49 protein-coding genes (1 of these 49 running past the window's edge) are annotated in these 57,671 nt (G+C 43.2%); 9 read left to right on the forward strand and 40 right to left on the reverse strand.

All coding sequences use genetic code 11. From position 1 onward, the window contains the following. Nucleotides 1-5 precede the first annotated feature (5 nt). The 11 genes from J3492_RS13210 to J3492_RS07995 form a co-directional block, all read right to left on the reverse strand. On the reverse strand, nt 6-527 hold the full coding sequence (locus J3492_RS13210; RefSeq protein ID WP_243453170.1) for an IS630 family transposase: 522 nt from the start codon (nt 525-527) through the stop codon (nt 6-8). Further along, complete coding sequence (locus J3492_RS13215; RefSeq protein WP_243453171.1) at nt 511-849, reverse strand: IS630 transposase-related protein; 339 nt, start codon at nt 847-849, stop codon at nt 511-513. Before J3492_RS13215 ends, J3492_RS13210 begins: the two co-directional genes overlap by 17 nt. A 48-nt stretch (nt 850-897) precedes the next feature. After that, nucleotides 898-1,665 (reverse strand): sugar-transfer associated ATP-grasp domain-containing protein, encoded by a 768-nt coding sequence (locus tag J3492_RS07955; RefSeq protein WP_207991315.1) that lies wholly within the window; start codon nt 1,663-1,665, stop codon nt 898-900. 623 nt (nt 1,666-2,288) lie between these two features. Continuing rightward, nucleotides 2,289-3,362: a sugar-transfer associated ATP-grasp domain-containing protein gene (locus J3492_RS07960; protein WP_207991317.1), complete on the reverse strand. Its 1,074-nt coding sequence runs from the start codon at nt 3,360-3,362 to the stop codon at nt 2,289-2,291. Beyond that, the gene (locus tag J3492_RS07965; RefSeq protein ID WP_207991324.1) at nt 3,359-4,609 is read right to left on the reverse strand and encodes an oligosaccharide flippase family protein; all 1,251 of its coding nucleotides are present in this window, start codon (nt 4,607-4,609) and stop codon (nt 3,359-3,361) included. Before J3492_RS07965 ends, J3492_RS07960 begins: the two co-directional genes overlap by 4 nt. A 9-nt stretch (nt 4,610-4,618) precedes the next feature. Beyond that, complete coding sequence (locus J3492_RS07970) at nt 4,619-5,644, reverse strand: NAD-dependent epimerase/dehydratase family protein (protein ID WP_207991331.1); 1,026 nt, start codon at nt 5,642-5,644, stop codon at nt 4,619-4,621. Between the two features lie 34 nt (nt 5,645-5,678). Further along, entirely contained in the window at nt 5,679-6,956 is a 1,278-nt protein-coding gene (gene tviB / locus J3492_RS07975) for a Vi polysaccharide biosynthesis UDP-N-acetylglucosamine C-6 dehydrogenase TviB (protein ID WP_207991338.1), read from the reverse strand. A 70-nt stretch (nt 6,957-7,026) separates the two neighbouring features. Next, nucleotides 7,027-8,985 (reverse strand): polysaccharide biosynthesis protein, encoded by a 1,959-nt coding sequence (locus J3492_RS07980; RefSeq protein WP_207991340.1) that lies wholly within the window; start codon nt 8,983-8,985, stop codon nt 7,027-7,029. 24 nt (nt 8,986-9,009) lie between these two features. Further along, nucleotides 9,010-11,211: a polysaccharide biosynthesis tyrosine autokinase gene (locus J3492_RS07985; RefSeq protein WP_207991345.1), complete on the reverse strand. Its 2,202-nt coding sequence runs from the start codon at nt 11,209-11,211 to the stop codon at nt 9,010-9,012. A 14-nt stretch (nt 11,212-11,225) separates the two neighbouring features. Continuing rightward, a complete protein-coding gene (locus J3492_RS07990; RefSeq protein WP_207991347.1) occupies nt 11,226-11,657 on the reverse strand; it encodes an arsenate reductase/protein-tyrosine-phosphatase family protein in 432 nt (143 codons plus the stop codon). A 15-nt stretch (nt 11,658-11,672) separates the two neighbouring features. After that, nucleotides 11,673-12,767 (reverse strand): polysaccharide biosynthesis/export family protein, encoded by a 1,095-nt coding sequence (locus J3492_RS07995; RefSeq protein WP_243453172.1) that lies wholly within the window; start codon nt 12,765-12,767, stop codon nt 11,673-11,675. Between the two features lie 632 nt (nt 12,768-13,399). Here J3492_RS07995 and rluB point away from each other — a divergent pair. Further along, entirely contained in the window at nt 13,400-14,332 is a 933-nt protein-coding gene (rluB, locus tag J3492_RS08000; RefSeq protein ID WP_207991349.1) for a 23S rRNA pseudouridine(2605) synthase RluB, read from the forward strand. A gap of 221 nt (nt 14,333-14,553) precedes the next feature. Here the strand turns inward: rluB and J3492_RS08005 are convergent, their stop codons facing one another. The 3 genes from J3492_RS08005 to J3492_RS08015 all read right to left on the reverse strand — a co-directional run bounded on the left by J3492_RS08005 (nt 14,554) and on the right by J3492_RS08015 (nt 16,626). Continuing rightward, the gene (locus tag J3492_RS08005) at nt 14,554-15,114 is read right to left on the reverse strand and encodes a hypothetical protein (protein ID WP_207991351.1); all 561 of its coding nucleotides are present in this window, start codon (nt 15,112-15,114) and stop codon (nt 14,554-14,556) included. Nucleotides 15,115-15,179: 65 nt separating this feature from the next. Continuing rightward, on the reverse strand, nt 15,180-15,797 hold the full coding sequence (locus J3492_RS08010) for a hypothetical protein (RefSeq protein ID WP_207991353.1): 618 nt from the start codon (nt 15,795-15,797) through the stop codon (nt 15,180-15,182). A gap of 82 nt (nt 15,798-15,879) precedes the next feature. Continuing rightward, the gene (locus tag J3492_RS08015) at nt 15,880-16,626 is read right to left on the reverse strand and encodes a hypothetical protein (protein ID WP_243453173.1); all 747 of its coding nucleotides are present in this window, start codon (nt 16,624-16,626) and stop codon (nt 15,880-15,882) included. A gap of 147 nt (nt 16,627-16,773) precedes the next feature. On the opposite strand from J3492_RS08015, the gene J3492_RS08020 reads away from it, so the two are divergent. Next, nucleotides 16,774-17,376 carry a LysE/ArgO family amino acid transporter gene (locus J3492_RS08020; protein WP_207991362.1) on the forward strand — a complete coding sequence of 201 codons (603 nt, stop codon included), beginning with the start codon at nt 16,774-16,776 and terminating at the stop codon, nt 17,374-17,376. A gap of 144 nt (nt 17,377-17,520) precedes the next feature. Here J3492_RS08020 and J3492_RS08025 read toward each other — a convergent pair whose 3' ends face one another. From J3492_RS08025 to J3492_RS08040, 4 genes are all read right to left on the reverse strand, one after another. Next, nucleotides 17,521-18,903: an NAD(P)-binding domain-containing protein gene (locus tag J3492_RS08025; RefSeq protein WP_207991364.1), complete on the reverse strand. Its 1,383-nt coding sequence runs from the start codon at nt 18,901-18,903 to the stop codon at nt 17,521-17,523. A gap of 318 nt (nt 18,904-19,221) precedes the next feature. After that, the gene (locus J3492_RS08030) at nt 19,222-19,863 is read right to left on the reverse strand and encodes a MarC family protein (RefSeq protein WP_207991366.1); all 642 of its coding nucleotides are present in this window, start codon (nt 19,861-19,863) and stop codon (nt 19,222-19,224) included. A gap of 261 nt (nt 19,864-20,124) precedes the next feature. After that, nucleotides 20,125-20,997, reverse strand: coding sequence for a carboxylating nicotinate-nucleotide diphosphorylase (gene nadC, locus J3492_RS08035; protein WP_207991368.1), 873 nt, complete (start codon nt 20,995-20,997; stop codon nt 20,125-20,127). Nucleotides 20,998-21,289: 292 nt separating this feature from the next. Next, nucleotides 21,290-22,336 (reverse strand): NUDIX hydrolase, encoded by a 1,047-nt coding sequence (locus J3492_RS08040; protein ID WP_207991370.1) that lies wholly within the window; start codon nt 22,334-22,336, stop codon nt 21,290-21,292. 358 nt (nt 22,337-22,694) lie between these two features. Between J3492_RS08040 and nadA the strand changes: the two genes are divergently transcribed. The 4 genes from nadA (at nt 22,695) to J3492_RS08060 (ending at nt 27,779) form a co-directional block, all read left to right on the forward strand. Continuing rightward, on the forward strand, nt 22,695-23,834 hold the full coding sequence (nadA, locus tag J3492_RS08045) for a quinolinate synthase NadA (protein WP_207991372.1): 1,140 nt from the start codon (nt 22,695-22,697) through the stop codon (nt 23,832-23,834). Between the two features lies 1 nt (nt 23,835). Next, nucleotides 23,836-25,584, forward strand: coding sequence for an L-aspartate oxidase (gene nadB, locus J3492_RS08050; RefSeq protein WP_207991374.1), 1,749 nt, complete (start codon nt 23,836-23,838; stop codon nt 25,582-25,584). 128 nt (nt 25,585-25,712) lie between these two features. Then, nucleotides 25,713-26,645, forward strand: a complete 933-nt coding sequence (locus tag J3492_RS08055; protein ID WP_207991376.1) for a phosphatidate cytidylyltransferase — start codon at nt 25,713-25,715, stop codon at nt 26,643-26,645. Nucleotides 26,646-26,867: 222 nt separating this feature from the next. Then, complete coding sequence (locus J3492_RS08060) at nt 26,868-27,779, forward strand: LysO family transporter (RefSeq protein WP_207991378.1); 912 nt, start codon at nt 26,868-26,870, stop codon at nt 27,777-27,779. A gap of 26 nt (nt 27,780-27,805) precedes the next feature. On the opposite strand, the gene J3492_RS08065 is transcribed toward J3492_RS08060, so the two are convergent. The 5 genes from J3492_RS08065 to J3492_RS08085 all read right to left on the reverse strand — a co-directional run bounded on the left by J3492_RS08065 (nt 27,806) and on the right by J3492_RS08085 (nt 33,485). After that, nucleotides 27,806-28,447 carry an OmpA family protein gene (locus tag J3492_RS08065; protein WP_201574120.1) on the reverse strand — a complete coding sequence of 214 codons (642 nt, stop codon included), beginning with the start codon at nt 28,445-28,447 and terminating at the stop codon, nt 27,806-27,808. 89 nt (nt 28,448-28,536) lie between these two features. Beyond that, on the reverse strand, nt 28,537-29,727 hold the full coding sequence (locus J3492_RS08070) for a hypothetical protein (RefSeq protein ID WP_207991380.1): 1,191 nt from the start codon (nt 29,725-29,727) through the stop codon (nt 28,537-28,539). Between the two features lie 323 nt (nt 29,728-30,050). Continuing rightward, complete coding sequence (locus J3492_RS08075) at nt 30,051-30,665, reverse strand: OmpA family protein (protein WP_207991382.1); 615 nt, start codon at nt 30,663-30,665, stop codon at nt 30,051-30,053. A gap of 65 nt (nt 30,666-30,730) precedes the next feature. Next, nucleotides 30,731-31,984: an FAD-dependent monooxygenase gene (locus J3492_RS08080; RefSeq protein WP_207991384.1), complete on the reverse strand. Its 1,254-nt coding sequence runs from the start codon at nt 31,982-31,984 to the stop codon at nt 30,731-30,733. A gap of 205 nt (nt 31,985-32,189) precedes the next feature. Then, a complete protein-coding gene (locus tag J3492_RS08085; protein ID WP_207991386.1) occupies nt 32,190-33,485 on the reverse strand; it encodes an FAD-dependent monooxygenase in 1,296 nt (431 codons plus the stop codon). Nucleotides 33,486-34,040: 555 nt separating this feature from the next. Here J3492_RS08085 and J3492_RS08090 point away from each other — a divergent pair. Beyond that, nucleotides 34,041-35,141: a PhoH family protein gene (locus J3492_RS08090; protein WP_207991514.1), complete on the forward strand. Its 1,101-nt coding sequence runs from the start codon at nt 34,041-34,043 to the stop codon at nt 35,139-35,141. Nucleotides 35,142-35,311: 170 nt separating this feature from the next. Continuing rightward, nucleotides 35,312-35,893 carry an rRNA maturation RNase YbeY gene (ybeY, locus tag J3492_RS08095; protein ID WP_207991392.1) on the forward strand — a complete coding sequence of 194 codons (582 nt, stop codon included), beginning with the start codon at nt 35,312-35,314 and terminating at the stop codon, nt 35,891-35,893. A 64-nt stretch (nt 35,894-35,957) separates the two neighbouring features. Here the strand turns inward: ybeY and J3492_RS08100 are convergent, their stop codons facing one another. Next, nucleotides 35,958-36,833: a mechanosensitive ion channel family protein gene (locus J3492_RS08100; RefSeq protein WP_207991395.1), complete on the reverse strand. Its 876-nt coding sequence runs from the start codon at nt 36,831-36,833 to the stop codon at nt 35,958-35,960. 139 nt (nt 36,834-36,972) lie between these two features. Beyond that, nucleotides 36,973-37,794, reverse strand: coding sequence for an energy transducer TonB (locus J3492_RS08105; protein WP_207991397.1), 822 nt, complete (start codon nt 37,792-37,794; stop codon nt 36,973-36,975). A gap of 493 nt (nt 37,795-38,287) precedes the next feature. Between J3492_RS08105 and J3492_RS08110 the strand changes: the two genes are divergently transcribed. Next, nucleotides 38,288-39,058 carry a hypothetical protein gene (locus J3492_RS08110; protein WP_207991399.1) on the forward strand — a complete coding sequence of 257 codons (771 nt, stop codon included), beginning with the start codon at nt 38,288-38,290 and terminating at the stop codon, nt 39,056-39,058. A gap of 129 nt (nt 39,059-39,187) precedes the next feature. Here J3492_RS08110 and J3492_RS08115 read toward each other — a convergent pair whose 3' ends face one another. From J3492_RS08115 to lolA, 15 genes are all read right to left on the reverse strand, one after another. Beyond that, nucleotides 39,188-40,006 carry a ferredoxin--NADP reductase gene (locus J3492_RS08115; RefSeq protein ID WP_207991401.1) on the reverse strand — a complete coding sequence of 273 codons (819 nt, stop codon included), beginning with the start codon at nt 40,004-40,006 and terminating at the stop codon, nt 39,188-39,190. A gap of 222 nt (nt 40,007-40,228) precedes the next feature. Beyond that, nucleotides 40,229-41,707: an NADH-quinone oxidoreductase subunit N gene (locus J3492_RS08120; protein WP_207991403.1), complete on the reverse strand. Its 1,479-nt coding sequence runs from the start codon at nt 41,705-41,707 to the stop codon at nt 40,229-40,231. A 3-nt stretch (nt 41,708-41,710) separates the two neighbouring features. Further along, entirely contained in the window at nt 41,711-43,339 is a 1,629-nt protein-coding gene (gene nuoM, locus J3492_RS08125) for an NADH-quinone oxidoreductase subunit M (RefSeq protein ID WP_207991405.1), read from the reverse strand. Nucleotide 43,340: 1 nt separating this feature from the next. Beyond that, complete coding sequence (gene nuoL, locus J3492_RS08130) at nt 43,341-45,215, reverse strand: NADH-quinone oxidoreductase subunit L (protein WP_207991411.1); 1,875 nt, start codon at nt 45,213-45,215, stop codon at nt 43,341-43,343. 4 nt (nt 45,216-45,219) lie between these two features. Further along, on the reverse strand, nt 45,220-45,528 hold the full coding sequence (gene nuoK / locus J3492_RS08135) for an NADH-quinone oxidoreductase subunit NuoK (protein WP_207991516.1): 309 nt from the start codon (nt 45,526-45,528) through the stop codon (nt 45,220-45,222). A gap of 98 nt (nt 45,529-45,626) precedes the next feature. Next, complete coding sequence (gene nuoJ / locus J3492_RS08140; protein ID WP_207991413.1) at nt 45,627-46,373, reverse strand: NADH-quinone oxidoreductase subunit J; 747 nt, start codon at nt 46,371-46,373, stop codon at nt 45,627-45,629. Then, nucleotides 46,370-46,918 (reverse strand): NADH-quinone oxidoreductase subunit NuoI, encoded by a 549-nt coding sequence (nuoI, locus tag J3492_RS08145; protein ID WP_207991415.1) that lies wholly within the window; start codon nt 46,916-46,918, stop codon nt 46,370-46,372. Before nuoI ends, nuoJ begins: the two co-directional genes overlap by 4 nt. A gap of 24 nt (nt 46,919-46,942) precedes the next feature. Further along, the gene (nuoH, locus tag J3492_RS08150; protein ID WP_207991518.1) at nt 46,943-47,929 is read right to left on the reverse strand and encodes an NADH-quinone oxidoreductase subunit NuoH; all 987 of its coding nucleotides are present in this window, start codon (nt 47,927-47,929) and stop codon (nt 46,943-46,945) included. Between the two features lie 49 nt (nt 47,930-47,978). Beyond that, nucleotides 47,979-51,050, reverse strand: a complete 3,072-nt coding sequence (nuoG, locus tag J3492_RS08155) for an NADH-quinone oxidoreductase subunit NuoG (RefSeq protein WP_207991417.1) — start codon at nt 51,048-51,050, stop codon at nt 47,979-47,981. Between the two features lie 10 nt (nt 51,051-51,060). After that, on the reverse strand, nt 51,061-52,485 hold the full coding sequence (gene nuoF / locus J3492_RS08160) for an NADH-quinone oxidoreductase subunit NuoF (RefSeq protein WP_207991419.1): 1,425 nt from the start codon (nt 52,483-52,485) through the stop codon (nt 51,061-51,063). Further along, complete coding sequence (gene nuoE, locus J3492_RS08165) at nt 52,482-52,991, reverse strand: NADH-quinone oxidoreductase subunit NuoE (RefSeq protein WP_207991421.1); 510 nt, start codon at nt 52,989-52,991, stop codon at nt 52,482-52,484. Before nuoE ends, nuoF begins: the two co-directional genes overlap by 4 nt. Before the next feature lie 146 nt (nt 52,992-53,137). After that, complete coding sequence (gene nuoC, locus J3492_RS08170; protein WP_207991423.1) at nt 53,138-54,913, reverse strand: NADH-quinone oxidoreductase subunit C/D; 1,776 nt, start codon at nt 54,911-54,913, stop codon at nt 53,138-53,140. 68 nt (nt 54,914-54,981) lie between these two features. Next, nucleotides 54,982-55,650, reverse strand: coding sequence for a NuoB/complex I 20 kDa subunit family protein (locus tag J3492_RS08175; protein ID WP_207991425.1), 669 nt, complete (start codon nt 55,648-55,650; stop codon nt 54,982-54,984). Between the two features lie 108 nt (nt 55,651-55,758). Next, entirely contained in the window at nt 55,759-56,385 is a 627-nt protein-coding gene (gene ndhC, locus J3492_RS08180; RefSeq protein WP_207991432.1) for an NADH-quinone oxidoreductase subunit A, read from the reverse strand. Nucleotides 56,386-57,001: 616 nt separating this feature from the next. Next, on the reverse strand, nt 57,002-57,671 hold the 3' portion of the coding sequence (lolA, locus tag J3492_RS08185; RefSeq protein WP_207991441.1) for an outer membrane lipoprotein periplasmic chaperone LolA. Its footprint extends 29 nt past the window's final position; 670 of the gene's 699 nt are visible here — the last part of the coding sequence; its start codon lies beyond the right edge, outside the window — the gene reads right to left on this strand; the stop codon is at nt 57,002-57,004.

Consider the following 57,671-nt stretch of genomic DNA (forward strand, 5'->3'; position numbering starts at 1 on the left):
TATAGTCAATCCACAATAAAACTGGAACAGCCCATATCCTGAAACAGTTTAGGCAGATTATTCTCCATCCACCCTTGGCGTAGAAACTTAGCCTGTGCCCACTTCTTCTCGATAGGGTTCAGATCAGGGCTGTACGGCGGCAGCCAAAGAATACGATGGCCATGTCTGTTGAGTAGTTTTTGGATACGTCTGCTTTTATGAAACCGAGCGTTATCCATGACAATCACGCTCTTGGTTTTAAGACTTGGAATAAGTGTGAACTTACACCAGTCATAAAATATATTACTATTGATATTGGTCTCAAAGTAATCAAGCGCAAACAGCATTTTTTTATAGAGAGCACCGATGACATTCGTACGCTTCTTTGCTTGCCAGTTGTAGCTGTCGACACAGGGTTTACCTATCCGTGCATAGCCGTAAGGTCTGATAGTTTCAGCCTCAAAGCCGCTTTCATCCATATAAACGATGGGATAGCCTTGAGTCATATAATTACTTAAATGATTGAGATACTTAGCTCTTTTTATCAAACAGGCTTTTGGATGTTTTAAGGTCTTTTTTTTGACTGATGCTAAGGCGTTTTAATGCGGCTTCTATGCCTGACTTACTACAGCCTAAACGCTGTGCTCTCTCGTACATATAATCGTCTGGATGCTGCTTAACATCTTTCAGTAAGGCTTCATTTGATATTTTAGTCGGTGCTTTATTTCTGGTTGTTTTAGGAACTAAGCTCTGCTGCCAGCTATGAATCGAGCTTGTGCTAAGCTGATAAAAGTTAGCTGCTTCTCGAATGGTCATGCCATCGGTAATGCTTCGTAACACTTGTTTGCGAAAGTCGATTGAATAGGTCATCGTTTATTTCACTAAATGAATTGGTTATAAATATTGTATCGGTTTTATCTAAGATTTACTATACCTGTCAAAAAATGGTTGGTTTGCAAATTGGGCAAACAGCATAGTTTGACCAGCTAGATTTACTTCTATACAACGCCATTTATTATGATAATCTAATGCCATATCAAGACTAACTAAGCGTACACTTAAGGTTTCTTTCGCAATTTTTATACTTGTTTGAATAAGTTCTTTATACAGAGGAAACACCTTATCTTTAAAGACAAACTGTGAGTTTGGGTGTTTCAAATACTTTTTACCATACCTATCGTTTGCATAATCATTTAGCTTTCCAGATAAATTTATATTACATACAATTCCGCCATCTGATAGATTGTCTAAACTTCCATTTATCCCCATACGTATGCTAGCGTTAATCACATGAAACCCGCCTATTTTGTCTTTATATAAACATACTCGAACAGTATTTACACTGTCTTTATTGAAAGTGTTTATAAGCTCTGATTGTTCTATTTTTTCTTGAACAACTAGGTTAGGGTGCTGATTTATTATTTCTTTCATCTCATTTATACTATTAACAAAATAAACATCTTTGCCACCATAGCTATCTTTATTAGGTTTAATTACAATAGGAAAGTCGGTTTCATTTATCGTCTCTTCAATAAAACCATCTATACTTTCAATTGAAACAAAATTTTGAGAATAATATCCCCCGTCTATCTTATGAAAGAAATCCTTAGGAAATACACCTTGACCAAACCATTTGTTATAGATACTCTTATATTCCAAAAATCCAGTGTAACTTTGATCATTCAAAAAGGGTTCGATATATAGATACAAAAACTCTTCTGGGACAATTTTTTTATTAAAAGATCTAGATAATGACTTAGAAATCTCGACTGTTTTAAAATTTACTATTGGTGATATTGATTTCCAATAATCATAATATAGTCAGGTCAGTATAAAAAGAATACAGTTAGACTGGGATAAGTTTTTCTTGCGTGCTGAACCTGCGCAGACAGAGGCTGCAAAAAATTTATCCCAGTCTAGCGTGTTAATGCAGTGTATCTATTTTATTTAGTATCGACTATACTCCTTCTTTTCTTGCTTTGTAAGTTTAAACTCGCAAAAAAACTCTGAACTATAAATTAACTGATTTCTTCTAAAAAAGTCGGAATACACTGAAATAAAACTCCATGTACTTACAGCTTGATTCTTTACTAAACTTTTAAGCTCCATATCAAGTACCTTCTTTTATTTAAATAACCTAAAGCGCTTTATTAAATATTGAAGACTACTGTAGTCAACTCAATTTAAAAGTGTTACGGTGCTATTGGGATGGATTTTGCGTAGACTCTGTGTAAGCCGCACATAAAGAATACTTATAACAGTAGCACGTGAAATATTCATAGCTTTTTATTTTGAACTGACTATATCTACTACTTATTCAACTTTAGGCCATTTATTACTTCTTCTGTGTATTGTCCAAAGAATGGAAAACCGGCGTTTTGAGGAAATTCTATAGTTTGACCAGCCAAATTAACTTCTATGCAACGCCAGTTCTGTTTAGCATCTAAGGCCATATCAAGACTAATTAAACGAGCATTTATTACGGCTCTAGCAATCGACTTACTGACTGTAACCAACTCATCATATAGAGGAAATTCCTTATTCTTAAAAACATAGCCAGAATTAGGATGGCTTAAATACTTTGTTGCTAGTATGTCGTTTGCATATCCATTTAATGTCCCATCTGATTTGATATTGCATACAATACCTCCATCAGTCATATTATCTAAGCTTCCATCTTTACCCATTCTTAAGCTTGCATTGAGCATATGCATGACTCCGTCATCGTCTTTATAGAGACACACGCGAACAGTGTTTACGCTGTCTTTATTAAAAATATTAATCAACTCTGATTGCTTTATTTTTTCTTGAACAACTAAGTTAGGGTGCTGACTTATTATTTCTTTTATCTCATTTATACTATTAACGAAATAAACATCCTTACCCCCATAGCTTTCTTTATTAGGTTTAATTACAATAGGAAAATCGGTGTCATCTATCATCTCCTCAATAAAACCATCAATATTATTGATTAAAATAAGATCATGTGAGTAATAATCCCCATCTACCTTATGAAAGAAATCTTTGGGAAACACACCTTGGCCAAACCATTTATTATAAACACTTTTGTTTGCTAAGAAATTTATATTCCTATCCCTGTTAAGCGAGTATTCAATATATAAAGGAAAAAATTCCTCAGGGACAATCCGTTTGTCAAATTCACCTGATAGGGATTTGGATATCTCGACCGTCTTATAGCTAATAATTGGTGACACCCTTTTCCAGTATTCCCAATATAGCTTTTTTTCTTCTTTAGTTAACTCCTTTTTTTCGAACTTAGAAGAATTATATATCGATTTATGGCTTTTATAAAAACCAGAGTAAACCGACAAAAAATTCCAAGCCTTAACTGTATTATTTTTTACGACTTTTCTGAATTTCATAACGTTCCTTTCTTTTCAATTTTCTTATAATAAAAATATGAGCCTGAACCTAAGATAAACTGACTTATAAATATATTCATAGCTCCACCAAGTATTCCAAAATATTGGATTAGAGGGAATGATAGAATAAAGCCAACTAAGGATGTTAATATTGTAAGCTTCATAACGATATTATCGTGACCTCTAGAGATCAAGTAATTGGTAGAATATACTGTGTAACAAACAATAGATAAAAAACCCAGTATTAATACATAAAATACTTCTGAATCATACTCATACTTTATTCCAATAATATCGAAAATATACTGATGAACAATAACCAAAAAAGTCGATACAATAGCAACTAATATGAGATAGTGCTTACTAAATACATGAAACTTGTCTTTAAATCTAATCAGGTATGGGAATGCTACACTGGACACCACACTGTCAAAAACTGTCAGTAATTGCACCACCTGTCTGGTAGCTCCAAAATAACCAGCATAGGTTTTACCCAGTATCATCCCAACAAGAAAGTTCGTGGTATTGTTGAATAGATTTGGAACAAACTGGTTAACAAATAGTGGGAAGCCAACCTTCAAAGTCTTCTTCACTCTGATCAAACCTATATATACAATACGCAATTTAAAATTTTTGAATATTATATAGTGCGAAATAATTGCTACAGCAATATAACTTACTCCTAGTAGCAAGGGATATAACCAGTAGTCTTCTGGCGTATTAATTAATCCAAAGACTCCAATAGTAAATGAAAGCTTAACTATTAAATTTAGACCAGCTATATACCCCATCTTTTCAACCCCCCTAAAGAACCATTCAGGGAATAGAGTCTCACCTATCAACATCAGGCACATTAGCAAATATACAATCAAATCTTCTTTGAATTGAGGAACAATGAAAATCACAGGTATTAATATTAGTAAAACAAATGTAAGTAAATATGCTTTCGTATACATTATTTTGCTATAAATAAGGGTCAGCTGATTGTTACTACTCCTATGCTTTGCTATTTCACGTGTCGCAGAGAGATTGAATCCATAGTCTGTTACTGCCTGAAAGTATGCAATTAAGGCTAGTCCTAATACAATTGCACCATATTGCTGCATCCCTAATACTTTAATTAAATAAGGTAAAGTAACAAATGGCAAGACAGCATTAATTAACTTTAAAACAGATAACGAAAAGAAGTTTTTGATTAGTTGGTTGTTATCTTTATTACGCAATATATTGCGAATTTTATCAATCATAAAACCCAACTATTCATTTAAGGAGTTAACATACCAAGGCATTGCTCTATTGATGCCTTTACTGATATCAAACTGAGGCGCATAACTTAATAAGTTTTTCGCTTTACTAATATCTGCTTGCGAATGTCTGACATCGCCCTCTCTAAAGTCTCGATATACCGGCTGCTTGTCATAAATAACTTTACTACTAGCTAATGCTGATTTAATTGAACTGAACAACTCATTTAGGGTTGTTCTATCACCTACTGCCACGTTATAAACTTGGTTTTTTGCATCATCATTAGTAGTTGTTGCCGCCAATATATTTGCCTGTACGGTATTATCGATATAGCAGAAGTCACGGCTGGTCTCGCCATCGCCATTGATATACACATCATCGTTTTCAATCATAGCAGCGGTCCATTTAGGAATAACTGCAGCATAAGCACCATTTGGATCTTGACGCCTTCCAAATACATTAAAGTAACGAAGGCCAATGGATTTAAAGCCATAACTACGCGCAAACACTTCTGCATATAGCTCGTTTACATATTTAGTCACAGCATAGGGAGACAAAGGTTTACCTATGGCGTCTTCTACCTTTGGTAATGCAGGATGATCTCCATATGTTGAACTACTGGCTGCATAAGTAAAGCTAGATACTTGCGCATCACGCCCCGCTACTAACATATTTAAAAATCCTGAGATATTCGTCTCATTGGTAGTAATAGGATCAGCAAGAGAGCGAGGTACAGAACCTAATGCCGCTTGATGTAACACGTAATCAACACCATTACATGCATGCTGACAATCTTTTATATTTCTAATATCTCCTTCAATAAACTTAAACTGTTGCCACTGCTCGGCAGATACTAATGACTGCACTTCGTCTAGGTTTTTTTGATATCCAGTTGCAAAGTTATCTAAACCTACAACTTTTTGATTTAGCTTGAGTAACGTTTCGAGCAAGTTTGAGCCAATAAATCCTGCCACACCAGTTATTAGCCACGTTTTAGGCGTATTACTCAGGCTCTTTTTCACATCTTCATATTGCATTGCGATCTCCCTTTACTGTCTACAAGTCTTATATTTACAAACGAATATCTGTTTCTTCTTTTGTAAAAACATATTTTAGATCGTAAAGTACATGGTTATCTTTACCAAGCTTTCTAATATTAGACGCACCCATATCGGTAAATTCATCATGTGCTACCGCTAATATGATGCCATCGTAGTATCCTTCTTGAGGCTTGCTGATTGGTTTGACGCCATACTCACGCTCAGCCTCTTCTGCATCCACCCATGGGTCATAGACATCAGCTGCAATATTGTATTCTTGCAGCTCATGAACAATGTCGATGACCTTTGTATTTCGGACATCTGGACAGTTTTCTTTAAAGCTAAGCCCAAGTACCAAGACTTTCGCACCCTCTACTTGAATACGTTTCTTTATCATATTCTTTATCAGCTGAGTGGTGACATACTCACCCATACCATCATTCAGACGGCGTCCAGCAAGTATAATTTCTGGATTATAGCCAATAGCTTGTGCTTTATGTGTTAGATAGTATGGGTCAACACCGATACAGTGACCGCCTACTAAGCCTGGGCGGAATGGTAGGAAGTTCCATTTAGTACCTGCAGCAGTCAATACCGCCTCAGTATCTATATCCATTTTGTTAAAGATAACTGCTAATTCGTTTATTAGAGCGATATTAACGTCTCTTTGTGTGTTCTCGATAACCTTGGCTGCTTCAGCAACCTTGATACTTGGTGCTTTATGCGTGCCAGCAGTAATGATTAAGTTATACACATCATCAATAAAGTCTGCTATTTCAGGTGTAGATCCTGCTGTAACCTTTAAAATATTAGTAACTCTATGCTCTTTGTCACCTGGGTTGATACGCTCAGGACTATATCCGGCATAAAAGTCTTGGTTATAAATCAGCCCAGATATATCCTCCAGCACAGGAATACAGACTTCTTCTGTAGCACCTGGATATACAGTGGACTCATAAACAACAATGTCATCTTTTTTGAGGATGCCACCTATAGATTCCGAAGCTTTTATCAAAGGTGTTAAGTCAGGCTGTTTAAAGTCATCAATGGGTGTCGGTACAGTCACAATAAAGAAATTACACTCTTTTAGTACTTCAATATCAGAGGTATAACTCAGATAGTTTGCCTGCTGCAACTCTTCATCACTAACTTCCAGCGTATGATCCTTACCTGATTGTAGATCCGCTATACGGTCATCATTGATATCAAACCCAATGACAGGTACTTTTTTTCCAAATTCAACTGCTAAAGGTAGACCCACATAACCAAGTCCAATAATAGCTATTTTTGTATCTTTAATATTTCTCATAGTATTCCTTTATAAAATTCTATAAATGATTTGAGGCGTTCTGTATAAAGTCCATTGGTTATAATATAGTTCAAGAAATTGCAGTACCTTCGTGGTAGCCTTCAACGAAATAAGTAAGCTCTTGTTTCAACCATTCCACATCATGTGGCTGCGCCCTATGTATCAGCTGAGACAACATATTTTCTATTTCCATTAATGGAAAGCTATCTTCTATTGCTTGACGAATCAAAGGATGATGGGTGGTTTGAACATTACCATCACCGATGATAAGCTCTTCATAAAGCTTTTCACCCGGCCTTAGCCCAGAAAAAACAATTTCTATATCACCATCAGGGTTCTTTTTATCTTTTAACTTATAGCCAGTTAAAAGAATCATTCGTTTAGCTAAGTCTACAATTTTGACAGACTCTCCCATATCTAACACGAACACCTCTCCACCTTTTGCCATAGCACCTGCTTGAATAACAAGACTTGCTGCTTCTGGAATAGTCATAAAGTAGCGTGTCACTTCAGGATGAGTAACTGTGATAGGACCGCCTTTTTCAATTTGTTTGGTGAATAGAGGAATCACAGAGCCAGATGATCCAAGTACATTTCCGAAACGCACCATACTAAAACAAGTTTTAGTATTCATTTGACTCAGTCCCTGACAAACCAACTCTGCTAAACGTTTAGAGGCCCCCATAACATTAGTAGGTCTAACCGCTTTGTCGGTAGAAATAAGTACAAAAGTTTCGACCTCAGCTTGCATGGCTGCATAAGCACAATGATAAGTCCCCTTGGCATTGTTAATAACGCCTTCAAAAGGATTGCTCTCAACGATCGGCACATGCTTATAAGCTGCAGCGTGGTATACTGTATCTACCTTATATTCTTCAAAAACTTTAAGTAGCTTCTCTTCGTTAGTAACATTCCCAAGCATTCCAACGACTTTAACGTCTTCATCTATAATATTACTGGCTTTTAGAGCCTTTAACTCTTGATGAATAACATATAAAGCATATTCAGAAAGCTCATAAAGTATCAAACATTGAGGCTTATTTTTTATAACCTGTCGACATAATTCACTACCAATAGAGCCACCAGCACCAGTGACTAAAACATTTTTACCTTTGATGTTTTTGCTTAACAATACATCATCAGGCTCAACAGTTTGTCTGTCTAGTACATCGAGGATATTGACTGGTCTCATTTGACTGACAGTCACCTTACCATCAGCAATTTCGTGTAAGCTTGGTAACTGTTTGATCTTTACAGGAACCTCTGAAAAATCATTAATGATTTGCCGGCGACGAGCACGGCTGGCTGACGGCAGCGCCAAAAATATTTGTGATATGTTTCTTTTATCTATCAGTTCAAATACCTTGTTGGCAGCATATATCCTCCTGCCATATAGATAACCACCGGCAACTTCTAAATCATCATCAATAAAGGCTACGACACGGTACTTATCAGACCTTTCTAATCCTTCAAACAACTCTCGACCAGCTGAACCCACACCATAAATAATGACATTTTCACGAATATTCCCATGACGATCTCTTTGCTTACCCTTACTAAGCTCTAATACTTCTCGTATGCTTAACCGGATACCCCATAGCCATATAAAAAAGAAAAATAAGTACAAAATGGGTACTGAGCGTGGGATAAATGCCAGGGTATCAAAATAATAAATGACCTCATAAATGATGATAAGTACAACAAACAATTGTAAGACCTTACGCATTGCTGTGTCAGAGAATATTCTAGATAACCCTTTATAAAAGCCTATATAATACAGCCCAATTACAGGGGGCAATGCGAAGAGGCATAACATTGATACACTAATATGATTGTCGATATAGCCATATCTTAAGGACAAAGCAAAGAATAGGCATACTATTGACATTAAGTAATCAATACCTATTAATATGCTACGCTTAACTCCTCTTGGTAGAGCAAGCAAGCGTCTAGCGTTGCGCTGATACCATTGGCTATCAGCGTTTTTAGATACCGAATAAGCATTGTTAGGCTTTTGCTTGTTAGACATAGATTTCAACTTATTAAGTTATCGCTATTTACTAGTGCCGTATGTGTAAGCATAGTGGTAGCTCTGCTTATCCAGAACTCCTTGCTGCACATCGTTTAGAACGATACCATCTACTTTTACATTGGCTTTATTCATCTGTTTGATTGCATACCCTAGCTGACCCTCTAGTGAGTTATTATGTCTAGCTACCATTAATACTTTGTCCGCATATTGGGATAACAAAACAGCATCTGTCGCAGCTAAAACTGGAGGCGAATCAATAATAATATAATCATAATGAGCTGAAAGCTGCTCTATTAGACTTGCAAACTTCTCACTAGCTAATAATGATGCAGGGTTAGCTGCTTGTTGCCCACGTGGAATAATATCCATATTATCCACAGGTGTTGGATGAGTAATACTGGTTGCGGTATGTTCGTTTTCCAGAAAATAGTCTGCTAAACCTGACTCTTCACTCATATTAAAGGTACGATGTAGACTTCCTAGATGTAGATCTGCATCTATGACCAAAATACGTTTATCTAGCTGTGAGAATACCTCAGCCAAATTGGCCACTACAAAGGACTTACCAACATTTGGACTTTCACTAGAAACTAATATCACACGTGCACCTTGGTTTTGCTTAGGCATACCAAACATTAGGTAGGTTCGTAAACTCTTAATACCTTCATAGCTCAAACCATCTTGATCCACATAAGCCAACAATCTATCATTAGGCTGATTATTTTTACTAAGCTTTCTCAGTGATTTGGAACGTGGAATTGTAGCTATAACAGGCACCCCCATCTTAGATTCGATACTATTGGGATCCTTAACCACATCATTTCTGAATAGGTTTTTTAACATTACTGCAATGATTCCAAGCATAAGACCTAATAGTCCTGCTAATATCATTACCTGCAACTTTTTTGGTGCAATAGGTCTAAAGGTACTTGTAGGTAAGTCAACGATGCGAGCATAACCAATCTGACCAGCTCTAACGATTTTTAGCTGTTCATAGTTTCTTAGCATAGTTAGATAGATATCTCTATCGATATCAACATCTTCTGATAGTTTTAAAAACTCTCTTTGTATGTCTGGAAGTCTAGTTACTGTATTCTTAATCTCTTGCTTTCTGGCATTTAGAACACGAAGTTGATCATTAATCTGAATAACTAGAGGATGTTCTGCAGTATAATAAGTCGTTAGCTCTGCTTTTCTTAGGTTCAACTCATTAAGCTGTGAATCAATCTGATAGCTTTCTGTTAGTAGCAACTGTGCTTCCTGACCAACATCTATAGTTCCATACTTTTGACGAAACTCATTAAATGCTGTTTCAGAGTCCTCCAGCTTTTGTTTTAATATAGGTATCTGCGTCTCCATGAACTCAATGGTTTTATTGGTTTCTTCAGAGCCACGAGATTGGTTTTGGTCTATATATGATAGGACTATTTGTCTTAAGATAGAGCTAACTTGCTGCTGGTTAGAGCCTGTTAGAGACAGTTGAATAATTCCAGTATTACCTCCCTGCTCTTCAACAACCAAAGTATTCGCTAAGGCATTTGTTATATCTTCTACAGACTTTTTAGTAATGTTTATGGGATGATCATTATCAGGAAGGTCTGTTACTGTAATTTCAATTTCACCCCCTGAACCCTGAAACTTATGAGCTTGGTTCATTTGCCCTTTAAATTCATCAACCCCACTACTCAATACAAATCCTGCACCACTTCTTACTAGCGTAAACGTATTATTAATGTATGACGGTGATACATTAAACTGACTTACCTGCGCTTGTCCGTTTTTAGTATCCAAAGAAACCGTATCTTCGGTATTTACTTGTGTGCCTACACTATCTCTTTTTATTCTGTCTAAATGACCAATAGTAGGATCATTTAGTCGAATACGGAGATTCAACATGTTGACTACTGGCTCTAACACCATGCGTGATTTTATGAGCTGAGCTTCTGTTTGAGCTGGGCTTACCTCTGGTCCTACCAACTCTGAGATATTCGCTCCAAGCCCTGACACACCCTGAGTTTCATTATCTATTTGTACTAAAGCATCTGATTTGAATGTAGGATTAACATAACGTGTGTATAAAAAACCTAGTATTAACCCTAACAATAAAAAGGCGATAACTATCTTCCAGTTTCTTAACAACACCAAAAATGCTGTAAATAAGTCGTTCTCATTGTTATCACGATCGACAGTAGGTTGTGACAGACTTTTTGATTGTGTATTCATATATGACCCACTATTTAGCTAATTTTATAAACCCAGTGTTCAAGGCTATCCTCAAGATCCCTTCTAACAACCTCAAATGCTTGCTTGTCTTTACCATATGGATCTTTTATATCTTTATTTATCCAATGCCCAATTCTGAAAACTTTACCTCGGCAATGTGGCCACTGCTCTTCAATCCATCTTTTCTGCTTTATTGACATCGTCAAAATCAGATCAGCGTTTCTAACCAGTAACTCATCTATTTGTTGTGCAGTATGGTTACTTATATCAGTGCCATATTCAGCCATTACTTCAATTGCAATAGAATCGGCAGGATAGCCTACCAGTGCCGATACTCCAGCAGAATTGATTTCTTTCAATGGATACTTACTTGCCATCATGGCCGCAGCCATTGGGCTGCGACATATATTACCTACACACACTATTAATATATTTTTAAAATCCACAGTAAGCCACTTTTGTTAGATACGTGAGATACTATAAATCGCAGATGTAGAAGGTAGTAGCAAGCTGATAACACGGTTCCAACGAGCCAACCCTGTTGGATCTACATATAGAATATCGTTAGGCTGCATCTCAAAACGATTTGCCAGTGCAAAGTTCGTTATTGTTTTCATATCTATATAATAAATATTGGTCATACCATTATTGGGATTATCTCGGACAACATATATTTTGGCAGCATCAGAAGTATTAGAGTCTAATCCTCTAGACTCGCCTATGACATGGGCTAAGCTTAAGCCTTGCTCTGGTATCAAAACAGGTTCAACCCTACCTAACTCTCCTAACACATAAACCTTATTACGAGTTTCGCTGTTCACATGAACAGAGTCTCCATCTCGTAGATAGATTTGATTTGCTGAAACTCCTAGCTCTCTCAGTGATTGAAGACCTAAAGAGTAACTCTTACCATCCCTATTCAGTGTTATGTTATTGGAGTCACCAGCGGCTGTTGCTCCCCCTGCTAGAGATATGGCGCTGTACAGGGATACAGGTGTGTCTGTAATAGCAAATTCACCTGGTTGCTCTACTTCACCGTCAATAAAGAACTTATTACCACGATATTCAGCAACGTTAACCTGAGGGTCAGAGTATTTTAAATAGCGTTGTAATTGTCCTTTCAGGTTTGCAGTAAACTGTGGAACGCTCAAACCACTAGCCTTGACACGCCCAACCAATGGAAACTGAACGAAGCCTTGTTGATCCACTAGAAATCCAGATGTCGCACTAGGTGTAATATCTGGATAGCCACTAAGAAAAATGTTTAGAACATCACCTTGAGTAATTTGATAATCCATATATCCAGACGTTTGTATCAAACGATGCAAGTCATTATTTGAAGTAGCGACTTTCTTTGGTGGTAAGGTGGCTAAATTTATAGGCTGAATATTAAAATGCAATCCATTCTCAGCTATAAAACTACCAGAGACAGGCAATTGTCCAGCCTGAAGCCCTGAATTAATAGTACAGCCAGAAAGCAATCCTGTGAGTAATAGACACATTGCGCCTTTCAATCTAGCAGACTGATATAAAGAGTTTTTGTGGTTATAGGACATAATAGTCACTCAGATCCGTGTTCAAAAGTTAAGTGTCGATAAGCAAAAGTCAGCCATTATATATTATATGTGAAAAAACGAATTAATAATTACCAAACCTACACGTAAAATAGTTATTCTGCAATACTAAGAACTTTTGTAGATAGTTATAAATAGGTATTAATATAATACTCGTATAAACAACAATTTACCAACCCGCCTGTCTATTTATTGACTAAATTAGCCAACAAAAGATAGCTGTTATAAATGATAACTTTTAGAGTAAACGGTATAAAAACCCACTTTATCGGTATAAAATGTCATTAAAAAAAATAAAACATCATGGTTTTGACTAAAGTATTACTAAATATTTATCTATTTATATCTAGGGTAAATACTAAATTTGACTTCTGTTAACTACGATTTGAGCCTGACTTTTTGTGCCGTAAGTCAAGCAAAAAAACCAAACTCACCTCAGTCTTCCAACCGAAGTAAAGTAAAAAAATATTTGCTTTCTGAAAACAAGTCTTCGATATCACGACATTCGAAGAAAAAACAGTGATTTAGGCACCAACTCTCAAAAAATAGCGTAGAATAGAGGGCTCAATCTTATACATTGCGAAATGTAAACCAACCGATTCAAGGTAACTGATATGAAAGATGAAAAACTACAAAAAGCACTGGCTCGCATGGGCTTAGGATCACGTCGTCAGATGGAAGAGGTCATTAAGTCTGGTCGTGTATCTGTCAATAGCGGTCCTGCTACCATTGGCGACCGGGTGGGACAGGGCGATGAGATTCGTGTTGACGGTCGTCTGATCAAGTACACTGCTGAAAACGAAAAACGTCGTCGGGTCTTGGCTTATTATAAACCTGAGGGCGAGATCTGCTCAGCCAGTGACCCTGAAGGCCGTCCGACTGTCTTTGAGCGCTTACCAAAACTGACCCATGACCGCTGGGTAATGGTTGGTCGCTTAGATATTAACTCTACCGGATTACTTTTATTTACCAATGATGGTGAAATGGCGCATCGATTGATGCACCCTTCTAATGAAGTGACACGGGAATATGCGGTACGTGTATTAGGTGAAGTCACGCCAGATATCGCTCGAAACCTGACGGCTGGGGTTATGCTAGAAGATGGTATGGCACAGTTTGAAGATATAAAAGAAGGCGGGGGTGATGGTGTTAATAAATGGTATCACGTCAAACTAAAAGAAGGGCGTAATCGTGAGGTGCGCCGCTTGTTTGAATCTCAAGGCCTTAAGGTCAGTCGCTTATTGCGTACACGTTACGGTACTATTTCGCTACCAAAAGAGCTGCGTACAGGACGCTTTTTAGAGTTGGATAAAAAAGAGATCAATACGCTTACTGACCTAGTCAGCTTGCGCCCACGTCATGGTACTGGTCTACAGGGTACAGCCAAAGAAAAACAAGAGCGTATTAAAAATAAGCCATTAAAAGCACGGCGCTCTGATAATCGTAACAGCAATACTAAAGCCAGCAGTAGTGCTAAATCCAAAGGCCGTTCGAGTGCTTCTGATCGTCGTTCACGTCATACTGGTAACCGTAGTAATCAATCTTAGGCCACGTTGGTTCAGTATGCCAATATGATACTCATAAGAAAAGCTGCTAATCAATGATTGGCAGCTTTTTTATTGGTATTTCTTGATGCATGGCTATTTGCAAGCTATAGTCGGAGCACTTTTAAACCGCTACGGTGTTACCCGCCCCAGATGTACTTAGTGTACTATCTGCCGTCGGTCGCCTTATAGCGATTTTAAAATTCCTTGACTATATATATTAACTACGATTGACTGTCTAAATAGCGTCTCATGATACGCAAATCTTGCAAGTTTTGTGTCTCTATTTGTCTAAGAAGCTCATCTAAACGTTTTTCAATACTATATAGTAGCTCCTGTAAGACCTCAATTGCCTCATTCTGTTTATTTTGCTTAGTCGTTTGCTTATTAATACTGGTAGCGGTACTTATAAAGCGATAATGAGTGCTTAGTATTTCAGGCAAGCGAGTATAGACCAGTTTATGCAAGATAAAGTGTTCTTCATTGACGATGATGGTCTTTTGTTGTTCTGTACTTTGCTGATACTCTTGATAAATCGCTAATTTTTTATCAATGCTTTGTAATTGACGCAGTTGTCCATCGGTGAGCACTTTGAGGTGTTTTTTGGTCAAATCCAACTGCTGCCAGTTCAATGTGTTTAAAGATAAGGGCGTGTTATAGTCTTGATAAGTCAGCACACCGGGGGTAATACCAACTGCTCTATGTAAAGCATGCCAGCCTTTTCTACCTAAATAGATGACCGTGATGGTGCTCGCTACACCAGCAACGCCCAACAGTATACTCATACTTACCCCTCATCTATGTTTATAATATCACCCACCTTCTATATAGTATTATGTATGGCACAGCACTATGTATTACCTTTGTCCGCGGCTGATTTGGCTTGATCATTGAGCCGAGTGCTTTCGAGTATTTGCACTTTAGATACAGGGTTATCAAAACGCTGTTGCAAGTAACGATGGGTGGCCAGCAACTTTTGTCCATCTTGATGATAAGAAGCATCTAACAAGTCATCAAACTGAGTATTGATCGTTCTTAGCACTTCGAGCAACGCTTCTTTACCAGTCACATCGGAATGTTTTATTTTAGTATTGTCAGCACGGGCACCGTCCAAGTCATGCAAGCGGCGATAGTCAGCGACCGCTTGTGGGATATGTTTGTCCATTAGGTTTTGAATCATGATGTAAGTCTCACTCACAGTATCACTGTCATCGATCTTCCCATCATTATTAGTATCACCATAGATTACCCTTAACTTTTCGCCTTTTTGGTCAATCTGCGCAAGCGCTGTTGTCACCTCGTTGGGTAAGCTTTTTTCAGGAATGTAGCCCAACTGCGGCATGGCTTTATATTCAAGCATTTTGGGTGCTGTGATTTTTTTAACACCAAGATAGCCCAGGTATAATCCAGCTGCTGGCAATATACCGTATAAGATGAACATCACTAGCATCGCTGTTGCTTGGGTCATCAGAGTATCCTTGTCATGTCCTTGTTATTGATATTGATATTAAACTTATTACGGCTTAAACCTATTATGATTGATGTTTAAGCTAGTTCTTTGTACGGCTTTTGACATAGCGATGCGTTGAAGCCAGTTTATTCATCACTGTTTGGTGCAACTCATCGAGCAGCTCATCCAACTCATAGTCAATCTCTAAAAATAAATCCGTCAGCATGTCTCCTGCAGTCATACTGCCCTGCACCATATTGTTTTTGGTTCGATGCGGGCTAAAGCGTTGTAATTGCTCATAATGATATAACGCCTCTGGAATGCTCTCTGACACCAGCTTATCAATGACGAACTGACGCTCGTTATGCTGTTGTTGTTGCTGTTCATTTAACTCACCACTCCAATCACGATAGCGCTTCAGCTTACCGTTAATTCGGTCCAAAATAGCCACCGCCTCGATAGGCATGGCATTCAAAGTGGCCTCATCGACCACGTCCACAAGCTCTGTCATAATCGGACAACGTCCATATCTGAGATACCATAAGGTATCGGGGTCAAAAGGAGGGCGGTTTATCGAGCGCATCTGGGCCCGATTGGCAAGGTAACGATCTGTCAGCGGCGTTGGTGAATGGACATCGCTTATACGTGCTAAAGCATCACAGATTCTATCAGCACGCTCAGGAGGCGTCAGTATAGCGGTATTTTCATGATTATCTACATCACTGTCACCCTTATTGACTACGCCAGAACACACAGCCGATTGTTGAGCGTTTTTAACCGCTTGTGCTGGCAAGTCATCTTGCGCTTGCCCAAATGACTGTAGCATCCTCGTCAAACTTACGACCATGACCTACCCTGCTCCTCGGTTCATTACTTTCATATTCTACTCGTATTGCATGCTTTCATTTAATCACGTATCTTAGCAGCTTTTAATCACTCTGCCAGTAAGCAAAATGTCACCACTCCCTCTCTACCATAATGACCACATCATCCTATGAATGCTCCTGATTATATTTCTGGCTTTTTACTTGGGTTATCACTTATTATTGCGATCGGCTCACAGAATGCTTTTATTCTCAAGCAAGGCCTAAAGCGTGAACACATATTTTTTATCAGTTTGTTTTGTGCTGTCAGTGATGCCTTATTGATATCTGCTGGTGTGGCTGGTTTTGGTGCCATAACTGTCCAGTACCCTCAGATAGTTAATATCGCCAAAATTGCAGGCATGGTGTTTTTAATCGGCTACGGATTACAAAGCTTATATGCCAGTGTGCGCATATCACACGCTATCACAGTCGATGGACAAGCGGTGACTGGCTTAAAAAAAGCATTGCTTCTGTGTTTTGGTTTTACTTGGCTAAACCCACATGTCTATTTAGATACATTGGTGCTCGTTGGCATGGTTTCAACTGGGGCTAGCAGCAAGTTGGCCTTTGGCATTGGAGCGGTAAGCGCTTCATTCTTTTTCTTTTTTGCCCTTGGCTATGGCGCTCGATTATTAAGACCCCTATTTACCAAGCCAAAAGCTTGGAACCTACTTGATGCAGGGGTAGGTGTTTTGATGTTTTATTTGGCTTGGCATCTGTATCAAAGCTAACACCTGTATGAATACCAGTAGTACTTGATTGCTCCTAAAGGGGTCTGATTTCAAACCCGCTGCAACCAATAGATATAAAAAAACCAAACACTTAAGGTGCTTGGTTTTTATTTGTAGCTGCTTGCTATGACAGACATCGATTGCTTACGATGCTTTTTTGCGTTTTTTTGGTTGTACAAACGCTAGGTTTAAGAAGTGCTCAAGCGAATCATCTAACACATCAAGCCACGGCTCTGGTAACTCAGGCGCTAAGGTGCCAGTCAATGTAGAGCGGTATGAGCGTTCTCTAAAAGTCATGATGCCTTGTTTTTTGTGCTCTTGCCATTCTTTTAGAAGCTCAGCTTGCTGCTCAACTTTAAACTCCGGATAGTCAGTTGCGTCGGTCAGATCACGAATATAAGACGCTTGAAAATCAATAGAGTCATCGACCGTTACTGTCTTTTCATAAGTCTCAAGCCATTCTTTTTCATCATTTTGACGGGCTTCAAGGTCTGGCAACTCAATCTCACCCATGATGACATCACGAGCATACCATGCTTGAGCATCAAACATATTGAAAGTGAAGTACTGATCTTGCATACCTAAGTAAATCAGCTTAGGGTTTGGCTGCCAAAAAATGCCTTTATATAGGTTGGCAGGATACAAGCAGTTGTGTGTCTGCAAGCGCAGCTCATCAGGTAAGAACGGGAAGTGAAACAAGTAGCCTGTACACATGATGACTGCATCAAACTGCTTACTGGTTCCATCAGCAAAATGTGCCACATCGTCTTCGAAATGAGTCACCAAGGGCACTTCTTCAATACCGTCTGGCCAATCATATCCTAATGGCTGCGAACGATAACTGATAGTCACCGACTTGGTTCCATACTTGTAGCACTGAGTACCAATGTCTTCAGCTGAGTAGCTGCTACCAATAAGTAGGATATCTTCGTTTTTGAACTCTAAAGCATCACGGAAATCATGGGCATGCAAGATACGACCTGGAAACGCTTCTAAGCCTTCAAAGTAAGGCATGTTTGGCGTCGAGAAGTGACCTGTCGCAACCACGACGTAATCAAACTCTTCAACTTCTTGCTCATCGGTTTTATGGTTCATCACCGTGACGGTGAACTTTTGCGTGTCATCATCAAACGAAACCCAACGTACTGGGCACTCAAAACGGATGTATTTTTGAATATCTTGTTTATCGATACGCCCCATGATGTAGTCTTTTAATACTTCACGTGGCGGATACGATGGGATAGGCTGACCAAAATGCTCTTCAAAAGAGTAATCAGCAAACTCTAAACACTCTTTGGGACCATTTGACCATAAGTAACGATACATACTACCGTGGACAGGCTCACCGTTTCTATCCAAACCTGTGCGCCAGCTATAATTCCACATACCACCGATAGCGTTTTGCTTTTCATAACAAACTATTTCAGGCAAGTCTTTAACACCCGCTAGACGAGCTGCTTCAAAAGCACGTAACTGTGCCAAACCGCTAGGACCTGCGCCTAAGATAGCTATTCTTGTCTTACTCAAAGTACACTCCTGCTAAAATTAGTGGGACCTAACTATAACATATTATTATATATATTATAATTTGAAGCCCCTTTTAGTAACTTATCAGTAGATTTAGAGGCGTATTCAGGTAAAAAATAGAGTTTAGTACCAGACATAAGTCAGTTAATACGTCATGTATTTAAATATTCTCTTATAGGTCGCTTGGTGCTTTTTTTGATAAAAACCTTGAGCTTAAAGGTGTCGCAGCTGATACGTGCTAGCAATGATAAATATAAGATAATAAAAAGAATGAACATAAAAAATGTTACATTTTTGCTTAAATTGATCTTATTTGATCTATAGTAAGTGAGGAAACAGAGTGCGTAGACCACTGACGATGATTTCGATAGAAACGGCAGCCAACAGCATCCCCATGATTCGACTCATGATATTGATACCCGTATCACCAAGCAAGCGACTGATACGTCCTGCTGCCATCAAAGCCAAGTAACAAAAAAGGCTGATCAATAAGCCAGCAATAATCACCGCAGAAACCCGCAAAATACCTGAAACTTGCGATGAATAAATAATCACAGTTGAGATACCTCCTGGCCCTATCATCATCGGTATCGCCAAAGGCACTACCGCAGAAGCAGTACTGGGCGGAGCGTACTTATCGTATTCAACATCGAAGTTTTCTTGGTCAGGCTTGGCGGGGTTGCCTTCACCATTTAGCATATTGAGCGCAATAAAAAATATCAAAATGCCGCCTGCCAGCTGGAACGACCCGATAGAGATACCAAGTAGCTTGAGCAATGTCTCACCAACTACTGTAAAAAAGCTGATGGTAATAAAAATGGTCAAACAGGCAATACGAGCGACTTTTCGTCGATCTATCATCGAATAGCCACGAGTTAGATCCAAAAACAGCGTCAAAGCTGCAAAAGGATTAATCAAGACCACAAAGGCCAAGATGATTTTAATGATTTCAGTATCCACTGAGCGCTCGCTTGTTCATCAAAAAATGCAGCAAAAAATAAGGCCATCGTGCGAGTGTCACAATGACCCAATAGGTATCTAACAACGGCATTGTAGCATAGGCAGTTATGCCAATAAAATCATTAACTTTGCTCAATTTACTCTTAATTATTATCTTGATAAAACATCGACACCGATACCCATATCAGGCACTATTTCTGACCGAGAATGTATCAAAAAACGCAATAAAAAATCTGTGAGATAAAAAAATCAAAACAGACTCTAAGCACTAAAATCAAGTCCGATATCTAATGCTGTGGTGCTGTGCGTTAAGTACCCCATCGCAATAAAATCTACCCCTGTTTTTGCTACTGCCTGCACACTGTCAGGAGTAACACCGCCAGAAGCTTCTGTTTTTGCACGTCCTTGGCACATGGTCACTGCTTTTTTTAGCGTGGCAGGTGTCATATTGTCCAGTAATACTAAGTCCGCCCCAGCATCGAGCGCCTGCGCCAACTGCTCTAAGGTGTCGACCTCTATTTCGATTGGTATCAAGTGACCTGCAAAATCTTTTGCCTGCGCAATGGCAGTTGTGATATCGCCAGCGATCGCAATATGATTGTCTTTTATCAAGATTGCATCATCCAAACCCAGACGATGATTGCGACCGCCGCCGCAGCGTACTGCATACTTTTGTACTATGCGTAGTCCCGGAATGGTCTTGCGTGTACAGGTAATCTGCACTGAGTAATCAGCCACACTATCGACGACCTGTCTGGTAGCAGTCGCAATACCGCTCAGATGAGTCATAAAATTCAACGCCGTACGCTCGGCAGTTAATAGATGACGGGCATTGCCCCGCACTGTCGCCAGTATCGTACCTGCTGCAACCGTCTCACCATCAGCCACTTGTGCGACAAACTCAATGTCCTGATCAATCATAGTAAAAGACAAATGCGCCAAGTCCATACCGCAGATTACCCCGGCTTGCCGCGCCCGAATCTGCAGCTGCGCTTGTTTGTCAGCAGGAATGGTCGCTTGCGAGGTTACATCACCCCGCCTGCCTAAATCCTCTACTAATGCTGTCTCGACCAACGGCTTAAGCAAAACTCGATCTAATTTTGGCTCTGATATTGGCTGTGCTTTAAACGTCATACCCACCCCTAATTTTGGATTGTTACCAATTATGTTTATTTAAACTCAAAATGAGCATAAATATAGCGTAAAGTGGCTACACTCGCAACAAAAAGTCGCAATTATATTAGGGCGTGTCTTCATTTTAAAAATGGTCATAAAAATGAGATAAATTGCCGTTAAACAAGGAAAATAGCGCAGATAATATCGGGATATTACCTAGCTATTTAGCGCTGTTTGGCAATATTTAGCCATTTTTAGCCCATTTAGGTATCCTTCGATTGAACTGAGGACACGCCCTAATGACTGACATTTATTTGCGTTTGGGTAATTTGCTATCCATAAGTAAACTCTGCAATTCGATATCATGGCAAAAACGGTAAAGCTTGGCAGGTCGTCCACGCTGAGCACTGCTACTGTCACCCGTTGGCTGCACTAGGTTTTGTGAATCCAATAAACGGCGGAAGTTTTGTTTATGCAGCCGCACCCCTGACAGTGCCTCGACACTTTGCTGTAGCTGTAATAAAGTAAACACGTCAGGCATCAAACCAAATATCAGCGGTCGATACTCTATCTTGGCACGCAGTCTAGAGATGGCTGTAGCGATGACACGGCGATGGTCATAATACATAGGTGTGCCCAGCATTTGTGTCCAGTTGTCAGGTAGCTTACTCGGTTGATAACCCGGGGCTTCAGGGATAAGCTCTGCTTCATAAAGCATCTCATAGCGTAGGAGTACATGCTCTGCTACCCATTCACTGACATCTTGTTGTTTTTCTAATGTGTCTGGAAGACTGGCCAATACGTGGTCTGCCTTACCAGCATTAAGCGTGACATCCTCCAGCAAGCTTTCACTCAATCCCCAACATAAACGAATGCGTTGACGACGGCGATGCTGAGAGACAACATCTTCGGCCTTATCAGCCCAAGCCAATAGTTTGGGCACAATAAAATCCATGATCATACTGGGCACACCTTCTAGATGGTTTTCCCATGGAAAATAGTCATACCAATCTTGCCATACTGCTTGGCTTGGCAACTCCGGCACTTGCGCTTCTTGCACCAATCCCAGATAACTGACATAAACCAGCGCATGACCCTCACTATTGCGGCGGCTGGTATCCACAAAGGTATATAACTGCTCAAGATAACCGAGTGGCTGCCGAGTTTGTTCTTCAACCCACTGTCGCACACCTGCTTGCAAGGAGCGGTGTAATGGCATAAGTGGACCGTTGGGCAATAGCTTACCTTGGTCTACAGTTAACACCCGTGCGGTATGATCAGTAATAGCAATCAATACCGCCACCACTTCTGTGGTGCCACTACCTTGCTGATGCGCATGTGAATAAGACAACGTCATGGTCGTTTATGATTACCCTCAGATTAAATGAAATGATGACTAAAACAGACCTCAGTATAGCGTGAATTAGGGTTTATCGTAAAAATTGACGGTAATTATTGCTGTAACAGCAGCCATTGCTCTTTTGTTTAAAAAGTCGAATCACTTTAGGCAAACGCCCAAATGGCATCGAAAAAGTTACAGTAACACACCGCCGATAGCTGTCAGCCAAATAGTAAACTTCAAAAAAACACTTGTTTTTATGCTCAAAATGAGCATAATTAAAAGCACGTTATTTCTGAACAGTTGTATTTACTCTGTTTTACTCTCTCGACATGCGCACATTTTATTATGGCTATCGCAACGGAGGCTTGCCCCAATGAAAACCTATCCTTATGACGCACCGACTCTAAGCGCTGACAATCGCAGCAACACTCAATTAAATATTGAATACGCCAAGGCAAAGATACCGGCCGAGCTGCCGCGTGAGCAGCGTCTGGTAATAGAAGCCAATATCAAGCAGTTATTGCAAGAGCATAATGCAGTATTGGTTGCGCACTATTATGTCGATCCTTTTATTCAGGATTTGGCCTTAGCCACGGGTGGCTGTGTCGGTGACTCGCTGGAGATGGCACGGTTTGGCCAAGCGCATAGCGCCCAAACATTGGTAGTGGCGGGTGTACGTTTCATGGGCGAATCTGCCAAAATACTGAGTATGGAAAAAACCGTACTGATGCCAGACTTGGAAGCTGAATGCTCGCTTGATCTAGGCTGCCCGGCGGATGAGTTTTCAGCCTTTTGTGATGCCCATCCTGATCGTACCGTGGTGGTGTACGCCAATACCAGCGCTGCGGTCAAAGCACGTGCAGATTGGGTAGTAACCTCATCAGTTGGCATCGATATCGTCCGTCACCTGCATGCACAAGGCGAAAAAATCATCTGGGGGCCCGATCGCCACTTGGGTAAATATATCGCCCGTGAGACTGGTGCAGATATGCTCTTATGGCAAGGCTCGTGTTTGGTACATAATGAGTTTAAAGCCACAGAGCTTATGCAGCTAAAGGCGGAGCATCCACAGGCAAAAGTCTTGGTACACCCGGAGTCTCCTGATAACGTGGTTGAGCTTGCTGATGTGGTCGGCTCGACCAGCAAATTACTTAAGTCAACTTATGAGATGGATGACGATACTTTTATCGTTGCAACTGACCTTGGTATATTACACGAGATGCAAAAGCACTCACCCCATAAGCGTTTTTTAGCGGCACCGACGGCTGGTGAGAGTGCCAGCTGTAAGAGCTGTGCGTTTTGTCCCTGGATGGCGATGAATGGCCTACAAGGTATTGAGCAATGCTTGACGCAGCATAGTGGTGAGGTATTGATGACCCCAGCATTGGCGGCTGCCGCAAAAAAACCACTACAGCGCATGCTTGATTTTGCCGAAAGTCAGCAGCAGCGTGTACAGGCCAGTGGTGACCTCGTCAAAGACCGAGCCCTGTTTGCTAATGTAGGAGCGGCCTAATATGAGTGAGGCGTGTACAGCCGATAATACAAACCATACCTATAACGCTGATGATGCTCAGCAAACAGACGTACTTATCATTGGTGCTGGCCTTGCAGGATTAACCACCGCATTGGCACTACCAAAGTTTTTGCGCATTACCGTTTTAAGTAAAGCAGCCATAGAGGTTTGTTCAAGCCATTATGCTCAGGGCGGTATCGCTGCCAGTTTGGCTAAAAACGACTGTGTCGCTGATCATATCGCTGATACACTCACTGCTGGTGCAGGATTATGTGAAGTTGATAATACGGCCAATATATTAAGTGCAGGTCAACACGCTGTGCAGTGGCTCTGCCAGCAAGGCGTGCCTTTTACTCAGGTTTGTCAAAAAGACACTTTGGCGCCACTGCAGATCAGCGACTTGCATTTAACCAAAGAAGGTGGCCATGGTCGCCGGCGCGTCGCTCATGCTGATGACGCAACTGGCCGCCATATTATGGAAACATTAATGGCTAACGCACAGTCTGCGGCTAATATCTCTATTTTACCCTATCATGAAGCACTCACGCTCATAAAAGACAGTAACAACAGCCGGTGTCAAGGGGCGCTGGTGTTTGATCATCATAACCAACGGCAAATTAGTTTTCGCAGTCGTGCAGTCGTACTGGCCAGTGGCGGCTTGGGGCAACTGTTTAAGCGTACCAGTGCTCCCGACGTCTGTGTCGGTGATGGGCTGATGATGGCATGGCAAGCAGGTTGCCGTCTTGCAAACTTAGAGTTTATTCAATTTCATCCGACAGGTTTGGCATTGGACGACAGTCGTTTTTTGATATCCGAAGCTCTACGGGGTGAAGGTGGTCGCCTGTACTGTCCCAAAACTGGCAAACGCTTTATGCTAGATATCGACGCACGTGCAGAGCTTGCTCCAAGAGATATTGTGGCACGTGCCATCGCTGAGCAAATTAACCATAATGGTTTGGGCCACGTGCATCTTGATGTCAGTCACTTGCCAGCTAGGTTTTTACAAACGCACTTTCCGCAGATTTATCAGACGTTATTGACTCTGGGTATTGATATCACGACTGATCCCATTCCAGTCGCTCCTACTGCGCACTATAGCTGTGGCGGTGTGGTCACTTGTGCTGATGGTCTAACCGATGTTCCAGGGCTTTATGCGGCTGGTGAAGTGGCCTATACGGGTCTGCATGGTGCCAATCGCTTGGCCAGTAACTCTTTATTAGAGTGTGTGGTGATTGGGCGGCGCATTGCAGGGCACTTGCCAAAATACGTGACAGATCAGACATGGCGTACGCCTCACCTTTTGGACACTCACGTCACTGCTATCATCATTCCTTCTCGTTTTCATCTGTCTTCTCAAGAGGCGGCTGCCGACGATGATGTCCATGCTAAAGACATCATTGTTCAATTAAAAGCCTTGATGAGCAGTCATATGAGTATAGTGCGTAGTGCTGCGTTACTAAAAAGCGCTTTAATACAGATACAACGTTGGCAAGCTCATCTTGATACTACGGATAAAACGGATGGGATTTATGGGTTTGGTTGTTTAACTCAGTGGCAGCTATCACGACAATTACAGTTGGCGTCCCTGATCATTCAGTCAGCTTACCAGCGCTGCGAAAGTCGAGGGGGTCATTATCGTTATGACTATCCTACGCTAACAAAAGACGCCAAAGTCAGTGTCATTAAACCTTTCGCACCTCATAAAACGGACAGGCTTGTAAGCGCTTTAACTTCTATCAAGGCGTGTTGAACATCCGATGATGGCAAGCTAACGTTAACAGCATACCGTCCTTTTTATAAAATACGTTGTAGACTTTTAGCTTAGGAGCTTATAGCATGTGCTAGAGCATACTTTAAAACTTTAACCAGAGCCTCGCCATGGTAGCTACCGATACGTTATTTTTAATCGTACTGATGACTGTGGTTAGCGTGGTTTGGGGCGTACTCGCTCTCCCATATTGGCGTGCTCGTCTGCCGACTATTTATCTTATTGCACGTTCATGGTGGTGGATGCTGGCGCTGCTGTGTGGCTGTTATCTGATTGCTAAGACGACTGGAAGTAACAGCCCTATTGATAAACAGTATCCCTATCAATGGCTGCTGGTTGCTTTTTTTATTCTGATTGGTCTGCGTGGCAGTTATGAAATCAGTCGTCTCTGGCGATCTGAAAGTAAAGCGCGACTGATTAGCAAGCTAAAAGCACGGGGGTTACAAGCTCATACCTTAGCCCTACCCATTCCTCAAAAGCAAACCCAAACCCTAGACGAGCCTGAACTGGATCGACAACGTGGCGTCCAGCCTTTTTTTTATTTAAACTTTTTAGATGTATTATTTGCTAGCGTCTTTATTTTACTTATTATCAGCCTGATTTTTTTACAACAATTGACGTGGCAGCGAGAACAATACGGTGTTTTGCTTTTCGTTTTATTCGCTAGCCAGTTCAACGATATAGCGCAGTACTTATGTGGCAAGCTACTCAAAGGCAAGCTGTTTAAACGTGGTCTTGCTCCTAAAATTAGCCCTAACAAAAGTATCGAAGGCGCTGTTTTTGGCAGCTTATTATCCGCTCTCCTGGCTACAGTACTTGGAGTTTGGCTAACGCCATTTAGCTGGTGGCTATGTCTGTTAGCAGCCTATATGCTGGCAGTCAGTGGCATCGCTGGAGACTTGATAGAGTCAGCGTTTAAACGTCAGCATGGTGTCAAAGACACGGGGACTTTATTGGCAGGACACGGTGGCGTACTCGATAGAGTAGACAGCCTGTTAATCGGGGTCCCTATATTTACCCTATTGTATTGGCTACTGGTGTAAACAAGCGCTTGGATAGAGAAAACCTCTATTAATATATAGTCGATTTACTTTAAAACCGATACAAAAGCTAGAATATGCTTCTACACTGCCTCTAGCTACAGCGACACAGCAAGGCACGACTTGTCACCGTAATATCTTCTATGGCGACTTTTATCGGCTGTAATTCCACTGCAGTATGATACAATCTTCGGCTTGTTTAAAACCGCTGCGAGCCTGCTGACCATGGAAAGCCTCATTACTCTCATCTTGGTACTCACGCCAATGTTTATTGGCTTTGCCATTCCATCCCGCCAAAGAATGACTATCCTGGCTGATAAGGGTCTGTCTTACTTAGTGTTTATTATCCTAACCCTTATCGGTATTGAGCTGTCACAGGTCGAAGGTTTGGGCAGTCAAATAGGCGAAATCGCCCTTTATGTCACTATCCTATCGATTTTGACGATTGGTAGTGGCCTGTTTGCGCTTATGCTTTTTGATTACTGGCGTCCATGGCAGGCAAAGAAGCCGAGCGTCAAGTCTAAAGAGCACCGTGTCAGTATCCGTGGTAGCCTCGCACAGTTGTTTTGTGTGGTTATTGGCATGATCATCGGCTATTTCTTACCCGCTGATTATATGCCGCCCGAAAACACCATGACTGTCATGCTGATGATACTTATTTTGTTGGTTGGTATTGGTCTCAAAGGTTCAGGAATCACACTCAAAGAAGTGCTGCTCAACAAACGTGGCGTTGAGATGAGTATTATCTTTACGTTATCGATATTGGGTGGTGGGCTACTCTTTGCGTTGATGTTTAGCGAGGTGTCATGGACGAAAGGCTTGGCGCTCGCTTCCGGCTTTGGTTGGTATTCTCTCTCAGCGATTATCATGACCGATGCTTATGGTGCTGTTTGGGGTAGTGTGGCGCTATTCAATGACTTGGTACGTGAGTTTTTTGCGCTGATATTTATTCCTGTCTTTATGCGCAAATATCCATCAGCTGCGGTCGGTCTTGGCGGCGCGACCAGTCTTGACTTTACCCTGCCTATTATTCAACAATCTGGTGGTCTAAAAGTCGTGCCACTGGCGATTAGCTTTGGCTTTATTATTAATATCGTCTCGCCAATTCTAATGGTAGTGTTTTCGGCGTTGGGGTAAGTATAATTTAAATAATTAGCTATTACTTAAAACTCGATACATATATTTGAATTTGAGTCGTCTGGATAGTTGTAGGCTATTTCAGGCTCCATAGCTAGTCCATAAACTCGGCGATTCATGGCTTTACCCTCTTCAGTATCAGAAGATGCAATAGGCGCGTCATCACCGCAATCAAAAGTACTTAAACGATCAGCGTCAATTTGATGCTTTAGTAGTAAGTAGTTTTTGATCATCAGCGCTCTATTTTTGGCTAAAGAATTTAACCCTCCATTAACTTCATCTTCTGAAGTATGGGCTTCGATTCTAAAAGTGGACGTATCATACTCCTTCATTTTTGTTGCTACTCTATCAAGCTCAAGCTGATACTCTTTTGATAACTCACTGCTGCCCTTGGCAAAAAAGGCACGATATTCCATTTTTAGACCTACCCCAGGCATCGTAAAAGGGCAGCCTCTGTCATCTACCATTACGTTTTCTGGCGTATTTGGGCACTGATCTAATTTATCAGGAACGCCATCACCATCTGAATCAATCTCTGCTTGCATTGTTCTGATATTTTCATATTGGGGTACATCTTTAGACGATGCGATTGTAATAGTCTGGCAGCCGGTTAGAGTTATAGATGCTGCTAACAAAAAAATGCTGTAGAATTTCAGTTTCGTAGTCATTGTTTATCTTCCCTAATGTAGTAAAAATCCTGATCTAAGTTATGCCCAATGACTAGCGGCTACGTAACAATTTTGCAAAAATATACGTTTTAAGCCATCACTAGCTCTTTTTCTACCTGACAAACCCTATCATGCCACTCAATAAAATCACTGATAGCAGCTGGCGCGGGTTCGCTATTACCAACTTCCCTACCTTTAAAACTCTCAATATAACGGCAAGCGCGATAGCCTTTTGCAAAGCTCTCATAATCAGCAACCCACTGCTTGCGTGCAGTTAAAGCAGCCTGTTGTGCATTATCATAACTGGATTGAGTGCTGCCATCATCAGCAAACCAAAACTCTTTAGCAGGGATACTTTTTTCCAACATACGCTGCTCGTTGACCTCAGCCATGCGCCACGGCTTGGCAGTGAGCCGCGCCCGAAAACATTGCTGCGCCTGACAAAGACGCACATAATTGGCATCGGCATGGAAGTACTCAAACCACTCTGCTACTAACTCATCACTTGGCTCGATGGTATCGTGAGTGGCAATAATGCGAAAGCCTGCTGGCGTCTCATATAAACGGAAGCGTTCTTTTGGATGTTTGACAACTCGCTTTTGTAGTCGTTCAGTCATATAAGGCCGTAAGGAAGCGATATCATCAGCATGTTTTTGCGCACGTGCTTTGTCTCTTTGGCTGGCTTGTTGCCACAAATAAGCAGTCACACCAATCATAACCACCAATAGCCATAACCAGGACAATCCGAGCCAATCGATGATAATGGCGATAAGTATAAACACCAGTACAAAAAACCAAACTTTCAACTTCGATGAGGGCTGGCTTTGATTGGTTGTTAACGCAGTCATATAGCCATGGCTGTCATAGCTATCAGGATAATTGCAATGTAATAATTCATCATTATCGACGTCAATGATGGCGATATTGTCGACGTTGGCGACCTGTGCACCATAACTGTTGCGTGTGACGATAAGCTGCGTTGATGCAGCTTTTGATTGCGAAGATGAAGGGAAAACCTGCTTGGATATGACTTGCTCACGAATGGGAATGCCGTTATTTGCGTTATACTCTTCCCTGCGTTCACGGCGTACGATATCCTCACCATTTAGCCAGCGATTATGCGCCTCACTGACTCGTGCTTTGGCATGGTTTAGCGCCTCGCTTTGACTGACATCTGACCATCCGTAACGCTTGATGGTGGCTTGCTTGACTGCGCTATCAGAGGTTGCCAATGATTTAAAACGCTGCTTATATTGCGCCCAGTATTTGGGGATGAGCATAGGTTTTGCCTTTTACTCTCAAAATTCATAGTAATTTTTTGTGTGTTTGCCAAAAAATATAACATGCCTTCTTTTTATATGGTAATATAGATATCAATATGACCGTCACCTCTGCTTTTGCAAGTGGCGGTTCTCTATTTCTAGCTTCTTATTTTATCGATATCAGCTCATACTATTGCCATAAGACCCAATCTTCTAAGCTCACCGTTAGACCAAAGTCTGCAAGTGTAACAGTATCCTCAGGTACAGTAGAAAACTCGTTTAATAAACTTTTGAAGCGTTAATTCCAACCAAATGCGCACACCCAGCCTATCTTTACCATTTTATTCTAAAATTTCTTTACATTTTACTAAAGTATCATTGTATCTCTCGCGCACTGATATCCAACCAAATACTCGCTGATTCATAGTTGCACCCTCCTCAGTATCATTACGAGCAATTGGATCATCAGAACTACAATCAAAAGTTCGGACTCTATTTGCTGGCAAGCCAAGATTAACCAAATAGTCTTTGACACTTTGCGCGCGAGCACCTGCTAATGAGATAGGTCTTAATTGCTGAGACGAGTCTTTGATATGTGTAATCTTGTTATCAACGGATTGTTGTTCGATTTTAGAAGTATGTCCTTGGACAAACAGCGTCAGATTAGAACAGCGAGCCGCGAACTCTATAATCTTGTTTAACTCTGGAATGTACTTATCTTTTATTTCAGCACTATCTCTATCGAAAAATACTCGCAACTCCATGGATAACATATCCTCCAAAGTCACCGTCATAGGTTTACCATTTTTATCAACAGGTGGCGGCTCAGCTATGCAGGTGGAAGGCACTAAAGTTTCTTGGCTAATACTATTGCCTACAGTCGCTGATTGACATCCTGATACTAAGCCTATGACTAATAAAGCAATAGTGACTTTTGTTGCGCCAAACTTAGTCATAGAGTATTCCTAATTAGTGATAGTAAATCACACTATATCTAACATATCTTTTTAAGAAAAACACCCTAAACCCCACTCGCCTGCTTGGCAAACAGGCGCATCAAAGGCTTGATTTTACTGACCCGATACATGCCTTCATTACGAATCTGCTGAATCGGACGTGTTTGCGCCAGCGAGCCTGCAAACAGCCAGTTAAGCAGCGAAAAACTATGCATCATTAGGCTATTATGCGGACGGCGTAAGCGCTCATAAGTACGCAAAGTTTGGTTGCTGCCCCAAAGCGTACCGCCACTACGGGCATAGTCATGCATAAGCTGCTCGCTTAATACCTGTACATCAAGCATGCCTAGATTCAGCCCCTGTCCTGCCAGCGGATGCACGCCGTGTGCAGCATCTCCTATTAATACCAAATTATCAGCGATGTAGCTCTTAGCTTGCTGGGCGCCTAACGGAAAGCTTGCTATAGATTCAATTTTATCTATGGCTCCAAGCTCATAGTGACTGGCAGCCGCCAACTTATCAGCGATAATGCGATCGTCTTCCTCAAGTAAAGATAACGCCTGATTGCGTGGCAGTGTCCAGACGATAGACTGCCAATGCTGCGGCATGGCCTTATCTTCATCCGTGATGTCCGCCAACGGCAATAATGCCAGCGTTCCCGTGGGCAGCATGGCTTGGCGAGCAGTTGCTTGATGCGGCTTTGCAGTCTGAATCGCACAGCAAATCGCTGTTTGTTGATAATCAAGAGTATCTAGCTCGATCCCTGCCTGCCTACGCACAAACGAGCCTCGACCATCGGCACCGACGAGCAGGCGCGCATCGATAGTAGCCCCCTTCTCTAAAGTCACACGGTAGCCCTGCTCTGCTCCCAACCAATCCATATCAACGACTTTTTGCCCGGAGATGACCGTCAGACAGTCACTGACATCTTCTTCAGACAAGCGCTGTGATAAGGCATACTCAATGACTGCCGGCTCCACCATACTCCCAAGCAGCTCTGGCGTACTGCTGTCACTATCACCAAATAACAGCTCGCCCATACCATTCAGTTGCCATACCTGCATTTGCGAATAATCGGCCTTGCGCCCAGATAGTGCAATCTTTTGCCAAGCGCCAACGTCTTTGAGTAAGTGAATACTGGCGAGGCTAAGTGCATAAACACGGGCATCTCGGTGACTGAGCACCTGCTGCCACTCAGACTGGTCTCGTTCAGAGCGTGCATCGATTAAGGTTACAGGCATTTTGGCTTGCGCCAGCTTTAGCGCTAGCGTTGCACCGACGATACCGCTGCCAATAATTAGCGTATGGTTGTTTGTCATAAATTATCTCTTTATCTTTAAATTTAAGATGCTTGTCAGGCTAGCACGCTTATTATCAACGAAAATAACACCTTAACACGGATTGAGCACCTCTAAAGCGCTTGGTATTTATTTGGCGCAGCCTCTGCAACTAGGGTACAGTCAGCGAGACAAATGATTACCAAGTGCTAAATACCATAGTTCTGGGTCATATCAGTCATCAGTCTTATGACTTTAAGCCCATCGCATAGTTAGCGACTAATGGTTTAATGTTCGGCAGCTTATCAAAGGCTATCAAGGCCACATTACGTGCCAGCTTGACTGCTGGATTGGGATGTGTAAAGCCATGGACCACCGCATCACAAAAGCGAATCACTCGTTTTTGATCGCTTAGACGTGCTTTTTCATAACGCTTAAGTAAACTGGGGTCACCGATATCCTCTCCTTTTAGCACCTGCCTACTCATCATCTGCGCCAGTACATGCGCATCACGCATACACAGATTAAAGCCTTGACCTGCTACAGGGTGTAAGGTGTGAGCAGCGTTACCCATGATGACGCAGCGACCCTCTACCTGTTTATTAGCCAGCACTCGGGTTAAAGGATAAGCCCCTCGGCGACCCGCTTGGACAAAGGTGCCAGCACGCTGACCAAACGCTTGCTGCAAAGTCGCCAAAAAATGCGCATCGTCTTCTAGATACTTATCTTCTTCACCGGTTGGACATACCCAGACCACTGAGCGCCGATGGCCCTGCTGATACTCATCATTGCCATCACCCTCTGGGTCAGTCAGCGGCAGTACTGCCAACGGTCCAGCGGGACTAAAGCGTTCAATGGCGACGTGCTCATGTGGCCTATCCGTCTCCACCACCCCAACGATTGCCGTCTGCTGATAGTGATAGGTGGTTGTGTCAATATTTAATAACTGCCTTACCGTCGAATCACGACCATCACAAGCGACCAAGACACTGGCTTGCAGCTGCTGCTCGTGCTCCTCTCCCTCATAGTAGCTAAAGCTCAGCGTCACGCTATCGCTCTGCTGCTCCACAGCGATGACATTGGCATTGTCAATCAACGTGATTAATGGCGCCTGCTTGGCTGCCAATAGCAGTTTACGGCCAAGCCATGCATTTTCCATGACCTGCCCGAACGACTCGACTTGTTCTTCTGCTTTATTGAGTTGCGCTTGTCCAAAGCTGCCTTGCTCACTGATTTTTACTGCATCGATACGGCAAGCATGACTTTGCAGCTCGTTCCATAGTCCAATTTCTTGGTAAATCTGTACGGTACGCCGTGACAGCGCAGTATTACGACTGTCCAAATAGTGGCTGCGTCCCTTGTCATCGTCGGGACTAAGGTCAGGGTAGCTGTTTTTTTCCAGTACGGTGCTGGCGATACCATGGTGCGCTAATAGTAATGCAAAGGATAAACCTACATGCCCACCGCCTGCAATCAGCACTTGCTGCTCGGTGATGGCTTGGCTTGCTCCTGCGCTTGTTGAGTTTTCATCAGTATTTTGCATCTTTATGATTCCTAATTATTATATTCTCTGCGATCTATTATGCTCATGTACAATATAAGGCCGGATAAGCGGCTAATAGCCACTCTATAAAATCCTTTCGTCCTTATTTTTTCTCATCGTTATTTTGCAATCTTTATCATTTTACATATCTTTTCAGTCCAACAGTCATCCGCCATATATAAGCAATAGACTACCACACATTGTCTTTTATACTGCGGCTTTGACTAGGGGCTTTTTAATCAGTGATTATACATAACCCTTAAAAAAGAGATCACCCTTAAAAAAGCACAGTGGTTGCAATCACCATACAAAAACAGCGTCATCTCACTAAGGTATGGCTTGAATTTTAAAAGTTATCTACCATAATGAAGGCAACGCATTGATTTATTATTATTCATAAAACCAGTACTCATTTTACCGTTACTTTTATCTCTACGATATCACCCTACTGACTATTTTATCTCTGACACCCTTGATTCTATCAGAACTGACCAGTATCAGCATAAGACGATAGTATCGGGCATATAATACAAGGATAATCGCTTGACTGACTCCATGAGCCGCCGTATAAAGTTTGAATCATTGACACCAGCACAGCTCAAAACCGTGCTTGGCGAATACAATAACCACATGAAATACCTACAAGATCGTCTCGATATCAAGATCATTCAGCGTCAAGGCGACTTCTGTCTGAGTGGTGACGTCACTGCCGTTGAGCGAGGTGAACGCATCATCTATAAGCTGGTTGATGAGGCACAAAATACCAAAGACATCAGCGCAGAAGAGCTGCACCTGATTATTCAGTCGAGTATCTCACGTGATGAAGACATACTCGGCGATGAACAGGAAGCTGATGCAGCAGACGCCGAAGAAAACCTAAAAGCAGCTGATAAATCCAGTGAGTTTACGCCCATTAGTTTGCGTACTCGAAAAGGTAAGATCATCCCGCGCGGCGGCAATCAGCAGCGCTACGTCAAAAACGTCCTGCGCTCTGATGTGTCTTTTGGTATCGGTCCTGCCGGTACGGGTAAGACTTATCTGGCTGTGGCCTGTGCGGTCGATATGCTAGAGCGCAATGAGATTGAGCGTATACTACTGGTACGTCCTGCGGTCGAAGCAGGTGAAAAACTAGGGTTTTTGCCAGGCGATCTCACACAAAAGATTGATCCCTATCTACGTCCGTTATACGATGCACTGTATGAGATGCTTGGCTTTGAAAAAGTCGGCAAACTGATTGAGCGTCAAATCATTGAGATTGCGCCACTGGCGTACATGCGTGGCCGTACTCTAAACAACTCGTTTGTGATTTTAGATGAGGCACAAAACACCACGCCTGAGCAGATGAAAATGTTCTTGACCCGTTTGGGTTTTGGCTCACGGGCTGTGATTACGGGTGATATTTCGCAGGTTGACTTACCCCGTGGGACCAAGTCAGGCCTTGCGCAGGCGATGGACATTCTAAGTGGTATCGAAGAGATTCACATCACCAAGTTTGACTCAAAAGACGTGGTGCGTCATCAGTTGGTACAAAAAATCGTCGAAGCCTACGATGTGTTTGATGAAGAGCAGATTGCGCTACAAGAAAAACGTAAGTTTGAACGTATTAAAGAACAAGAGCGCAGACAAGCCGTTGCTGATGCTGCCTCTAAGCTATAATTGGCGTGGCACACTTTACAACAATCAACCGGATTGCTGCTCGTAATCCGGTTTTTTATTGCTAAGTATGGGGTATACCCTAAGGCTAATGTGGTCTTAGTGGCTATAGTATAGTCGGAGTTCTTTTAAACCGCCCTAATTAGACACAACCTTCTTGACAGGATAAAACCATGACTCAACCTAACCATCATAGCGCCAGCTTTGCAGTACTTGATATTAGTGCGATTGACAGTATAGATAACACCTTACTCGCCAGCTTTTATGGTGAAGACAGTCTGCTGTCTATTATGAAGGCAACACTCCATTATATGGACGTACGCATCAAAGATGGTCTAACGCTACCCTACTTTGCCGACATCAGTCCTGAGCTGTGGCAAAAAAAGACGAAAGCATTAGATATATACATCACAGATGTGAATGAAGGTCGTCAGCTGAACTTAGAAGCACGTGACAAAGACTATGCGACAAATATTTTATCTTATCCAAGTGACTTGCCGGCTGCCATTATTGAACTGATGCCGACCTTACCACTTGGCGAGCTTATTATCTGTCATGAAGTCGTGGTGCGTGAAGCCAGCGAACAAGACAAAACCGTAGTGCAGCACATCAGCCATCTATTAGTACATGGCATTTTGCACCTTTTGGGCTTTGATCATGAGCTCGGACAAGCTGAGCAAGATGAGATGGAAAGCTTTGAGATTGAGATTTTGGCAAGCCTAAACTTACCAAATCCCTATCTACCAACCACTTAAGTGTGATTTGAGCGGTTATTTAACTCAGCCCCTTTTTTCTGTGTCATAAACCTGTGGGCAGTACCTAGTCTTTGTCCATAGGCAACTTTTGTGACTGTCCCATCTGATTGATCATCTGATCTAAGCCTTTGACATGGACACTACGCTGCGGGAATGGAATTTCAATCTTCTCGTCATCTAGGGCATGCTTGAACTGCTCTAGCAAATCACATTGCATCGTCCACCAATCATCGTTCGTCGTCCATACATTTAAGGTTAAATCTACCGAGTTATCCCCTAAGTTGGTGACACGCACGATGGGCTCAGGGTCGGTAAAGGCCATCGGATTGTTTTTGGCAAGACTGAGCATGACGTTTTTAGCAGTCTTGATATCAGCATCATAGCCTATACCCACCGTGATATCGACACGGCGATTGGGCAATGCCGTATAATTGGTCACCGCTGAGGTGGTGATATCGCTGTTGGGAATGATAATGTCGTGATTGTTAATGGTCGTCAAATGGGTATTAATCAAAGTAATCTCAGTCACCGTACCCGTGTAGCTGCTAATCTGCACATAATCACCACGTACAAATGGGCGAAAGGTCACAATCATAATACCTGCAGCGAAGTTTGACAGCTGATCTTTTAACGACAAACCAATCGCTACTGCGGCACCACCAAGTATAGCAACGACCGAGGTGGTCTGGACGCCAACTTTACTTAAGGCTGCCAAAACAACCACGACCAATAGCACACCATACAGCATCCGGCCCAAGAAGTTAGCCACGGTGTCATCTAGGTGGCTACGCAGCATAATACCATGAGAAAATGTGACTGCCTTTTTGGCTAGCCAACGTCCTACTACGAATATTAATATGGCTAAAGCAATCTTGATAGCCAAACTGACTGCATTACTGGTCAAAGCTGCAACATCTACTGTAAAACCTAAAAATTCCATACTGACTCTTTATGTTTGATTGTATTAATAAGATATTATGAGTGGCGTTCAAAATTATACTTTTATTTTGTACCGTTTATGCCTGATTTGGGACAATCTTAGCAATCAACAGTACTAATATTTGAATATTTAACAGGCCCTAATAAGTTACCTCTACCTTGTCACTATAGCGATAGGTACGTATCAAACGCAGCTCAACGATATCACTCATATCTTCAGTAAAATTGCCAAAGGGCGCTGCCTGTCTTACTGACTGCTTGGCCGCTTCATCTAATATGGTCGAGCCCGAACTCTCTAGCAAACGAATGGCTTTCACAGTACCATCGTCTCTGATAATCACCATCAAACGGACCTCTCCTACAATACCTTGCGCTCTTGCTTGGACTGGATAGTGCAAGTTGCCGACACGCTCACCCTGCTCACGAAAAGCTTCTATATAATCGGCAGCGGCGCCACGGGTGGTAGAATTGCTATCGACAGTCGCTACCTTAGACTTAGTTGCATAGACTTGCTGACGCTGTGACAACTGTGCTTCTAAGGTCGCAATTTGCTTACGCAAGCGCTCCTCTTGTGCTGCTACATCATCCTGTGCTTGTTTACTGTCATTATCAGACTCTACAGTCGCTTGCCGCCAGCTCAAAGAGGTCCGCAGATAGCTTTCTTGATAGCGCTGCTGACGCACCTTGCGCTGCATATTGAGCACATCTTGCGTTTCGCTCATTTGCTCTGCCGTCAGTGGACTGGCCTGGGTGCTTTCTTGTCTGACTTGCTGGCGTATCGAACCGCCCCCTTCTTGGGAAGCATTGGCGATAAAGTGTGCGTCTTCATTAGGCTGCATGTTGTCCGTCAAGGCCTTGGCCACATCCTGCATCATCGCTGCTGGATCGCTACCCATAGAAAAGCTGACCCCAAAAATCAACACGATATGCACTATTAGCGCAATCACAACAGCGATTGGCATACTAAAATCACGCCTTGGTGCTTGCGCCGAGAAGTGATAACTTTGAGAGTCTTTAATATGGGCCAAAATAGGTCTCAATTAACCAGTATAAATACAATGGCCCTCATTTATATCTGGGCCATGAATCATTTGCTGCTATTCTACATTATCGCAGTTAGAGTAGCAGTAAAAATAATGACTTTCCTTTCAGATTTTTCTATTCTTTCAGGCATTAATCACGCCAAAATAAAAACGGCACACACTATACCAAGTGCTGCAACTTTAGTCGATTCATTCTACAAGATGACTTTGCCCGCCCCATCATAACATAGCCCTTATTTGACTCAAGTCAATCCTATAGCTTGTCTTGCTTGGGGTATTTGTTACCATGAATTATTTGCTACAATGTGACGCCCAGTGCTTTTTGCGCTACCGTTTTGCGATATACTACTTTAGCTTTTAATGCTTCTTAGTTTTTAAGGCTTTTTAGTGTTGACACCCTACAAAGATAAGGATGACGAGTTTGCCTACCTCTGATAATTTTGACGAGTTCGCTGACAATCTTGGCTATCGCTTTAGCGAATCGTTTAGCGATGGCTGGGAGAGCTTAAGTCAGTCCATCAAAAACCTCTACAATAAAGGCGTGGATAAGCTAGATGACGAGCTGGCCCTACCGGTGGCTCAGACTTATGTTAATGATGCCTTACAAAAATTCGTCACTGATAATGTTAAGTCTATCTTAGAGCTGCGGGTTGAGCTGCATGATGATTGGTTTCGCTTGTATTGCACGTTAAATGTGGCTGGGATTTATGCTGAGGTGGCCAGTAACTTTAGTCTAGTACATGTGCAGCTTGATCGTAACGTCCAACGCTTTGTCTTTGGTCAGCAGACGTATACTGACGTCCTTAACTTACGCTGTGAATCATTTATAAAACGTCAAGGTATCAAGCTATTTATTTGGTTTTATCACAGTGTGCTCAAAAAAGACCCACTGGGCTTTATCTTGTCGTATATTAATATTGCTCGTGCCAAGGAAGAGATTATTTATCTTGATATCAACCGTTGGCTAAAAAAGAATAAAAAGATTATCAGCACCTTACATAAAGTGCAGGTCAATTATGGTGAGCTTGAAGAAGAGCAGCTTGTACTAAAAACACAGGTGAACTATCGTGACTTAATCGGTGCTAATAACATCGATGATATTATCAGCGACGATGATGATCCCGAGCTGATGCAAGGCCCTATCAATCCTATTGAGGACGCCGTCAAACCTGCTCAAGAGTAATCTTGATTAAAGCGTCTGGTATAGAATATCCATATTTAAACGCTTCTACTTTATTTTGATTAAGTGGCAGCGTTTTTCGTAGCCACTTGACGATATCTATTTGCTGATCTTTTGCCAGTAATGGGTCTTTTACCAGTAGTTCTCTACCGCAATATTCCCTTCACCGCGGCGGTTCATCACCAGCCCCAGATCTTTTAGTGTCTCTTTGGTATCTTCGACCATCTCAGGGTTACCACACAGCATCACATGAGCGCTGTCTTTATCCAGCTTGATACCAGCACGCGCTTCTAACTTGCCATTAACCAGCAGCTTAGGCAAACGCTCAGTGAGCGCATCGCCCATCGGCTCACGGGTGACGATGGGGACAAATATTAATTTAGCTGGGTTGTCGACTAGCGAGCCAAAGTCCTCTTGTAGGCTTTCGATTTTTTCGATATAGGCCAGCTCTTCTTTTGAGCGGGCACTATAAGCCAAAACGATGTGCTCATAGTCTTCCCATGTCTGCAAGTCTTGCAACATCGATAAAAACGGAGCCAGTCCCGTCCCTGTCGCTAATAACCATAAATCCTTAGGCAAGGGTTTTTGATAGCGGGCCAAGGTTAAAAACCCAAAAGGCATTGTATTTAATAACAGCTCATCGCCCACCTCTAGATACTGCAATTGTGAGGTAAACGCCCCATCAGAGATGACGATAGAAAAGAACTCTAGTATCTCATCAAATGGCGATGACACAATCGAATAAGCTCGGAAGATATCTTCATCTAAGCTCTCATCTGCTGTGCCATTTAGTTTTTTATAGTGTTGTAGCTGACTGGGATTGACCCCTAATCGTACAAACTGCCCAGCGGTAAACTTAAAGCTGTCTGGACGGGTCACTGTAAAGCTAAATAAGTTTGGGGTCCATGTGGTTTTACTCAGTACTTTTACAGTTTGAATATTGTCACTCATAGTAATTTGTCACTCTCATTTTTATTAATAATATTTTATATAATCCGTTGAAAATAAAACTGTCATAAGCTCAAAAGCGCTACTGGTATGAATTATTAAAATACAAAGCAAAAGATGCGCCAAGCTTAACATAAACCTGGCGCATCTTGGTTTTCTAACAGTAACAGCAGATAAACAATAATAACGGCTGCCTATTATCTTTCGTTTTAGACAAGGTATGAACTACCAAATACGTGCCATATCTGACCAAACGATGAGGCTGTTTGGCAAGACACCAAAGTAAATAATCACCACAGTGACACCGATCACCATCAGTCCGCCTACACGAATGCCCCACTGCCCTGCGACATCAAACTCAATGAACTGCTTGGGACGTTTGAATAACGTCAGCATCACACGCAAGTAATAGAAAAGCCCAATAGCGCTACCTAAGATAATCATCGCCGCTAAGAACCAATTGGTCCCTTGTACCGCAGCCAGTATCGCAAACAGCTTGGTGATAAAGCCTGCTGTCAGTGGTATACCAGCCAAAGACAACATCATAATAGTCATCACTGCAGTGATGATCGGACGACGCCAAAACAGCCCTTGATAGTGTGATAGGTCATCGGCTTCACCAGATTGACGATAGGGACTTGACATCAAGGTCACCACGCCGAAGGCACCAATAGAGGTAAAGGCATAAATCGCCATATACATGCTAGAGATACTATCAGCTGCCGCCCCGATACTGACGATAACGATCAATACATAGCCCATATGAGCAATAGACGAATAACCTAAGAGACGCTTCAGGCTGGTCTGACGTACCGCCAGCAAATTACCCGCTAGGATAGACAAGGTCGCCATAACCACCAATAGCATCTGTACGGATGGCAATGCCAACAATGCGCTGTCAATTAAAAAACGTACTGCCAGCGCCATCATCGCCACTTTTGATACCGAAGCTAAGTACGTCGCAATAGGTGCTGGTGCGCCCTCATAAACGTCTGGCGTCCACATATGAAACGGTGCAGCTGAGAGTTTAAAGGCGATACCAAACAGCATCAATGCCGCCCCTAATATCAGCAATGGCGACTCAAACATACTGCCCAATACAAGACTAATCGGCTTAAATGCCAGTGAGCCAACTTGAGCATAAATAAACGCCATACCCATCAAGATGGTGGCTGAGGCGGTCGCTGATAGCACTAAGTACTTAAGCCCCGACTCCAGCGAGCGGTTGCGCATATAGGTATAAGACAATAGTCCATACAAAGGTATCGACAGCAGCTCAAGACTCATAAAGAATGCCGCCATATGCTGCGCTGATACCATCAGTAGTGCCCCAGTAGTCGAGAGCAGCAGCAACAAATAAAGCTCGTCTTTGTTGTCTTTTAGGTTTGCCAGATAGGCGTATGCCAAGGTACAGCAAGCCAAAGCACAGATAAAAATAACCACCATATTAAACTTGGCAAAGCTATCAACAACAAACAACTGCTCAGCGCTAGCGACAACTGCGCCACTGTCTATGACACCTGTGATTTGACCGATTAAAGTAAATAAGCCAACGTTTAGCCCCACGACGCTAATGGTCGCTGTGACAAAGTGTGAGCGCTGAATTGTAATGGCAATCATAGCCAGCAAAGAGGTCACTGCTACTATAATGATTGGCGCATATGGCATGAGCACCATCAAATCATTCATCGTAAATTCATTCATGACTTAACGTGCCTCCATTGCATCAAGTAACGGCGACATATCGACCTGCGTCACCTGACTGTAAATATAAGCATTATTGATCCACTGCATGGCGTGATTTGAGGTATCAAGGAACGGCTGTGGGTACAGACCAAGCCATACCAACCCTGCCGCTAACATCAATAATAATGACAGCTCACGCTTACCCAAGTCTTTCACTTTGCGTGCTGGTAAACCATGCGACTTGGTCTCATGTAGTGCCACCTTTTCGATATTATTAACACCAAATAACGCCCGATAAATCAATATTAATGAGTATAGACCTGCCAATACCAAACTAAAGGTTGCGAGCACCACAAAGACTGGATACTGCGCAAATGCACCAAACAAAATCATAAACTCGCCGATAAAGTTACCTGTACCAGGAATCCCTAATAAGGCGGCGCAGAAAAACATCAAGATAGGTGCATAGTAGCGGAACTGTCCCCACATACCACCCATCAGAGTCAAATCACGAGTATGCAGACGCTCGTATAGCTGACCTGCCATAATAAATAGCGCCGCTGAGCTCAGACCATGCGCCAGCATTTGTATCATTAAACCCTGGAGACTGAGTAAGGTACCTGCATAAATTGCTAACACCACAAAACCCATATGCGAGATACTGGTATAGGCCAGTAGGCGCTTCATATCGGTTTGCATAAAGGCCAGCCATGCGCCATAAAAGATACCGATGGTACCCAAAGTAATCGCAATGGGGGCAAAGTCTTGTGAAGCCGCAGGAAATAACGGTAAGACAAAACGAATCAGACCATAAGCGGCAGTCTTAATCAGCACCCCTGCCAAATCCACCGAACCTGCTGTGGGTGCCTGTGCATGTGCATCGGGCAGCCAACCATGAAATGGCATAATTGGCAACTTAACCGCAAAACCGATAAAGAAGCACAGCATGATTGGGTATTCCCAGCCGCCAAGTGACGTACCGAGCAAATCATTATAGTTAAAGCTGATCACACCGCTATAGACATAGTTAAACAGCACGAGCAGCAAGATACCAATAAGCATGATAAGCCCAGATGCTTGGGTATAAATAAAGAACTTGGTAGCCGCGTACTCTTTGGTTTTACCACCGACCACATCATGTCCCCAAAGGGCAATCAAGAAGTATATCGGAACCAGCATCATCTCCCAAAAGAAGAAGAATAAAAACAAATCAATGGCCAAAAACACACCAATGACGCCGCCTAAACTCCATAGCAAGTTCAGATGAAAGAAGCCCACTCGGCGCTGAATCTCATTCCATGAACAGGCCACGGCAGCGACACCAAGCAGACCAGTCAAGGCAACCATCATTAGCGATAGCCCATCAAGCGCCAAATGAAAGCTAATACCAAAGCTAGGTATCCACGGCACACTAAACTCAGCAATCCAAGGCACCGTAGACTCAGGCGCAATGACCTGCTTACTCATGCCAGCAAAATCACCGTACTGCCATAGCACCATCGACAGACCAAAGGTCAACATCATACCAATTAAGGCAATCCAGCGTGGCAGACGTTTATTAAAGCGCTCAACCAACCAACATAGCAATCCGGCAATAAACGGAATAGCAATCAATGCCGGTAGCATCCACGTTTGTTGTAACTCAATCATTTTACACCACCGTAATCATTACCAGCACCAGCAACACAGCTACTCCCAAGCCAAAGCTTGCAGCATAACCCCGAAGTGACCCTGTTTGCGTGGCAGACAAAGCTTTATTGCCCACTCGAGCCAACATTGGCATTATATTCCACGTCTTATCGACAGGGTCAGCTTTAAATAAACGGCCTATTAACAAGAAAGGCTTTACAAACACCAAGTCGTATAATGCATCAAAGCCCATACCGTGGTAGCACCAATGATATAGCGCCCCACCAATCCGTGTCTGCTTAAAGCGTGATAACATCTGACCTTTATCAACCACATACAATAACGCTGCTAACACAAGACCTGCGACCATCGCACCCATAGCGATATACTCCGCCGTATGCTTGCCATCAGCATGACCTGCCACCTCTAGGAGATGACCCACACTCTCTGGCAACACCCCTTGTAATGGGGGCGTAATCCACGCCCCGACAGCAGTTGATAACACGAGCAATACGGTAAGCGGCAACCAGTATGAGATGCCAGATAGCTTGTGTGCAGGGGTTTTTTCTTCACCAAAAAAGATGATCCAGATCATACGGAAAGTATAAAGTGCGGTTAAGAAAGCACCGAACACCCCCATATAAAACAGTACTTGATGCCCTGTGGCATAGGTCTCCCAAAGAATCGCTTCTTTAGAATAAAAACCAACCGTCACCCAAGGTATCGCTGCCAGTGCACCACCGCCAATGATATAACACCAAAACACTAAGGGTATCTTGGTACGCAGCCCGCCCATCTTAAAGATGTTTTGCTCATGATGCACTGCCAATATGACTGCGCCTGAGGCCAAAAACAGCAGCGCTTTAAAAAAGGCATGAGTCATCAAATGAAAGACAGCACCTTGCCAAGCGCCCACACCGAGCGCCAAAAACATGTAGCCGATTTGACTCATGGTCGAATACGCTAAAATACGCTTAATATCTGTCTGTACCAATGCACAGAACCCAGCGACAACCAGCGTCAAAGCACCAACCGCACCGACCCAGTATAATAAAATCCCTGGGGTCAAAATGAACAAGGGATGTAAACGAGCAATTAAGTAAACCCCTGCCGTGACCATTGTAGCGGCATGAATCAATGCCGATACTGGGGTCGGACCTGCCATCGCATCTGCCAGCCAAGTATGTAATGGAATCTGTGCTGATTTACCCATTGCGCCACCGACGATCATCATGGTGGTTAGGATCATTGTCGGACTATTAACATCAAATACTTCAGGCGCACGAGTGATGATCTCTTGAATATTTAACGTGCCAAACTCACGGAATAATAAAAACAACCCGAAGGCCAAAAACACATCACCGACACGGGTGACCGTAAAGGCTTTCATCGCTGCACGACCGTTGGCTCGGTTTTCAAAATAAAAACCAATCAATAAATACGAGCAAATACCAACGCCTTCCCAGCCAAGGTATAACAGCAGTAAATCGTCCGCTAATACCAATAACAACATACTGGCCACAAACAGGTTCATATAGCTAAAGAAGCGAGCAAAACCTGGATCACCTTTCATATACCAAGCAGCGAACATATGAATCAAAAAACCGATGCCCGTAATCACACTGAGCATGGTTAGGGCTAAACCATCAAAGCTGAGCCCAAAGCTTGGCGCAAAATCACCGACTTGAAACCAAGTCCATAGTGGCACCTGCACAACGCTGCCAGTAGCATAAGTGCTCAAAAAAGCATAGCTCACGATTAGTGTACATAGTGCCGATAGCCCCATGCTACCGACACCAACCATCGCTGCTTGTTGTTCAGTTAACCGATCACGCATAAAGGCTAAAATCAAAAAGCCAATGAGCGGTAATATAAAGGTTAATGGTAATAAACTCATGGCATCATCCTTTCATCTCATTGGCGCTATCGACATCAAGATGCCCACGCTTATGATAAAACTGCAATAATATAGCCAAACCAATGGCGGCTTCAGCAGCGGCTAAGGTCAAGATAAAGATAAACATGACTTGCCCATCTGGGTCGACCCAGCGACTGCCTGCCACTACGAACGCCAGTGCTGCTGCATTCATCATGATCTCAAGACTCATGAGCATGAATAAAAAATTGCGCCTGACCATGACGCCACACAAACCAATGGCAAATAAAATACCCGCCAATATCAGTCCGTGACTTATAGGTATCACGCCCAATACACTCTGTGCCTCAGCGGCCGGCTGTACTAAACCTGCAACCTCATGGGCAAACGGCACATTTGACACCTCTTGTGCCCCACTTGCTGCTAATACCATCAGTCTGACTCCTTGCGCACAGCTCGTTGTACGCCTACCTGCATCCCGACATAGTCATGCGGATCCACATCTTTATCTTGGTATGGCTCTACTTTATCCAAAGTACTGCCGACCTCAGTACCACTGGTATGGCTGTCATCTCTGCCTATGCTCACAACGTTTGGATGAAAGTCTTGTGTATTGTCCGTGCTATTGATACCGGGCTCATCCGTGTCAACATATTCATCTTTAGACTCTTTGCCCAAATGATAAGCAGCAACCAGTGCTGCCAGCAGTAACAATGCAGCCACTTCTACTAACAGTACATATTTGGTAAACAACACAGTACCCACGGCCTTAGCAGGTATGGTCGTACCGCCAATAGTGGCAGCTGGATCATGATTGAGACCAATCATCGCATACAGCACAGCAGCAATAATAAGTGTCAGTCCTGTCGGTACGGCCCATGTTTTTGCATCAAGCCAACGTTCCTCACGGCTATCATTGGTCATACCTAAGTTGAGCATCATAATGACGAAAACGAAGAGCACCATAATAGCGCCGGCATATACCACAATCTCAAGCGCACCCGCAAAAGGTGCACCCAACACAAAAAATATGCCTGATATCGCCAACAGCGAGACAATCATCGACAAAATAGCATGCACGGGATTGGCATGGATAATCACTCGCAAACTGGCAAAGATAGCCACAGCGGCCAGTGCATAAAATCCTGCCAAATCTGGACTATTTAAGATAGTCATCATGGTAGCAAGCTCCTTAGATCAACAGGCTCAGCTTCATTCTGCGCTGCCCCTTTTGGTTTATCTGCTACCGCCATGCCAGTCACACGATAGTAGTTATAATCAGGATACTTACCAGGTCCTGAGATTAGCAGATGCTCTTTTTCATAAACCAAGTCTTGGCGCACATATTCGCCCAGCTCAAAATCAGGCGTCATTTGAATGGCAGTAGTCGGACACGCCTCTTCACACATCCCACAAAAGATGCAGCGAGAGAAGTTGATACGGAAAAACTCTGGATACCAGCGTCCATCTTCACGCTCCGCTTTTTGTAACGAAATACAGCCCACTGGACATGCCACTGCACATAGGTTGCAAGCAACGCAGCGTTCATCACCATCAGGATCACGGGTGAGCACAATACGTCCACGAAACCGTGGCGGCACTGGCACCGGCTCTTCAGGATAAAGAATCGTATCTCTAGGACGTATAGCATGGCTATTGACCATCCACATACTACGAACAATGGTAAACATACCAATGATCGTCTTTTTTATTGTAGCTAACATGAGGTTATCCTTATCAGCATTGCTTTAGCTCATCAGCAAAATTACCGCTGCGGTAACCAGCAGATTAATTAGGGTCACCGGTAGGCAAACCTTCCAGCCAAAGTTCATCACTTGATCATAGCGAGGACGCATAAGCGAGCCACGAGCCAAAATGAACAGCGTCATAAAAAACAGCGTCTTAATCATGAACCAAAAAGCTGGCGGAATAAACGGAATATTCAAATTAAAGGGAGCAAGCCAGCCACCAAAGAACAAGCAAGTCATCAGGGCCGAGATTAAGACCACGTTGACATATTCTCCAATAAAGAACATACCAAATTTCATGCCAGAATATTCGACATGATAACCCTCAGCAAGTTCTTGCTCTGCTTCTGGCTGGTCAAATGGGTGTCTGTGCGTCACGGCCACCCCTGCCACGACAAAGGTCAAAAACCCAAAAAACTGCGGGATGATATACCAACCATCCGCCTGCGCCTCGACGATGGCACGCAGATTAAAAGATCCGGTCAAAGCGACCACACCCATCAATGACAATCCCAAAAACACTTCGTAACTGATGGTTTGGGCTGCCGAGCGCAGCCCACCGAGTAAGGAGAACTTGTTTGCCGATGCCCAGCCACCGAATAGCACAGCATAGACAGCGATACCCGCCATAGCAAAGAAAAACAGAATGCCAATGTCCCAATCCGCCACCCCAAGCGTTGGTGACACTGGAATAATCGCAAACGATGCTAACGCCGTAAACATTGCCACTGCAGGCGCAAGCACGAAGATAAACTTATCGGTAAATTTTGGTGTCCAATCTTCTTTGAAGAAGATTTTTAGCATATCTGCTACCAACTGCAAAGAGCCAAAAGGACCGACACGGTTTGGACCATATCGATCTTGCCACAATGCCAGCATGCGGCGCTCATAGACAATCATCAGTGCCGCCACAATAACCACGACTAAAAATATGACAACCGCCTGAACCACCATAAATAATATGGACCAAGTCTCATAAGTCATCATCCCAGTCAAAAAACTTGGCACATCGGGAATAACACGGGTAAATGACATATTACATCTCCTGCGTATTGATCGGCGCGCTGGTCGCACGATTGGCAGTATCGGTGCTTAATGATGCTGAATCTTCAGCCATAGCACCCGTCATGTTCATTGGTGCATCAACCTTACGTACCGAAGCTGGCATCGATGGATGGACGATGCTGACCTGACCTACTGGATAGCCAATGCAGCCTTCGGCCAGATAGTGCACTATCTGCACGGGTAACGTGATTTGCTGCTTATCAATCTCTATTGCCAAATAATCACCTTCACTCACATTCCAGTCTTGCGCATCATCAATACCAATGCGCCATGTAGCCTCTGGTAACTGACTTGCGACTCTTGGACTACGTGATACCATCATTGAGCTGGCATAAATATTGTAGATAGGAACCAGCTTGGCTTGACCCTTGTCGATATTCGTCGTCGTGCTAGACACGACCTCTGGGGCCACGTATTGACGAGCTGCTAAACGCTCTAGTTGATCAAATAAGCGCACCCCAGGATCGCCACCTTTTAGGCTACCGCCGACTTTATCCTGATATTTATTCCATGCCTGCGGTGAGTTCCAGCCTGCTGCATTGGCAAATGGAATCATGGCGCTTTGAGTCTGCTTACCACTGTAGCCTTCCATCGAGAAGGTCAAACCTGTATCCAAGTCTTTAGGCTGCATCGGCTCATGAACAGATATTGGCGCACGCATAGCGGTACGGCCCGAGTAACGACGTGGCTGACGAGCAATCTTAAGGCCAGTAATGCGATAATCAGCATCGGGCGCCGCATCTTTTATCCCTGCAAGCTTGGGGTGGGTGGCTACCAAGCTATTGATCACATCATCAAGCTGTGTCCAGTCGACTTCCCTACCCTCAATACTACTATGCACCGCATGGAGCCAGCGCCAGCCTTCTTTGATGCTGCTCATTGGATGATAGTAGTTGTTGTCATATACTTGGAAAAAACGCTGAGCACGACCTTCAGCCGAGACCAAGGTGCCATCAGCTTCAGCAAAGCTTGCCGCTGGCAGTACAATATCGACGTCCTTATGCCAGTCAAGCAACTGATGATCTAATGCAATGACTGTTTTATCCATCAATAAATGGGTAAGCTTATCAGCATCTATTGCATCAGTGAGCTGGTTTTCAGCGACGATGACCACATCAAACTCGGTTGCGAGCAGCTCTTCTACTGACTGGCCACCAAGCATACAGACCCCCATACTGTTGGCATCAGGGACCGTTAAGTAGATGCCTGCTTGCGCCTGATAGCTTTTATTCACTTCTTTAAGCTCAAGCTTATCTGCAGGCTCACGATTAATATCGTCTTGTGCGTCTTTATCAGTGCCTGTATTAGGTTTTTCTGGTTTGGCGTCGAGCTCTTTATCTTCTTCAGGCTGATCATCAGCGGCAACGGCTTGGGCCTGCGTGGCCTGAACCTTGGCGTTGTGTTCGTCCACTTGCTGCTGCTCAGTTGCTTTGATATCGGCACGTTTTTGCGTGAGTACTTGAGTAATCTGCGCTGCTGCCTCTATCAAGGCGGTAGAAGACAAGCCACTACCTGAAATGACAAGCGGCTTATCCGCTTGAATCAAGTCGTAAGCGATTTGTTGAGCCAATGCTTGCATCGCATCCATTTCACTGTCTGCTTGTGGCTCTGATATTTGTGTCAAATCATCGCTTAAGCTTGCAATCTCATCAGCCACTTTAAAGCCAAGTGTAGTGATATCTTCAGGTGTTGCCACCACACTCACCTTACTGATATCCTCTAATTTGGTTTGAGTAACATCGATGACATACACCGGACTGAGCGCCTCTTGAGCGATACGTTTGACAGGTTCGGCTAGCCACGGTTGCGTTTGCAATGCCGCTGCCATCTTAAAGCCTTTGTTTTTTGCTGATTGGCGTACTGATAACGCCAAACGTGGTGAAGTCTGTGTGATATCCTCGCCCAGTATCAGTACCGCATCATGACTCTCGACGTCCGTCATACTAGGATTGTAAATACCTTCAGTGCTCAGCACCTCGATGCATTTATTGACCAAGGCTTGCTGCTGATGATTCAGACCTGTTGAGAACTGATCAAAGCCGACCAGATTTTTTAGAGCAAAGTTAGTCTCTAAGCTGGCTCTTGGAGAGCCGATACCAATGACTTTTTTATCTTGGATACGCTTGATGGTCTCATCTAAAGCATAATCAATATTGATTTTGACATGCTTATCATTGATACGCTCCAGCGCTTGTGTTGGTCGATCAGAGCGGTTGACATAACCATAACCAAAGCGACCACGATCACATAAGAAGTAACGATTAACCTCTCCGTTATAGCGATTTTCGATACGGCGCAGCTCGCCATAGCGCTCCCCTGGCGAAGTGTTGCAGCCGGCCGAACAGCCCTGACAAATACTAGGCGCATACTGCATGTCCCACTTACGGTTATAGCGCTCAGAGTGGGTTTGATCGGTAAACACCCCTGTTGGGCATACTTCGGTTAGGTTACCTGAAAACTCGCTTTCTAACTGACCGTCTTTATCACGGCCAAAGTAGACACGGTTATTGGAGGCATACACACCCAAGTCTTCACCACCGGCATAATCCTTATAAAAGCGCACACAGCGATAACAAGCAATACAGCGGTTCATTTCATGAGCGATGAATGGCCCAAGATCTTGGTTGTGGTGCGTACGTTTGGTAAAGCGGTAGCGACGACGATTATGACCAGACATATAGGTCATGTCCTGCAGATGACAATGGCCACCTTCTTCACAAGTTGGACAATCATGCGGATGGTTGGTCATCAATAGCTCGACCATCGACTTACGAAATGCCTTTGCTTCCTCATCAGTGACTGAGATATACATGTCGTCGCCAGGAGCGACCATACATGACATCACCAAGCGACCACGGCCTGCTTCCATATCCTCGAGGTTTTGATACTGCTTAACTGCACACTGACGACAAGACCCAACTGAGCCTAACGCTGGATGATAACAAAAATACGGGACATCTATACCAAGCGACAAACATGCCTGTAGCAAATTATCTGCGCTATCTACTTCGACAGTGGTCCCATCAATATGTATGACTGCCATGCCGCTCTCCTTATTTCACTACTGGCCGCTGATTGGCTGCCGCTTCAATAACCTCTTCGCCAATCGCCTGAGTGATCTTTGCATCGAACTCAGGACGGAAGTATTTAATCGCACTCATAAGCGGCTCCATGGCACCAGGGGCATGGGCACAGAAGGTCTTGCCAATCCACAAATCACGAGTGAGTCCTTCCAGCTTTTCTACATCACCTATCTGACCTTCTCCATCATTAATGGCGGTCAATAACTTGACACCCCAAGGCAGTCCATCTCGGCACGGCGTACAAAAACCACACGACTCACGCTGAAAGAAAATCTCAAGATTACGCAGTAGCGGCACCATATCTTGCGTTTCATCAACGACCATGATAAGCCCTGTCCCCATACGGCTACCAGCCTTTTGAATGCTATCAAAGTCCATAACAACGTCCAGATGATCAGGGGTCAAAAAGTCTGTTGAAGCGCCGCCCGGCAGCCAAGCCTTTAGTTTTTTGCCATCTTTCATGCCGCCTGCCAGCTCTTCAATGATTTCACGAGCCGTGTATCCGAAGGGCAACTCCCACAATCCAGGATCATTGACCAGTCCTGAACAACCAAACAGCTTGGTACCTGGAGTTTCACTTTTACCTTTTATTTGAGACAGTGACTGATACCAATCTACGCCATGATTTAAGATGGCAGGCATATTAGATAACGTTTCAACGTTGTTGACCACGGTTGGTCTGCCCCATGCCCCAGAGATCTGTGGAAATGGTGGTTTGGTACGAGGGTTGGCACGGCGACCTTCCAAGCAGTTAATAAGGGCTGTTTCTTCACCACAAATGTAACGTCCAGCGCCTGTATGCACATGCAGATGAAAACTAAAGTCTGAGCCCAGTATATTGTCGCCCATCAAGTTGTTTGCCAGACATTCTTCAATGGCAGCAACCAAGCGCTCAGCCGCTAAAATATACTCGCCGCGGATAAAGATATATCCATCAGTAGCGCCGATTGCATGAGCAGTGATGAGCATGCCTTCAATCAGCTGAAATGGCAAACGCTCCATCAGCAGCCGGTCTTTAAAGGTCCCAGGCTCCATCTCATCTGCGTTACAGATAAGATAGCGTGGCAGACCATCTGGTGGCGACATAAAAGACCATTTTAGTCCCGCGTTAAAGCCTGCACCACCACGGCCTCTGACGTTGGCGGCTTTGATCATACCTTCTACATCTTTTGGCGCTTTAGACAGAGCTTCTTTTAAACCCGTAAAGCCTTGTAGAGACTGATATGTGGCCAAATCGAGCACCGCATCATGATGCGCCAAACGCCATGTCAGCGGTTTTGTTTCGCTAGTGGCAGTTGTTTTATCACCATAAATAGGCGTGCGCTGTTCATTCAGCTGACTGGGTGCCTTACCTTGATTACGGCGAGCAATCTGCTCAGAAATCGTTAAACTCATTCGTATAGCTCCAATAACTGTGCGACCTCAGAAGGCTGAACAGGGCCATAAGTGTCTTCGTCTATCAGCACTGCCGGACCCTTGTCACAATTACCTAAACAGCAAATCGGCAATAGTGTAAAACGACCATCTGTCGTTGTCTGACCGTATTCGATGCCTAGCTGTGACCGTATTTCGGCAGATAACGCCTCATACCCTGTCAAATAACAGGCCACCGAGTCACATATCAAAATGACATGCCGCCCGACAGGCTGCCGATAAATACGGTTAAAAAAAGTGGCAACCCCGTCGATATCTGTGACTGGTATATCTAAGATATTTGCAATGGCATTGACTTGTGCGTCATCAACCCAGCCATTACGTTTTTGGACGATTTTTAGGGCATCCAATGAGGCAGCGCGCGCCTGCGGGTAGTGCTGTACAAACTCATGAATAGCCGTGATTTCAGCAGCAGTTAGGATGCTTGCCACATCTACTTTTGGCGCTTTATCGGAAACAATTTTCATAGTCTTTTTTCTTTCCTCACTCATCACGTAGCCGGATATTGCTATGTTTAGACCGGTACTACGATTTGGTGTGCCAGTTGGCGCTTACATTTAAATTTACTCATTTTACCTTTTAGATCGTCACACACCCAATCATGACCAACATATTAGCGATCACAATCAGCCATTACGATGTCAATTGACGCCAGATACATGATGGCATCAGATACCAGCGAGCCATTGATGACCGACGGCATCTGCTGCAAATGGGCAAAAGTAGGCGTACGAATGCGAGTACGATAGCTCATCGTGGCTCGATCTGAGGTGATATAGTAACTATTGATGCCTTTGGTGGCCTCTACCATCGTTGAGCACTCACCTGCTGGCATGACAGGCCCCCAAGATACCGATATAAAGTGATTAATCAGCGTTTCGATATCATTTAAAGTACGGTCTTTGGGCGGTGGCACAGCGAGCGGATGATCCGCTTTATAAGGCCCTTGCGGCATATGATCCATACACTGACGAATGATACGCATGGATTGGCGCATCTCTTCGATTTTGATCATACAGCGATCATAAGCATCACCGTTGTGCCCGATAGGCACTTCAAAATCAAAATTCTCATAACCCATATAAGGACGCGCTTTTCGCAGGTCAAAATCGACACCTGTCGCCCGCAGTCCTGCGCCCGTCACACCCCACGCCAATGCTTGCTTGGCATCGTATTGGGCAACATTTTGGCTGCGACCCTTTAGCACACTGTTTTGCAACGCTGCTTTGACATACTCATCCAAACGCTTCGGCATCCATTCCAAAAACTCACGTACCAAACGCTGCCAACCACGGGGCAGGTCTGCTGCCGTCCCACCAATACGGAACCAGGCAGGGTGCATACGATAACCTGTTACCGCCTCGATCACGTCATAGGCTTTTTGACGATCCGTAAACATATAAAACACCGGTGTCATACCACCAGCATCTTGGATAAACGTACCGACATACAGTAAATTATTGGTAATACGGAAAAACTCACTCATCATGATTCGGATGGTCTGAGCCCGATCAGGGACCGTGATGCCAGCCAGCTTCTCAACTGACATGATATACGGCAGCTCATTCATGACACCGCCAAGATAATCAATACGGTCGGTATATGGGATAAAAGAATGCCAAGTCTGACGCTCGGCCATTTTTTCTGCACCGCGGTGGTGATAGCCGATATCTGGAATACAGTCTATGACCTCTTCGCCGTCGAGCTGCAATACCAGACGAAAGGCACCGTGAGCTGAGGGGTGGTTAGGACCGATATTCAAAAACATAAAGTCTTCGTCACGGCCAGAGCGCTTCATACCCCACTCTTCAGGGATAAAACGCAGATTTTCTTGCTCATACTGCTGTTTGGCTGTGTTTAAGAAGTAAGGGGTAAACTCAGTTGCCCGAGCGTGATATTCTTTACGTAGCGGGTGACCTTCCCAATATTTGGGCAATAAAATACGAGTCAGATGAGGATGCCCTTCAAAAACAATCCCAAACATATCCCAGACTTCACGCTCATACCAGTTGGCATTGGGCCATATTTTGGTCGCACTCGCGATATTAAGATCTTCTTCACTTAACGCCACTTTGATGCGCACATCACTATTACGCTCAAGTGACATCAAATGATAAAAAATGGTAAAGTCACTATTTGGCAGACCTTGGCGATGCTTACGTAAGCGCTCATCTATCGCAGACAGATCATAGAGCATCACATAAGGTTTTGGCAGTTTGCGCAGAAACAACAAAATATCTAACAAGTCAGCACGTGCCACCCAAACAGTCGGAATCTCATCGACGGTCTGCTGTACCACGAACTTTCCAGCATACTTATGTTCCAGCTCTCTAATAACTGCTGGCACAGGCTTGATCTTAGGATCTTTGTTTTTGACTACCGTGACCATGAATGATGTATTCCTTCATTAATCATAACTAAACTAGGATGGTGGTTTTAATCACTCATCGACAAACACTAAATGCTATCTGGGCTACGTAAGTTTTTCACCGCAATACGATCAGCTTGCTTACGGTCACGTTCAGGCGTCATCTGGGGTTGATAAATGCCTTGATCATTGACATGAATACCTAACGGACGACGCTCTTTAGTGATGGACTCTTGCAGTAACATCAAACCTTGAATCAGGGCCTCTGGACGTGGTGGACAACCTGGTACATACACGTCCACTGGAATGATTTTATCCACGCCTTGAACCACTGAATAAATATCATACATACCACCAGAGTTGGCACAAGCACCCATAGAGATGACCCATTTAGGCTCAAGCATTTGTTCATAAAGACGCTGAATCACAGGAGCCATTTTTACAAAGCAGGTTCCTGCGACGATCATGACATCTGCCTGACGGGGCGACGCTCGAATCACCTCAGCACCAAAACGCGATAAATCATGGACGGCAGTCAAGGTCGTCGCATACTCGACATAGCAACAAGAAGTACCAAAGTTAAATGGCCATAATGAGTGTTTGCGACCCCAGTTAGCCGTTGAATGAACCAACTCTTCTAGACGACCCATAAAGACGTTTTTATTCACTTCATCTTCAATCGGGTCATTTACAGTTTGGCGAGTTTGTGCAGGATATTGCTCTGCCTCTGGATCAGCTTTGGTCAATGTGTATTTCATAACATGCAACCTTTATATATAGCGCAGCGTAGTGAGTCTGTCTTTTTAGCCAATAAAATAATAAAACCAAGACAGCACCCTTGTATCAAAAATCATCAAGTACCTTTATTACTGGTGCTTAGAGCTGTCATGGTTTTCAGATATAGAAAAATCCACAGAAGTAATATTACCTGTGGTATTTATATGATCGATATTCTTTAAGTGTTGGCGATTCTCTTCAATACTATTTGAGACGTTAATTTGTCCGGAAGATTGAGCAGGTACTTTACCGGTAGGGTCAACCACAAGCTCCTCGACACCGTCAAACTTGGTGATATCTGCTAAATTAAAGCCAATAGGTGCCGTTTGTAATCGAGGCTTTTTACGGCGTTTATCAGCAGGCGCCCAGTTCATAGCACCCAAGCTTAGCTCGTATATCAAGCCGATAATTAAGACCGTAATAAACACGGCAGCCGCTGCAAAGCCGAGCCAACTGGCCTCTCGAACCGACACTGCATAAGCATATAAATAGAGTGCTTCTAGATCGAAAATCACAAAGAAAATCGCCACCAAATAGAATTTTGCAGACAAGCGAATGCGGGCGTTGCCAGCTCCGACAACACCCGCTTCAAATACCTCTTCTTTTTGTAAGCCTTTTGAGCGTCCGCCGAGTAAGCGCGGAACGACGAGCATAAATACAACCAAGCCGAGCGCTGCTAAAATAAATGCAACTGCTGACCAATCAAAAGCAGACATGATAATACGTGCTCCTCACCCAATCGAGTGTCATAAGTAGTGCCATCATTATGATCTAACTAAAATCTACTTAGCGCATAATGACATGACCGTACCTGACGCAGACGAAAACACAGGTTGACTGTGCTGGTAATGACCAATTATCAAGATTATTGACAAGAGTAAAACGGCAGCAACCGTAAAGTATATTTTATGCGTAAGCAAGATAACATGTACTGCAATACACGAGTAATGGCTATCTATGGGTTATGGCTAACGCAAATAGAAGCTGGCCGTCGAACCTATTTGACTAAAAGTTGACTCAAACGTAAGACAAACTTATTAAATCAATATCATATATACACATTTAATTGATTTAATAACTCATGGCACGTAGTCAATAATAGCGTGACAACTGGCATAAACTGTTTGCCTACTATACGCTCATAGATAGTCAAAATCCAGTTTGTTACTGCATTGAATAGTCATTTTATATGCTACAAATTATGTATTTTGAAATAATATCTATGACGCAGCGCTTTTGATGCTAGCCTAAAGCTGCACAAACCAGTTTTAGGCTTGTGCAGCTTTAGTGTTAGAGGTCGTACACCATTTAGTTGTTACCACACGTTCGTGATTATTGATTGATCACATCAACCCCTGCCGGTGGTGTAAATTTAAACTGACTGCTGCTTATACTTGGATTCATTTTGATGTTATTAAACTTAATAGATGTGGTTTGACCCAAAGTATCATTTAACACCATCATAACCGGCTTACCCCCATTAAAGCTCATAGACAAACTCTTAAAGCTGGCACTGTCTGATTTGGGATAGAGCACATAGTAGTTTTTATTACTGTAAGGTTGCGTGATTTTAAAGTTTTTATCAATTTTATTGGGATCGCCCGATAGCAGTAAAGCAGGAGTGTTACCGACTTGCGCATCGACTCCTTGCTTAGTCGCTTGCTCTAAGTCTTTATCATATATCCACATTGAGTTGCCGTTGGCGACAATCAACTGCTCAGAGGGTGATTTGGTTTCCCAACGAAAGTTGTTTGGACGTTGTACGCTCATCGAACCCTGAAAAGTACCACTTCGAGCGCCCTTGGTGGTCTGAGTAAAATCAGCTGTCATGCTTTTGGTGTTGTCCAGCAGCTTGTTTAAGCGCTTAGCAGCCACTAAGTTGTCCGCAGGTGCTGCCGTTGCTGATTGCGTCAACGCCACCATCGGCGCTGCCACACCAAGTGAGCCCATCAATATCCCTGTTAGAGCACCGCTCATCACTTTTTGTTTCAGGGTGGGCTGT

Source organism: Psychrobacter coccoides, assembly GCF_017498085.1.
In the GTDB taxonomy this organism is placed as follows: Bacteria; Pseudomonadota; Gammaproteobacteria; order Pseudomonadales; family Moraxellaceae; genus Psychrobacter; species Psychrobacter coccoides.

What these genes read in the sequence shown, in the direction of transcription:
- J3492_RS13215 (WP_243453171.1), bottom strand. Translation starts at nt 849, where the DNA reads ATGACCTATTCAATCGACTTTCGCAAACAAGTGTTACGAAGCATTACC.
- J3492_RS07960 (WP_207991317.1), bottom strand. Translation starts at nt 3,362, where the DNA reads ATGAAATTCAGAAAAGTCGTAAAAAATAATACAGTTAAGGCTTGGAAT.
- J3492_RS07965 (WP_207991324.1), bottom strand. Translation starts at nt 4,609, where the DNA reads ATGATTGATAAAATTCGCAATATATTGCGTAATAAAGATAACAACCAA.
- J3492_RS07970 (WP_207991331.1), bottom strand. Translation starts at nt 5,644, where the DNA reads ATGCAATATGAAGATGTGAAAAAGAGCCTGAGTAATACGCCTAAAACG.
- tviB (WP_207991338.1), bottom strand. Translation starts at nt 6,956, where the DNA reads ATGAGAAATATTAAAGATACAAAAATAGCTATTATTGGACTTGGTTAT.
- J3492_RS07980 (WP_207991340.1), bottom strand. Translation starts at nt 8,985, where the DNA reads ATGTCTAACAAGCAAAAGCCTAACAATGCTTATTCGGTATCTAAAAAC.
- J3492_RS07985 (WP_207991345.1), bottom strand. Translation starts at nt 11,211, where the DNA reads ATGAATACACAATCAAAAAGTCTGTCACAACCTACTGTCGATCGTGAT.
- J3492_RS07995 (WP_243453172.1), bottom strand. Translation starts at nt 12,767, where the DNA reads ATGTCCTATAACCACAAAAACTCTTTATATCAGTCTGCTAGATTGAAA.
- rluB (WP_207991349.1), top strand. Translation starts at nt 13,400, where the DNA reads ATGAAAGATGAAAAACTACAAAAAGCACTGGCTCGCATGGGCTTAGGA.
- J3492_RS08005 (WP_207991351.1), bottom strand. Translation starts at nt 15,114, where the DNA reads ATGAGTATACTGTTGGGCGTTGCTGGTGTAGCGAGCACCATCACGGTC.
- J3492_RS08010 (WP_207991353.1), bottom strand. Translation starts at nt 15,797, where the DNA reads ATGACCCAAGCAACAGCGATGCTAGTGATGTTCATCTTATACGGTATA.
- J3492_RS08015 (WP_243453173.1), bottom strand. Translation starts at nt 16,626, where the DNA reads ATGGTCGTAAGTTTGACGAGGATGCTACAGTCATTTGGGCAAGCGCAA.
- J3492_RS08020 (WP_207991362.1), top strand. Translation starts at nt 16,774, where the DNA reads ATGAATGCTCCTGATTATATTTCTGGCTTTTTACTTGGGTTATCACTT.
- nadC (WP_207991368.1), bottom strand. Translation starts at nt 20,997, where the DNA reads ATGACGTTTAAAGCACAGCCAATATCAGAGCCAAAATTAGATCGAGTT.
- J3492_RS08040 (WP_207991370.1), bottom strand. Translation starts at nt 22,336, where the DNA reads ATGACGTTGTCTTATTCACATGCGCATCAGCAAGGTAGTGGCACCACA.
- nadA (WP_207991372.1), top strand. Translation starts at nt 22,695, where the DNA reads ATGAAAACCTATCCTTATGACGCACCGACTCTAAGCGCTGACAATCGC.
- nadB (WP_207991374.1), top strand. Translation starts at nt 23,836, where the DNA reads ATGAGTGAGGCGTGTACAGCCGATAATACAAACCATACCTATAACGCT.
- J3492_RS08055 (WP_207991376.1), top strand. Translation starts at nt 25,713, where the DNA reads ATGGTAGCTACCGATACGTTATTTTTAATCGTACTGATGACTGTGGTT.
- J3492_RS08060 (WP_207991378.1), top strand. Translation starts at nt 26,868, where the DNA reads ATGGAAAGCCTCATTACTCTCATCTTGGTACTCACGCCAATGTTTATT.
- J3492_RS08065 (WP_201574120.1), bottom strand. Translation starts at nt 28,447, where the DNA reads ATGACTACGAAACTGAAATTCTACAGCATTTTTTTGTTAGCAGCATCT.
- J3492_RS08070 (WP_207991380.1), bottom strand. Translation starts at nt 29,727, where the DNA reads ATGCTCATCCCCAAATACTGGGCGCAATATAAGCAGCGTTTTAAATCA.
- J3492_RS08075 (WP_207991382.1), bottom strand. Translation starts at nt 30,665, where the DNA reads ATGACTAAGTTTGGCGCAACAAAAGTCACTATTGCTTTATTAGTCATA.
- J3492_RS08080 (WP_207991384.1), bottom strand. Translation starts at nt 31,984, where the DNA reads ATGACAAACAACCATACGCTAATTATTGGCAGCGGTATCGTCGGTGCA.
- J3492_RS08085 (WP_207991386.1), bottom strand. Translation starts at nt 33,485, where the DNA reads ATGCAAAATACTGATGAAAACTCAACAAGCGCAGGAGCAAGCCAAGCC.
- J3492_RS08090 (WP_207991514.1), top strand. Translation starts at nt 34,041, where the DNA reads ATGAGCCGCCGTATAAAGTTTGAATCATTGACACCAGCACAGCTCAAA.
- ybeY (WP_207991392.1), top strand. Translation starts at nt 35,312, where the DNA reads ATGACTCAACCTAACCATCATAGCGCCAGCTTTGCAGTACTTGATATT.
- J3492_RS08100 (WP_207991395.1), bottom strand. Translation starts at nt 36,833, where the DNA reads ATGGAATTTTTAGGTTTTACAGTAGATGTTGCAGCTTTGACCAGTAAT.
- J3492_RS08105 (WP_207991397.1), bottom strand. Translation starts at nt 37,794, where the DNA reads ATGCCAATCGCTGTTGTGATTGCGCTAATAGTGCATATCGTGTTGATT.
- J3492_RS08110 (WP_207991399.1), top strand. Translation starts at nt 38,288, where the DNA reads ATGACGAGTTTGCCTACCTCTGATAATTTTGACGAGTTCGCTGACAAT.
- J3492_RS08115 (WP_207991401.1), bottom strand. Translation starts at nt 40,006, where the DNA reads ATGAGTGACAATATTCAAACTGTAAAAGTACTGAGTAAAACCACATGG.
- J3492_RS08120 (WP_207991403.1), bottom strand. Translation starts at nt 41,707, where the DNA reads ATGAATGAATTTACGATGAATGATTTGATGGTGCTCATGCCATATGCG.
- nuoM (WP_207991405.1), bottom strand. Translation starts at nt 43,339, where the DNA reads ATGATTGAGTTACAACAAACGTGGATGCTACCGGCATTGATTGCTATT.
- nuoL (WP_207991411.1), bottom strand. Translation starts at nt 45,215, where the DNA reads ATGAGTTTATTACCATTAACCTTTATATTACCGCTCATTGGCTTTTTG.
- nuoJ (WP_207991413.1), bottom strand. Translation starts at nt 46,373, where the DNA reads ATGATGACTATCTTAAATAGTCCAGATTTGGCAGGATTTTATGCACTG.
- nuoI (WP_207991415.1), bottom strand. Translation starts at nt 46,918, where the DNA reads ATGTTAGCTACAATAAAAAAGACGATCATTGGTATGTTTACCATTGTT.
- nuoH (WP_207991518.1), bottom strand. Translation starts at nt 47,929, where the DNA reads ATGATGACTTATGAGACTTGGTCCATATTATTTATGGTGGTTCAGGCG.
- nuoG (WP_207991417.1), bottom strand. Translation starts at nt 51,050, where the DNA reads ATGGCAGTCATACATATTGATGGGACCACTGTCGAAGTAGATAGCGCA.
- nuoF (WP_207991419.1), bottom strand. Translation starts at nt 52,485, where the DNA reads ATGAGTTTAACGATTTCTGAGCAGATTGCTCGCCGTAATCAAGGTAAG.
- nuoE (WP_207991421.1), bottom strand. Translation starts at nt 52,991, where the DNA reads ATGAAAATTGTTTCCGATAAAGCGCCAAAAGTAGATGTGGCAAGCATC.
- nuoC (WP_207991423.1), bottom strand. Translation starts at nt 54,913, where the DNA reads ATGGTCACGGTAGTCAAAAACAAAGATCCTAAGATCAAGCCTGTGCCA.
- J3492_RS08175 (WP_207991425.1), bottom strand. Translation starts at nt 55,650, where the DNA reads ATGAAATACACATTGACCAAAGCTGATCCAGAGGCAGAGCAATATCCT.
- ndhC (WP_207991432.1), bottom strand. Translation starts at nt 56,385, where the DNA reads ATGTCTGCTTTTGATTGGTCAGCAGTTGCATTTATTTTAGCAGCGCTC.